Raw genomic sequence first — 57,671 nt, 5'->3', positions numbered from 1 at the left:
GTTAAACTGCTCTGGTTCAAAATAGACAACCCCGGCCACGTTGCAAACAATTAAAGCTAAAATTAAATAATATAAATACTTATGCAGATAACGGCTATTCAGCATATGAATATAGCTGAGAAAAAAAGCAATCGTGAAATAGGTAAATAAATATTCTAAGCGTGCCCCCAGCAGCCACTCAATGCCTGTGAAGTTCGTATAAGCATAGGGTTCTGAAAACAGGTTATGCAGCGCCAAAAATAAAATAAATATACCAAAGGTAAACTGCCGTGTACTGTCTGCCGCTTTTCTCCCGCGGAATAAAGAAAATAAGATAGTAAAAAGGCTCACGCCCAGTACAGCGCCGCATACAGCAGCAATACTCATTACCTGCTGCTGATATTGACGGTTAATAATACGTGCAGTCCCAATACGCATTGGGTTTTCCATTCCGCCATGCAGCTGGCTATAGTTTGAGACCTGTATACTTAAAGTAAAATATGGCTGTGTTGCAACGAAATAGCCAATTTTAGGCGCTTTTTCAATGACCTGCTGTGATGGAAAAGCGCTGACTTCACCCGCACGCATCAGAAAATCACCATTTAAATAAATTCGGTAAGCGCCAAACTGATGCGGAATTTTAATGCCGATACGGCGGCCAACCATATCTGGCGGCAGCTTAAAATGTGCAACAAAGGTGCCATAACCGTGATTGCTGCCCATTGCATCTTTTAAAGAAATAGGTAAATTTGCCTGTGTTGCACGCAATACAGAATTAGGCTCACGCAAAAAGTGCTGCGGGTAAAACAGCCAAGTACCGCCCAGCAAAACAGAGTTTTGATCTGTAAAACTCAGCTCCTGAACATCATGCTGCTGTAAATAATAAGACTGAGGCTCTGGCTCATATTGTGCGTAGACTGCAGGTATCACCGCAAAAATCATGCAGCACAGCAGCCATAGCTTCCAGACTTTTTGCAGTTGATTTTGCAAGACGTCTACCCTTGTCTCGGTCATTTTCCGTACTCTTAATGTACGTTCAAATTACTGTATCGACAAACTTTTTTTTATAGTTTTGTGATAAACAGCAAAGACTGTTTATCACCTTGCTTTTACAAGCAATCTTAATCACGGGTTTTTACATCATATAATTCAATTTCAAAAATCAAATTTGAATTCGCAGGAATGATATTGCCCATTTTACGTTCGCCATAAGCCAAGTGCGAAGGTACAATCAGTTTGCGCTTCCCGCCCACTTTCATGCCCATAATCCCTTGGTCCCAGCCCTTAATCACACGGCCTGTACCAATGACCGTTTCAAAATAATTACCGCGGTCTAATGATGAATCAAACTTTGTGCCGTCTTCAAGCCAGCCAGTATAATGTGTAGTAATCAGCGCGCCTTTCACCGCCTCTTTACCTTCACCAACCGCTAAATCAATAATTTCTAATTCATTTGACATACTTACACGCCTAAAAGTCATTGCAGGATCACTGCATTATAAACGGCTCTGCTGCCTTTCAGCAGGACTAATTTATCTCTTACACTTTTGATCTTACCGCCTTGTACTTTAACAACGGCCTATAATCAATAACAGCTGAAAATAGAAAGAGCAGCTAAAGCTGCTCTTGACTATCTATGACAGTGAAAGAGCTTATTGCAGCTGTTCCCACTCAATCACAGCTTGCGCAGTATCGCCTATCAGTGTCCACTCACCGTCCATTACATTGAGCTGAAGCTGCATGGTGCGCTCACACAGCGCCTGAATAGCTTCTGTGGTTGCTGTAGAGAGTTTCCATACCTCAACATTTTTCAATGTTTTCAATTTGCTGCTCCGCTTGTACCATTCATCTACAGACGAACCATAAGCAATGACTGCAACTTGTGAACAGCGCGCACTGGCTTTTTTCACTTTATCTTCATCTGGCAGCCCCACCTCAATCCACTTCATCAGCTGGCCAGTTAAGTCTTTTTCCCACAATGCAGGCTCATCGGTTTCAAATAAATCTTTGGTGAATTCTAATGCTTCATCTGCATAACGCGCATAAGCCAAAATACGCACCATCAGGCGTTCGATTGTTTCTGATGGATGCAGCGCCATGGTCAACTGAAAATCGCCATACTGGTGAACATCCATGTTAGCAATGTTCAAATCTGCTTTGTAAATTGTAGCTTTAAGCGCCATAGAAAAAGTCCTCAAATTTGGCGCTTAGCATACTCGATTTCACTGCAGCTTTGTGGTTTTGGCCTATTTTTTAGCGCACTGTTTCAATCCGCTGCATCTTTACGGCATTGCATCAGCGCATTTTCAAAAGCCAGCCAGTCCCGCGCTAATGCATCTTGTGCATAGATAATTTCTATACGGTTATCAATCCCTTCTTCTGCAGACTGATAGTTAAATTGTTCGGGATTAAAGTTAAAGCTTTTCCAGCCTGCATCGGTATGAAAAATACCTTTGATCCGCAGCCAGTTTTGCTGTTCACAGAGTAAATCCAGTAAATCATAAAAATGAAAGATCCAGCGCTTAGGAAGTTTCCAGCCTGCAACGCTATAGCCTTGCGCACTTTCAATATAATGATATGGCAGCTGCTTAATGTCTTGATTTGCTATTTCAGACTGCTGCTGACGGAGCAACGGCTGTTTTTTTGCGCTGCTGCCCATATACGGCACATCAATCTGCGCGATATCCAGCCCGCCATTTTCCACCTGCAGCCAGTGCTGCTGATAGGGCAAATACTCTTGCTTTAAGGCCAGTAAAGCCTGCTCATCGGCTGCCGTCATTAAATCTGCATGGGACACAGCAATAATCTGAGCCGCTTTAAGCTGATCTGCATATAAGTTTTGTTTCGACCACTCTCTGTCATGCAGGCGTGAACCATCTACAACCGTGACCAATGCCCGCATCTCCAAATGGCTTTGCCAATGCGGCTCTGTCAGCTGCTCTAAAAGCTGCGCTGGATGTCCTAAACCTGTCGGCTCGATAAATAAACGGTCTGGCTTCGTCTCACTCAGCAATCGCGAAAGCGCAATTTGCATCGGCATTTGGCTGCTGCAGCATAAACAGCCGCCCAGCAGTTCCTTAACTGCATAGCCTTGCTCTTGCGGCAGCAGCTGCTGATCCACACCAATTTGACCAAACTCATTCATTAATACCGCCCAAACCTCCTGCTCAGGTTTCTGACTGAGCAGCTGTTTAAGCAGTGTGGTTTTTCCTGCACCTAAAAAGCCAGAAATAATATGGACAGGTATCGCGCTCGGCGCCGCAATAATTTTCAAAGTCTCACCCAGTCTTGGTTTTCAGCAGCAAAATACTGCTTATATCCGCTCTAGGCTTCGCTTGCAAGCCATCCCCATAAGTCTGTATAAACAATAAACCTAAACATGAGAAACAATCGTGCAGAAAACTGGAATTTGGTTTTCATCAAATCAGCTCAACTTTGCATAGAGGCTTATAAAAAACTTTTTAGACGTTAATAAAGGTATATAAATTCAATAACTTAAATCCAAAAATCATGTGTTTATTTATCATTTTATACATAAAACCATGAAAAGATTTATTACATTTGAATCTCTGCAAATTCAATTCAATACACCATTTTCCGCACGAAATGTAACCCGAGGGTAACAAGTATTGACCGCTCAGCATTCAATTGGCAAGACAGCATCGCCATTTTAATGGCTGTAAGCTCAACACTGCTGACATTTCCCCTACATTTTTACTTCACTTGTGAGCCATACGTAACTGCTTTGGCAGTGTTTTGCTACTTCCATTGATCGTATTTTCCACAGCTTTTAGCATGAGCTCCTACCAGACATGGTGATGCATGTACTGGTTTAATCAAACCGAATGAAGGATGCCTTAAATGAAATTATCTCAAGTATTATTCGCTTCTCTTTTAACTGCTGCCGCTGCTTCAACTTTCGCTGCTGAAAAAAATGCAGCCCCAGCTGAAGAACAAAAAGTGATTGTCAGCACTCAAGAACAGCCTGTAAATGCTTCAGCTGAAGAAGCCTCTGCACAGCCTGCTGGCTCAGAAGCTTCTGCAGAAGGCGCTGCACCGGCTCAGCCTGCACAATAAGCTGCTCTGCTCTACACTCATAAACTTAAATGGCTGAATTTTGCCATCTGCAACAAAAACCCAGCCGCCTGCTGCAGGCGGCTGGGTTTTTATTTTTATCTAAGAAAATGAAAATTAGCCATAGAAAAAATAAATCATTGAATTAGATATAACTATCCCTAAATTTCAATTATATCTATATTAAACAATATATTAAAAATAAATACACCTGCCTTTCCTGTCCATCTCAACGATAGCCTCTACTTATGAATAGCTTGTTTAGACTGCTCACTTAGACCTTAATACAGCCAACGGATGTCAAATGATTGGATGTTTGCACATGAGCAATAAAGCAAATTACACCACTGAAGTCGCAATTTTAGGTGCAGGCCCTGTAGGCCTTACCATTGCCAACTATCTGAGTAAACAAGGTATTCAAGTCACTGTCGTCGAACAGCTTGACAGTTTGATTGATTATCCTCGTGCAATTGGTATTGATGATGAATCATTACGTACCATTCAGTCATTAGGCCTTGTAGACCAAGTACTGCCGCATACTACTCCAAACCATGCAATGCGTTTTTTAACGCCTAAAGGCCGCTGCTTTGCAGACATTCAGCCTTTAACCCGCGAATTTGGCTTCTCTCGCCGCAACGCCTTTATTCAGCCGCAAGTCGATAATGTGCTGCTGCAAGGCTTAAAACAATACAGCAAAACTGAAGTTTTGTTCGCCCGTCATTTAACCCACTTCACGCAAAATGCTGACGGTGTGACATTAAATGTCAAAACCAAAGATGATGCTGAAGAAGTGATACAGGCGCAGTACCTGATTGCATGTGACGGCGGCAACTCATATGTCCGCCGTACATTAGGCGTGCCATTTGAAGGCGAAACTGCACCTAACCAGTGGATTGTGATTGATATTGAAAATGATCCCTTAGCGACTCCGCACATTTACCTGTGCTGTGACCCAGTGCGGCCTTATGTTTCCGCTGCCCTTCCTCACGGTATCCGCCGTTTCGAGTTCATGGTGATGCCTGGTGAAACTCAAGAAGAACTCAGCAAGCCAAAAAATATTGCAAAATTATTGTCTAAAGTATTGCCAAATACAGACGGTATTGACGTGATCCGTCAGCGTGTTTATACGCACAATGCGCGTATTGCGGACAAATTCCGTGTAGAGCGCATTTTGCTTGCAGGTGACGCGGCCCACATTATGCCCGTATGGCAAGGTCAAGGCTATAACAGCGGTATGCGTGATGCCTTCAACTTAGGCTGGAAAGTGGCTTTAGTGGTTCAAGGCAAGGCTGGTGCAGAACTGCTGGATTCATACCAAATTGAACGTAAAGATCATGCTAAAGCAATGATTGACCTGTCTGTTATGGCTGGACACGTACTTGCGCCGCCTAAGAAATGGCAAGGCTTTGTGCGTGACGGTATTGCCTATGCCTTAAATTACATCAAACCAATTAAACAGTATTTACTGGAAATGCGCTTCAAGCCAATGCCTAAATATAACGATGGCGCTTTATTGGCAAACGGCAGCAAAGACAGCCCGATTGGTAAAATGTTTATTCAGCCCACTGTGCAGCTGGAAGACGGTAAAACCATATTGCTGGATGAAGTCATCGGCAACGATTTTGCAATTATTGCTTGGGGTGTAGATCCAAAATGGGGCCTATCTGAAGCCAATATAAAACAATGGCAAAAGCTTGGCGTGAAATTCATTCAGGTAATTCCTGCCGTGCAATTTGGCAATGCAAACCGTAAGCCTTTTGACGGCGTGATTACGATTGGCGACATCGGTACTGAAATTCGCACGTGGTTTGGCAAAACCTCTGACTCTATTGTTATCTTGCGTCCAGACCGTTTTACCGCTGCGCTTGCAATTCCTCAAAGCATGAATCAAGTCAGCGAAAAACTGTTTGCAAAATTGTATACAAAATAAAAAATACAGGCAGCACCCTGTGCTTGAGGCCTTTTCACCACGCGCAAGCGTGGTTTTTTTATGGCTCTGATTTTATAAAACTGAAGCTTTCAGCCTAAAACCTAGATATAAACCATTAAAGCTGCTGTATCCAGTCTATATCCCGCACAGATTCACGCTGCTTAATACGCTCCATAAAAGGTTTAAACTCATCTAAATACGGCAGCACTTTAAACTGTACGGCAAAGGCAATCCAGTATGCCAGATACAAATCTGCAGCCGTAAACTGCTCCCCTGTTAAATACGGATCAGCGTACTGCATACCCTGTTTTAAAAATGCAAAAAATGCAGCTTCATTGCCCATACTTAACGAACTGCGCCGCTGCTCAATCTGTTCTGCACTAACTTGCAAGGTTTTAATATCCATATATTCCGTCATGGGGCCATGGCAGAAAAACAGCCATTTTAGATATTCACCGCGCCGAGGGTCATCCAGTGCCGGCGCTAAACCTTTGGCATGATATTTATCCGTCAAATATGCATAAATAGCCGCTGTTTCACTGATCACAGATGCTCCATCCACCAAACATGGCACTTTACCCATCGGGTTAATGCTTAAGTATTCAGGGTCATGAATATGTGCATAATCTACCTCAATTTGCTCAATTTCATTCTCAATACCTAACTCTCTGAACAGCGGCAAAAGTGTATTGCCGCGTGACATTTTATTTGTATAGTATTTCATCGCCAATGATCCCTTCTGCCTTATTTTTTTCAGACGCTACCTATTGAACAGCGGCCTGAATATTTTGAACAGACTATTATTCTGCCTATTTTTCAAAATACACAAGCAAAATAAAAGCCAGTCGGATGACTGGCTTCTAACATAATTTTCAACGCTCTATTGTTAGAAAAAGCCCATATAAAACTGCTCTTTTAACACCTGCAAAATCAGTTCAATCGCTTCATTACGTTTATCTTTACGGTAGCTGGCATAAAGTCCGATCGTCGGCAGCGGTTCCACTGTATTTTTCACCACAATTTTATCGCCAAGCAATGGAATCACATAAGACGGTACCAAGCTCCAGCCTACCCCTATCCCGACCAAATTAACATTCAGCAAGATATTGGTCGAATACTGCACCACATTAACATTCAGTTTTGACTGCTTAAAAAAGTCCTGAATAATGCGGTACAGCTCAGGAGATGAATGCTCATCACTGACAATAAAATCTTGCTGACTGAAACTTTTGATACTGATGTGACGCTGAGCGGCTTCAGGACTATTTTTCGGAATAATCAGCGCTAAAGGCTCAGTAAAAACTTGTATTGTTTCAATATCTGCAGACTCTTCTGCATAACGTGTAAAAGCAATATCAATTTCACCGCGCTGCAGCGCTTTAAGCTGCTCACTGTCCTGCAAACTATGAAAATGAATTTTCAGATCTGGAAACTTCGCCCGAATATTCGGCATGATGTAAGGAAAAACCTTCATTTCCGCAACAGGGACGAAACCGATATGCAGCTGTTCTTTATTCAGCTGTGCGACCTGCCTTGCATTCAGCACGGCTTTTTCTGCATGCTCAATACTCAGACGGGCATCCTTTAAAAAGGCCTTGCCTTCCTCTGTCAGCTCAACTTTACGGTTAGTTCTCAGCAGCAGCTGTACGCCCACCTCTTGCTCTAAATCCTTAATTTGCTGGCTAAGTGACGGCTGTACCGTACACATACGCTGCGCCGCTTTAGTAAAATTCAGCTCCTCGGCAACCGCTATGAAATAACGTAAATGGCGTAATTCCACTATTTAACTCCTTTTTAATTGCTTTGATGGAGCCCGAAGCTGAGGAGCAACAGACAGCTTATAAATAAACATGGTCAACAGCACCATGACAGCACAGAACAAATAGGAAAATTGAAAATCAAAATAAGCAATCATCAGCCCTAACAGCACAGAACCTACGGCTAAACCAATATCAAACAAAGCAAAGAATGTTGAAATTGCATGCCCCATGCGCGGCTTAGATACAGACTGAATTGCCATGGTTTGCATACATGGAAATAATGAGCCATAACCAATGCCGATAAATACGGCAGACAGCCAAAGTATCCATTGATTTTGCATAAAGCTCACAATCACCAGCCCAATGAAAAAGGCAATAAATGACGGATAAATCACCGAGCTTGGCCCTAAGCGGTCATAACGCCGTCCAACCCAAGGCCGTACAGCAATCATAGACAGCGCAAAAACAATAAAAAATATACTTGCATACTGCAGCAGATTTTTATGATCTGTAAATGCTGTAATAAAACTGGTAATGCTTGAGTAGGAAAAAGCCACCAGCATAGCAACCAGACTGATTGGCAGCACCTTCGTTTCCAGCACATCATGCAGACTCAAACTGCGGCGGCCCGCAATATCAGCAGCTGGCAAAGGCGCATCTTCCTGCACATTTAATGTTAAACAAAAAATATAGCCAATGCTTACAACCACGGTTAAAACCATAAAAAGTACGGTGAAACTTGACAGCTGAATAATGCTCAGCGCCAGTAAAGGCCCAAACACAGCACCCAAATTTGTCGCCATAACAAAGTAGCCCATGCCTTCGCCTTTGCGTTTTTCTGGAATAAAGTCATTTACTACGGGCACATTGACTGTTGTCAAAATACTGAACCAAAAACCATGTAAAAAACGCACGATCAAAAGACTGAGCAAACTGTCGATCAGCAAATAACTGAAGCTAAACAGCAGAAATAAAGTGCCTGCATAGCGTAAGGAGCGCTTCTTGCCAATTTTTTGTACAATCAGGCCTGAAAATGGCCGAATCGCAATGGAGGACACCAGAAATAAAGTCAGCGCCAAGCCTGCATCTTTTACCGTTCCGCCTAAATCCTGCAGGATATAAATTGGCAGCACCGTTAATGTGGCAAAATAATAAATAAATAAAAATAGATTATTGAACAGACATAAGATAAATGAGCGGTTCCAAAGTGACTCATGTGCTGTATTGGTTATTGCCATCGCTTCAGTCCGCCTTATTCATCATAATAGGCGCTAAAGACACCGTTACCAATTTTTCAACATATGCCTCATCCGGTACACAGTTGAAAAAAATAATCTGATAATGAACCGCTGCATACAGCATATCCAGCATGGTTTCAAAATCGTAGTCCGCCCGAATTTCCTGACGCTCTATAGACAGCTGAATCAGCTTTCGAGTCTGTTCACGGCGCGGCAGCAAATACTGCTTAAAAAAATCACCGGCAGCCTCACGGTTTTCAGCCATTACAACCAATAGCGCTCGCCCCGCCTGCTGATTTAATGCCATAGACAGCTTCAGCAGCTGCTGTGACAAGTTGTATTGCAGACTTTTATCAAATTCCAACTCGAACACTGAAGCCGTATTTTCTTTAAATGTTTCAAACACCAAGTCCGACTTATGTTTCCACCAGCGGTATATGGTGGATTTGCCGACACCTGCTCTAGACGCAATATCTTCAATGCTGAGCTTGCTGTAATCCACTTCCGCCAGCGCTTCATTCACTGCCCGCAATATGCATTGTTTACGTTTAGATGTTTTTTCGGTTTCATTCATAAAAATATTCGCTGCAGTCATGGCACTTGATATTGAAACGATACGTATCGTTTCATTTTAGCCAAATTTGATGCTATTCACTATGTTTTTTTCCATCATAAGCGCTAAACTTTAGTGGAATAATCGCTTAAATTCTGTATCCCAAGGAACAATGAACTCCGCACTTTTACATAAAAAAAGACCGCCAGAGCGGTCTTTTTTTATGCAATTTCACTTATAGCCGTATCAGTTCGGCTTAGATTTTTTATAAATGCTGCATGATGGATGATGATTTTCCTGCAAACGGGCAATTTTACGGTGTTCAGCAGCTTCAAAACGGCAGCGCTTCCAATCGTTATCCAAATTTAATTGCGGAATTGGTTTTGGTTTGCCATTTTCATCGACTGCAACCATCGTGAAATAGCAACTGTTGGTATGACGCACAGTACGCTTTTGAATATTTTGCGCTTCTACACGAATACCAATTTCCATAGAGGTTCGGCCTACATGGTTTACACTTGCAAGAAAAGTTACCAACTCTCCCACATGAATCGGCTCTTTAAAATTCACTTTATCTACAGATAGCGTCACAACATAGCTGCCTGAAAAACGGCTTGCACATGCATAAGCAACCTGATCCAGAAGCTTTAGAATCGTGCCGCCATGTACATTGCCTGAAAAGTTTGCCATATCTGGGGTCATCAAAACCGACATGGACAATTCAGATTGATCGTCAGATGCTGCAGCAATTTGATCTAATGGTGACATCGCGTTTCTCTGGGCTCGTGATAGAACAATGAATATATAGATTATTATAACTTTTTTGCAGCAAATAAAATGTCAAAAACGGCAATTAAATCATCATTATTATTTATAATGATTCCTGCATCATTCAAAAAAATATATACAAAGGCTGCTAAATAACAGCACTTTCAGCAATTTAATTTTAAAAACATAAAAATAAAAGCCTTTTAGGCGGATACTTAAAGCGCTTAATCGGTGTACTAAATTGACACTGAACAGCCTGAATTGAATGTTAATAGTTTGCATTGCTTTAATCTAAAATTTTCAGCATTTCTACAGACACATTATCATAGCTTAATATTTGACCGCTTCCCAGCTGAGTTTCCAGCACATATGAGCCGTCAATTTTGGTTTCTTTAATGACAAACTCGTAATTTGGCATTGAGGAAAACGCCACTTTCTGGCCAATTTGAAATGTTTGCATAAGCATTTACCTTTATCGAAATTATTGGCTAAGACTATTAATGATTGACGCTCAGTCTAGATGTTTTCAAATACTGGGTAAACTTAAACAAGTGAATTATCAAATTAAATATAAATATTGTATTATATAGAAGCTATTATCAATAATATCTATGATTTATTATAACCCTATACAGACTTCTGCAAATACAATAACTTAAATTTTTATTCATCCTTTCATATATATCTTTTTATTATTTATTATCCAAAGACAAAACATTTAAACACTTATACATCCCGCATCTACGACTTAATGCGGACAGCCTGTTTGATCTTAATTTATACAAATCTATACAGGACACGCAATCCTGTACGGAGGTTTGGACTAAACTTACTTTTTCGCACTATAAGGAATGCTGTGGCCTTTCTCATAATTATGCTTCGCAAATGATTGTGATATCTCCGCCAGTTTTAACTCGGCAGCCTCAACTCCAGCCTGCATAGTCGCTTCACGGCCTTTGACATCAAAAATATGCGCTTTTTCACGAATATCCGGCTGTATTACTACATCAGCGCGCTTCAATTCTTCTTTGGCTAAATAGAACTGCATGATATTAATATTTTGATTGAACAAGCCCCAAACATTTGAGGTTTCGGTATGAATAGGCTTCGCTAAAATATCCACCGCAATAACAATATCTGCACCCAGTTCACGTGCGGTATCTACAGGGACGGGGCTGACTAATCCGCCATCAACATATTCAGCCTGCTGGATTTTTGCTGGAATAAACATACTGGGTATAGAAACAGATGCACGGACAGCCTGCCCCGTATTGCCCGCATTAAAGACCATTTTTTTGCCTTCAGTGAGTTCAGTCGCGACCACGTACATTGGAATTTTAAGCAAATCCAGCGGTGTATTATTCACCTGTGCATTCACATAATCTTCTACTTTTTTTCCATCTAAAACACCTTTCATGTCTAAGCGAATTTCACGCACATCGGCAGGTTTCATCTCTAAAGCAATTTTTCTCAGTTCATTCGCTGTCTTACCCGATGCATAAATCGAACCGGCAATACTGCCCGCGCTTGTACCCACAATGAAGTCTGGACGAATACCGTGCTGTTCCAGCACTTCTATAACACCGATATGCGCATAGCCGCGGGCACCGCCGCTGCCCAGCACCAATGCAATAATCGGACGATGTTCTTGTTTTTTGAGCAGTCTAAAGTCAATTCGGTTTGGCCCTGCATAGGCATCTGCTGGCGCTAATGCTGCAGGTTCGGGCTCTAAAGGCTGCAGCGCCGCATTTACGTCTGAGCTAGGACGGATACTTTGGCAGCCTGCTAAGCCAGCCATCATCAATGCCAAGAATGCCGTTTTGATCTTCACTGCAAATTTCCGCTCATTATTCATTTTCTTTTAGTGAAACATAGTCTAATCAATCATTTTCAAATAATTGTTATGATTCGTTAAACTGCCATCTGGCTTTATTATACTGGCCAATTTAACGCAAAAAATGCTTTTTCGACCAGCGCTGCTTCTGACTGCCTATTTTTAATGAACAGCTGCCATCCCCCCTGTATCCATTTTATTTAAATATCTAGAACGTATAAAAAAGCCCCTTTACAGGAGCTTTTTTATTAACAAAGCATGTTCAAGATTACCAAATGTCTGAATCAACTTTTTCTTTAAACTTTGGATGATTATCCAATTTAAAGACTGGCTCTTGCACACCTTGTTTCAGCTGTCCAACGTAGTCTTTTAACAGCATCAGTAAGAACGGCGTCAGCAGTAAAATAGCAAATAGGTTAATGCTGGCCATAACGCCCATAAACAAATCCGCCAAGTTCCAAATCACAGGCACACTCATAACCGCGCCAAAATACACCATCACCAGAACCAGCACTCGGAACACCATCATGACCTTCGGGCTGTTATTGATAAACTGCACATTGCCTTCTGCATACGCATAGTTGCCAATGACAGATGAATACGCAAATAAGAACAGAATAACCGCTAAGAAATCATCGCCCCATGAGCCTATTTGACTTTCCAGCGCCATTTGCGTCAAAGCCACACCTTCAAATCCTGCATTTTCGTACAGTCCTGAAGCCAAAATAATAATGGCTGTACATGAACACACCACAAAGGTATCTACAAATACACCCAGCATTTGTACCAAGCCTTGATTCACTGGATGCTTCACATCAGAAGCAGCTGCAGCATTCGGCGCAGACCCCATGCCGGCTTCATTTGAAAACAGGCCGCGTTTAATGCCCATCATCATTGCCATAGAAATCATTGAACCAAAGAAACCGCCTGCAGCAGCTTCAAATTCAAAGGCCTTGCTGAAAATCAGCTGGAAGATGCCTGGCAGCATATCAATGTTAATGACTGCGATATACAGCGCGACTGCCAAATATAAAAATGCCATAAACGGCACAAAGCGTTCAGCAACTTGAGCAATACGTTTAATGCCGCCAAAAATAATGCAGGCTGTAATCAGCACTAAAAATAAGCCAACCCATGAAATCACCAGCTCTAGACCGCCAAGGTTAAAGCTGACATTCGCTTTATCCCAGCCCCATGCGTGTGAAGTCGCCCCAATAATTGCATTCGCCTGTACGGCGTTAAATACAAAACCATAGGTCGAAATCAAAGCTACAGCAAAGACGATACCTAACCATTTTTGCTTTAAGCCTTGGCTAATATAGTATGCAGGGCCGCCGCGGAATTGTTTGTTTTGACTGTCACGCACTTTAAACAGCTGGGCCAAAGAAGACTCTACAAATGCAGAGCTCATGCCTAGAAATGCGGTCATCCACATCCAAAAAACAGCGCCGGGGCCGCCAATTGCAATCGCAATCGCTACACCAGCAACATTGCCGACACCTACACGGCTGGCCAAACCCGTTACAAAAGCCTGAAAAGGGGTAATGCCATGATCATCATCACCAGCCTTACGGCTGCCCTTCATGACTTTAATACTCTGCCAAAAAAGGCGTAATTGTACTGCACCCGTTGCAATCGTATAAAAAAGGCCAACTGCAACTAAGAAAATCACAAGGAAATTCCAGAGCGGTGTATTTAACGCGTCAATCCAGCCTAACAGCGTTTCATTTAGCTGATCATTCATTTCCAACTCCTGATAAGCAATATATTTTTATATAAAAAAAGCCTCTACCGAGGCTTTTTTAAACTGTTAAGCAATAAACTTCAGTACTAACTGAATCACTGTTGCATTAATTAAGTCAACAAAGAACGCACCGCATAAAGGCACGATTAAAAATGCTTTGTGCGATGGGCCATACATATTGGTAATCGCTTGCATATTCGCAACCGCAGTTGGCGTAGCTCCCATACCAAAGCCGCAATGACCGGCTGCCAGCACCGCAGCATCATAATTTTTACCCATCACACGGAAGGTAATAAATGCAGCATACAATGCCATCGTAATGGTTTGAGCGCCTAAAATTACAACTAGAGGACCTGCTAAGTCAGCCAATTGCCATAATTTTAAAGACAGCAAAGCCATTGCTAAATATAAAGATAATGAAGCATTGCCAAATACATCAATCGCTCGGTCAAAGATTTGAACTTTAAAAATACCTTCAAGCACATTACGTAAGATTACGCCGCCTGCAAGCGCCCAAACAAATGTCGGCAGCTCAAATGCTGTGCCTTTACTGAAACCCGTCATAAACTCAGCAAATGCTAAACAGCCTGCAAATAAACCTAAAGTTGTAATCGCATTATCCGCTGTAATTAAACGCACACGGTGAGGATATTCAAACGGCACATATTCTGTTGAATTAATATCAGCCAAAGGCGTTTCATTGCTCGTATTGATCTGTTCTTGCGTGCGGGGAGAAGAAAGCTGATAACGGTTAATCAGCAATTTAGCCAAAGGCCCGCCAATAATACCGCCAATAATCAAACCGAATGTGGCGCTTGCCATACCTAGCGCTAATGCGCCCTGAATGCCATGCTGCGTCTCTAAAATTTCACCCCATGCACCTGCAGTGCCATGACCGCCAGTCAGCGTAATTGAACCTGCTATCAGGCCAATTAAAGGATCAATGCCTAATAATGTCGCTAAGCTGATACCTACCGCATTTTGCACCACAATAAATGTAGCGACTGCAACAAGGAAGATCACAAGGCCAAGACCGCCTTCTTTTAACTTAGCAAAGTTTGCGCTTAGGCCAATGGAAGCAAAGAAGATAAGCATAAAGCTGGTTTGCAGCTGACTGCTTGTCGTAATACTGTAGCCCCACAGACTATGTACAAGAAGAGAAAGAATAGCAGCAACTAAACCGCCTGCAACTGGCTCAGGAATGTTATAGCGCTTTAAAAAATCAATGTTATTAACGAGAAATCGCCCTAACAGCAGTACAATTACCGCGGCTATAAGGGTGTAAAAAGCGTTAAATGTAAATTCCATAATATTTGTCCTTAAGGCCAGCTTAATTGTTGTTATTACTCCTATAAATAATAAATTCCCCCTCTTCCTCAATGTATTTTTAGTAACTTAAGAAAGGTTCATTTAAATCTATAAATTTAGAATAACGACATTTGCGCCAGCCATCAGATGCAAAACTCACCCCGAAGCTAATGTGAAGCCAATCAAGATGAACGCGATGCCCATTGGTTAGAGCAGGAATGATGAATATCGCTGATTTAAAGCAAAAATCCATTTCATATTGATACGGAAAACTCCCCGAGAATTGCTCAATATGAATAAAAGGCAGACATTATGCAGTTTTTTTGAAAAATTTCTTTATTTTTTTACAATATTTCGAAGAAATAACTGTAATTTCTTTTAGGTCTTAATATCCTCAACACAGCAGCCTTGGTGAATCTTTAGACAAAAAAGCAGGAGCTTATTGCTCCTGCCTCTTTTTTAAAGCACTTAACTTTGACTAATTAAAAGCTGTATTTAGCCATAAAACCTACACGGTCATCATTATATGAGCGGCCAGCAAATGTTTCACGTTTACCGTCAACATATTCAAGGCCAAGCTCAATCGGTTTAACTGGTGAATAAATAATATTTAACCAAGCTTGTTGTACTTCTTTGTTGGCATTTGCACTGACATCTGAAGCAGCCTTAAGCGTTTTTGCATACTTAGTATCGTCATCCGCTAAAATAATGCCATAACCTAAAGTTGAACGAAGTTTTTCGTTAAATTTATAGGTTGCACCCACTTGTACAGCCGTAAATTCATTTTGTTCAATGTTTTTACCATCAACAATATATGCTGCATTTGCGCCATATAAGTAGTTGCTGTTGCCTTGTGAATAAGAAACGTCACCAGTCAATTTAAGCTGTTCATTCACCGCATAGCTAGTACCTGCTGCTACGCCCCAGCCAGTTTCAGTGTCATTGGCTGCTTGCGATTTGTAGTTTTCAACCAAAGCACGAGCTGAAGCTGTACCTTTGCCATCAGCAAAAGCTTGAGTCAGTTTTGCAGTAAAGTTCGGCAAACGGTAGCTAAGATCATTAGCTACAACAGCTTTACTGTCACCTTCTTCAACTGAAACAAATAACTGTGTTTCTGGCGCAAGTTTATAGTTATATCGAACTTGCGGAACACGTGCTGTACCGCCGCCAATGTTCGTATTGAAATCGATCATTTCTGGCGCATGATTAGACAAGAAGTTAGAAGTTGTTTGACCAAATAACCAATTGTTATAAGTTAAATACGCATGGCGGATACGGAAACCTTCGCCTTTAACGCTGTCTGGATCGGCAAAGTCAGCTTCAACTTTACCGCCGACTTTATTGCCATCACCAACATTCGTATTAAAATCTAAACCAATACGTGTTGTTTTAGCTGTTGCGCGCAATTTATCACTTACATTATTTGTAGAGCTTGCCGCGCCGCCGAAGTCATTATCTGCACCTTCAATGATGTAGTTGGCATCACCGCGGACAAAGCCGTAAACATTAATGTCAGCGCCCGACTTCGATTTAAGACCCGCTAATGGAGAAGATGCTGGCGCAGCTGCTGGACGTGCTTTTACTTGTTGAATTTCTGACTGCTGCTGTACTTGTACTTGCTGCTGTTGCTGAATAAGCGCTTTAAGCTCTGCAACTTCAGCGCGCAGCTGTGCAATTTCCTTTTGTTCAGCTGGAGCTGCATGTGCCGTGCTGAACATAATTGCTGAAACTGCTGCTGCTAAGCTATATTTAAGCACTGGCTTTGTAAGCTGTACACCTTTCATATTTCCTCCAAAGAAATCTTATTCAAAAGTTTTTCAAAAGTGATCTGCATTGCATGCAGTTTTTTTTGTTTAATGATAAATTTTAACGATCAATCATCCTGACAAAAAACTCATAATCCCTTCTAATTCGCCGATTCTATATCAAATAATCGCAAGTAAACCTCTTAGTCTTATAATTTAATCATATAAACTATTCTATTCACTCAAAGATTCAGCAACGGTAAATTTTTCAGTTCATTATTTATGCAAAAACCAAACCTAAATGTGCGCATTCTTTAAATGATAATTGGCTTAAAACAATGTCCTTGAATTTTAAACCAAATGCGCTGCATAGCATTTGAGCGAATCTTGCTGTACTTGACTATCTGTGCTTTGGTCTTATAAGCAAATTTTACTGAAAAACAAAATTGGCATAAACATTAAAGTTTTACTCGCCAATTTCCCTATGCTGGCAAAAAAATAATTGATCTCTGTCATAAAACTGCAAAATGCACGAATGCTGTGAAAAGAAAAATACCATCAATATACTTAATTTTGCATATTATTATGATTGTTTTAACATATCCCTTTCATCATATTTTTTAACTGCAGCCGTATTCCAAAGCCCGCTTGCTTAAAAGCACAATCCGCAGTACAACCGTAAATACAACAAATAATGAAAACATCATAAGGGAATAATATGGATCAGCTGCTTGCAAATGCTGTAGACCAAGTCATTACTTCACGCCATTCAGTACGTGCATATTTGGACAAACCCGTCTGTCCCGAAATATTGAAAGATATATTAACAGTTGCCAGCCGCGCACCTTCGGGCACCAATACCCAGCCTTGGAAAGTATATGTAGTACAAGGCAAAAAACGCGCAGAACTTATTCGGCAGGTCTGTGATGCGCAGCTGCAAATGTTTGAAAAGCCATCATTAGCTGAACATCATCAAGAAACTTTTGCTTATTATCCTGAACAATGGATTTCACCTTTTATTGACCGCCGCCGTGAAAATGGCTGGGGGCTTTATGGCCTGCTGAATATTCAAAAAGGCGAAAAAGAAAAAATGGCGCGCCAGCAGCTGCGCAATTATGAGCTGTTTGATGCGCCAGTTGGGCTATTTTTTACGGTCAATAAAGCCATGGGCATTGGTTCAAAAATGGATATTGCCATGATGATTCAAAACGTGATGCTGGCTGCCAAAGCTCGCGGTTTAGATACCTGCCCGCAAGCAGCATGGAATCACTTTCATAAAATTGTATCCAATACACTTCATTTTCCTGAAGATGAAGAGCTCATCTGCGGCATGGCGCTCGGTTATGCAGATCCAAATGATATTGTGAACACCTTTATTACGCCGCGTGTCCCAGCCGAAGAATTTACGGTCTATGTAGATTAATATATACCTGAAACAAGCTGCTGCATGTTTTAAAACCTCGGCTTGGCATACACAGCCTGCTATGGTGATGGAGAACATGCAGCCTTCTTGCTGCACCTGCATATTTCAAGTGAATAAAAATAAACTGCCAGACAAACAGAGAGCCTCACACCAGCTGCCTTTTAAATTTTATACATTCGCCCGCCTGCCAGCAGCAGCTTTAGTCCAGTAAAATGCAGCCATAGCCGCTGCCACAAACAGCAGCATAAGCAGCGCCATATTGAACAACGCATTCCACAGCAGAACATTTAAGATAAGCCCGCCCAATAACCCGCAGGCAAATTGCATGCTGCCCATTAAGGCACTCGCCGTTCCTGCTTGCGCACCTTGGCGTGACATAGCCAAAGCCATGGCATTTGGACCAGTAAAGCCAATACCTGCAACCGTCATGAACATGCCCGCCAGCACGGCATACAAATAATGCATCTGCAAAACAGCTAAACTCAGCAGTAACATTACACCCAGCAACTGCACTGTTAAGCCCATAAATAAACGGGTAAATACCGAGGTTTTATTCACTAAACGGCTATTCACGGTTGACAGCAGCATAATACCAAAGGCGTTAAAGCCAAAAGCATAAGCAAAATTTTGCTGTGACATGCCAAAGAGTTCAATCAATACTGATGCTGAAGAACTAATATAACAAAATAAAATTCCGCCTGAAAAACAGCCGATCAGCATGGGCGCTAAAAAACTTTTATCCTTCAGCACCTTTGCATATAAACGCAGCGCCTGACGGAAACTTAATTGCAGCCTGCGCTCTTCAGGCAGCGTTTCCTTAAAAAACCAATGGACGCAAATCAAGCAAACCAGCCCGCTCAAAGCTAAGAAGCCAAAAATGGCATGCCAGCTAAAGAATTTCAGCACCCAAGCGCCTAAGGTCGGCGCAATAATTGGCGCAATTCCCATCACAATCATCATGCTGGAAAAAGCCTGTGCAGAGGCCCGCATATCTAAACGGTCACGAATGGCCGCTCTCGCAATTACTACACCGACACAGCCGCCAAGCGCCTGTAAAATACGGGCTGCAATTAAACTCCACTCATCTTGCGCCAAATAACAGATGACACTGGCTGCAATATATAAGCTCAGGCCAAAATACAGCGGTTTTTTACGGCCTATGCGGTCACTCACAGGCCCATAAATCAGCTGCCCGACTGCCAATCCTAAAAAATATGCAGGTAAAGTATTAGACATCATTTGCGTAGATACACCGAAATCACCCGCCATTTGCGGCAAAGCAGGCAAATACATATCTATCGACAGCGGCCCTAAGGCGGTCAGCAGCGCCAACAGTGCAATCCATGCAGCAGAATAATGTTTCAGGTCTTGTGTTTTATTTTGCATATTGATATTTCATTTTAAAATGCGGCGCATGAAGACAAGTTTACACACAGCATAGTATGATTTACGCAACTTCCAAGTGAAATTTCACGCAATCTGCTGCTGCCGGATACAGCACCAGCATTGGGCAAAGGATCAACATTGAACTCTTGGCTTACCCGTCTCAAGCAAGCAACGTACAACACGAGCTTTATGTACAGCCTGCGCATGATTATCGCATTTACAGGCACGGCATTTGTCCCGTACCTGCTGAACTGCCAGCTATATACCATTCCATTGACTCTTGGGGTCGTTGCTGCCGGACTCAGTGATATTGATGACCGCTTTTCTGTGCGCATCATGAACCAGATTTATACCTATATCGGTTTCTTTATTACCGCAGTCTCCATTTACCTGCTGTTCCCCTACCCAATACTGTTTGCAATCGGACTGATCATTTCTTGTATCGGCTGGATTTTGCTGGGTTCGCTTGGACGGCGCTACGCCACTATTTCCTATGGCTGTCTGGTTATTGCAGTGTACTCCATGCTTGGCGTGGACTTATTTGAAAACTGGTACATGCAAGCGGGTCTGCTGGTCATTGGCGCAATATGGTATGGCCTGCTTTCAACAATTAGTTTCCTGCTGTTCCCTGTGCGCCAAGTTCAGGACAAATTGGCCCAATGCTATTCATCTTTAGGCGACTTTCTATTTGCCAAATCAAATTTATTTGATGTCGACATGACCGCTGGCAGCTACCAGCAAAGCTTAATTGAGCTATCAATGGAAAATGGCAAACTGATCAGCATTTTCAACGATATGAAAACGGCTTTGCTGACGCGTTTAAAAGGTGACCGCGGGCAAAAAGATACCCGCCGCAGCCTGCAATATTACTTTGTTGCTCAGGATATTCATGAGCGCGCGGACTCAGCGCATATTGACTATCAGAAGCTGGCGAAAATATTTGAACATAGCGATATCCTGTTCCGTTTTCAGCGGGTGCTTTCGCTGCAGGCCAAAGCATGTAAAGACTTAAGTCAAAGCATTATGCACCGTCAGGCTTATAATCATAATCAGCGTTTTAAGCATGCGTTCCGCAATCTTCGCATTTCGCTGGATAAGCTGCGCGCAGAACAGCAATATGATCAGGTTTGGGTCAATGCGCTGTTTTCACTGTATCAGAACTTAAAAGCAATTGATGCCCAGCTGCGCAACGTCGAAACCGAGCGCCATATTAAGTTTGATAAAGCCAAACAAGCCGAAAACCAGCTCAAAGATGATGATTTAAAAGGCTGGGATGACATGGCCGTGCGCCTCAAGCAGCATTTAACTCCTGAATCTGTGCTGTTCCGCCACGCAGTGCGCGTTTCTATTGTACTGTTCATCGGCTACGTCTTTGTCCAGCTGACAGATATTGAATACGGCTATTGGATTTTACTGACCGCGCTCTTTGTCAGCCAGCCGAATTTTAACGCCACCAAGCGCCGCCTATATCTGCGCATTGTCGGAACACTGATCGGCATTATTTTAGGCTATGGCATCTTGTACTTCATTCCGTCTATTGAAGGACAATTACTGCTGCTGATACTCAGCGGCGTACTGTTTTTTGAACTGCGAAGCAAACAATATGCTCAAGCAACCGCCTTTATTACCATTCTTGCACTGATCAATTTCAACTTAGACGGCATGGGCTTTGCTGCTGCCATTCCGCGCATGATTGACACCCTCATTGGCTGCGCCTTGGCATGGTTTGGTGTCAGCTTTATTTTCCCAGACTGGAAATTCCGCCGCTTAGGGCGCACAATCCGCCGCTCTTTGCTGGCGCAATGCAACTATTTAAGTGAAGTCATGAATCAATATAAAAATGGACGCAACAATGGCTTAAATTACCGCATCGTACGCCGCGCTGCCCACAATACCGATGCAGATGTCGCATCTCTTATTTCTACTTTAGCGACTGAACCTAATTTTGACCCAGCACAAAAAGCACAGGCTTTTGAATTTTTATCACTCAATCATACCTTTATCAGCTATATCGCAGCCTTGGGCGCGCACCGCGATAAAATTGAAGATCAAGAGGTGCTGCAGCTGATGGATCAGGCGCTGGATAACATTCAAGGCGCTCTGCTGCATGATGAAGTGCCTGATTTAAGTTCACAAAATATGCTCAATGCTGTCCGCCAGCGTTTAGCCCAGCAAAATGATGAAGATCATAAATCGCTGATTGTGCTGCAGCAGCTGTCGTTAATGTTTAGTATCCTGAATCAACTCAGTCAGTTAAAGCAAAATTTAAGTCATGAACGCGATCAAAAGTCGACTGAATTGGCATCATTATAATTTGAGTATTTTTGACACAATATGCTCCCTGATCAGGCAAAAATAATGCTAAACTTTTGCCAGTTAAAAATCTGTTAGTTCAACTATGACCGCGAAAAACCTATACGCTTATACTTTACAGCCTGTGAATTACGAGATTTCTGAAGCAGAACAGCGTAATGCACAGCTGGTGCTTTCACGCAGCAACTTTAAAATCGGCACGAAAGCATGGATCATCATGGGCGCTATTTTAGTGCTGGCGATGGCTGGCATCATTTTACTGAAAAACTACTCAACCATTTTCTGCTGGGTTGCTATTGCCTGTGTTGTAATTTACTTCCTCGTGCGCAAATTCGGCATCGAATGGTATGTAAAGCGCAAACTGAACGAAACACCTGTGCAAGAAATTAAAAACATGCGTTTAGGCGTACAGCCTCATGGTCTTGCCATGCAGCAGCAGGTCGGCTTGCAAACCGGCACCATGACTGTCGGCTGGAAAGACATTTATGAATGGTACAACACTCCAGAATTCATTTTGATCAATTTCAAAGTGAAGGGGCAGCAAGGCGCGTATATCTTGCCAAACCGCTTAGACAGCAAAAACTTCCCTTTCAGCACAATCCGCAAGCATTTAACTGAATCTGTAGGCGAACCAAAACAGGTTTAAATCCAGCAGCTGATGACATGACAAAAGCCTCCTTCGCGGAGGCTTTTTTGAATAAAATAAAAGTGCATAAGTGAAAATGAGAATGCATATTATTTGTAATCTCCATTTTTTTTACCATTTCTCAGTCTATAATACGCAAACATCATTTCATCACCTCACTCACCGCCGCCATGTTTAAAAAAACCCTCTTTCAAATCCATTGGTTTTTAGGCATCACTGCTGGTCTCATTTTATCCCTTATGGGCGTAACGGGGGCTATATATTCCTATGAACAGCCTATACAAAAATGGCTTAATCCAGACAGCTATACTGTCGAAGTACAACAAAAACCGAAAATGACGCCCGCTGAGATTTATCAGCACTTCCAGCAGTCAGACAGCGGTATCAAAATTAACAGCATCACCATTGAACAAAACCCTGCCGCCTCTTCTTCTATCAATATTGTGAAAGAAGGCGCGCGCCGCGGCTATACAATGATGATTAATCCTTATACAGCAGCAGTTTTACCTGAAGTTAAGGGACGCGAATTCTTTCAATTTATTCAGCAGCTGCACCGCAACTTGACTGTAGGCCCTGTAGGCAAACAGATCACTGGCGCGTCTACATTGATGCTGATCTTTTTTGTACTGAGCGGCTTATATCTGCGCTGGCCAAAAAAACACAAATTAAAACAATGGCTTTTTGTTAAACCGCAGCTAAAAGACCGCAACTTCCTGTGGGATTTGCATGCCGTTGCCGGCACATGGGTGATTATTTTCTATCTCATCTTAGCCATGACAGGCCTGTACTGGTCATATGATTGGTGGCGCAACGGCATGTTCAAAGTCCTTGGCGTAGAACGCCCTCAGCCTGAAATGCAAGCCAATGCAGGACCAAAACCGCAAGGTGAGGAAGGCAAAGGCCGCACCCAAGGCGGTGAAAACCGTCAGACGCGCAACGCTGAAGGTCATGGGCCTACAGCTGAGCACAAAGACGGCGAATCTAAAAAGAAAGGCCTGAAACCTGAGCAAATCAGCTATGCGCTGACACAGACATGGACTGGTTTTAACAGCCAAATTGGCCGTGAGTATTCAAGCTTAACATTGAACTTGCCTAAAAAACCGGATGGCACGGTTGAGCTGACTTTTGTCGATGCTGTACCGCAGCACGAACGTGCGCGCAACAAAGCCAGCTATAATTATCAAACTGCTTCTATTGAAAAATTAGAACTGTATGAAGATAAAAAGCTAAATGAAAAAATCATGAGCAGCATGCTGCCTGTGCACCGCGGCAGCTTCTTCGGCCCTGTATATCAGTTCTTTGCAATGCTTTCAGCTTTAATTATGCCGCTGTTCTTTGTAACAGGCTGGATGCTCTATCTAAAACGCCGTAAACAAAAGCAGCTGACACAGCAAGCCCGTAACGGCTTAGCGGCAGTTAACACAGATCCAAATGCTAAAGCTTGGCTTGTTGCCTATGCTTCACAAACAGGTGTTTCAGAACAGCTGGCTTGGCGTACTGCAGGCAGTCTGCAAGAAGCGCGTCAGCCTGCAGCAGTAAAAGCCTTACAGCACATTACTGCTGAAGACTTGAAAAACAATACTCAGCTGCTGATTGTCGCAAGTACCTACGGTACAGGTGAAGCGCCAGATTTGGCTTCTGCATTTGAGAAAAAAATCATGCAGCAATCCATAGATCTTCAGCATATTCAATTTGCCGTTCTTGCTCTAGGCTCTAAGGAATACCCTGAAACATACTGCAGCTTTGGCCACCGCATACACGATTGGCTGCAGAGCAATGGCGCAGCTGCACTGTTCCCTCTGATTGAAGTCGATAATGCAAATGCTGCAGATATTCAAACTTGGAATGAGGCTTTAGCAAAAGCAACCAAACTTGAACTGCAAGCGATGAATATTGATAAAACATTTGACCGCTGGACTTTAACACAGCGTAAATTGCTCAACCCGCACAGCGTTGGCGCTCCTGCTTTTGATTTGGAGTTCCAGCCTAAGCATGAAGCGCACTGGCAAGCTGGCGATATTGCAGAAATCCAGCCAGGCAACAGCAATACACGCATTATGACTTTCCTCGCCCAGCATCAAATTTCTCCAAATACCATGGTTGACTCTGCGGGTAAGAGCATTGAAAGTATGCTTTGGGACCGTGATCTGACAGCAGATGTTGAACCTTTTGCCAATATGGATCACTTGCTTGAACAGCTGCCTGCCCTGCCATCACGTGAGTATTCTATTGCCAGCATTCCAGAGCAGCAGGTTTTACGTTTAGTGGTACGCCAGCAGTCAGATTCTGACGGCACTCTTGGTTTAGGTTCAGGCTGGCTAACGCAATATGCTGCTGAACAGTCTGAAGTTGCACTGCGTATCCGCAGCAATGCGTCCTTCCATCTCATTGACGACAACCGCCCTGTCATTTTAATTGGCAACGGTACAGGGATTGCAGGCCTGATGAGTTTGCTTAGCGCCCGCATCCGCTCCAATTACACCGAAAACTGGCTTATCTTTGGTGAGCGTCAGCGTGAACATGACTTCTTCTATCAGAGCACGATTGAAGCGTGGCAAAATACAGGCATGTTAAAACGCCTAGATCTTGCCTTCTCACGTGATCAGGCTGAAAAAGTGTATGTACACCATAAACTTCGTGAACAGGCTGCTGAGTTGAAATCTTGGATAGAACAAGGCGCTGTCATCTATGTCTGCGGCAGCATCCAAGGCATGGCGTCAGATGTCGATCAAGCGCTGATTGATATTTTAGGGGATGACTGCGTAGAAAACCTAAAACAGCATGGCCGCTACCGCCGTGATGTTTACTAAGTAAAGGAAAATAAATGACTGCCTAATGAAACAGTCATTGAACGGTAAACCGCAAATAAAAAAAAACTGGGCGCTGTTGCCCAGTTTTTTTATGGTCAATTATTCAGTAGACTGCTGTGCAGCTACCGACTAATTTTTGACTTAAATGAAAAAAACCGCGCTATGGGTCATTGGCCTCATTTTAATTGCAGACAGTATTTGGCTGCTTAGCTTCGGTAAAATTCACTTTGGCATTGCACTGCCTTTATGTATAGGCACAGTTTTTATGATGCTGGCGCTGTTTGACCGTCCGCTGCAGCAGGCATTAAAGACATACTGCTGGCTCAGATATTGCTGGCAGGCTGCGTGGGGAATATTTTGGCTATGGCTGCTCAGTTTAATGCTCTTTTTTGGCTTCATGCATCAACAATCTGTAAGGCAAGATATACCTCAAGTAAAAGCAATTATGGTCTTAGGCGGCGGGATCAATAAAGATCAGCCCACACCTTCAGTGAAAACACGCTTAGATACAGCAGCTTTGGCTTCACGGCAAAACCCTCACGCACCGCTCATTGTTACAGGCGGTCTTGGTTTTAAAGAAACATTATCTGAGGCTGAAGTCATGCAGCAGTATTTAATCAATACTCACCCAATACCAGCCTATAAGATTTATCAGGAAACAAAGAGCACCAGCACAGAGGAAAATTTCACTTACAGTAAAGCTGTACTGCACGAGCTCAGCATAAACATTCATCAGCCGATTGCGGTCATCACTAATGACTTTCACATGGCCCGGGCTTTAGCGATAGGCAAACGGCAAGGCTACAGCAATTTATACGCTGTCAGTGCGCCTACCCCGCTTTATATGCGTTATAACAACTGGCTGAGAGAATATTTTGCTTATGGCAGCGGCTGGCTGCTGAATGAATATTAATCCGCCTGCCTATACGTTAATGCAAACGAATGTTTCTTGGCAATGGAATACCCATTGCTTCAAAAATTTCAGGCCGCTGAGCATATACCTGATATAAATAATTTTTGATATCCAGCAGCATTTTTTCAGGCGCGACTAAAATATTTTGCCCTTCAGGTGTAAGGTCGAGTGAAAGCGCTGTATTTTCTTGTCTCAAAAATGGAATAACTTTTTCAATAAAATCTTTAAGTGATATTTCTTGGATCTCGTAATTTGCCCAATTGTCCTTAATCACCAGTTTCGCCAAACTCTTAGTCCGCCATACAGCAAAAGCTTTTTGGCCTGTAGGTGTTGCACATAATGCCCAGCCGTCTTGGTACAATGCAAGTAAATTGCCTTGGCTGATCAGATGTTCAATAAACTGCTGATAAATGGTTTTAGGATCAACAACTGTGTTTTGTGACTTGACCGCGGCCTTGCGCTGATAAGGATTTCTCATTATTTTCCATGCATATTAAAATTATTATACGAAATAGATTTTATGGAAAATTTGAGTTTTACGCAATATAAAGAAGAGAATATGGTGGGCGCTGACGGGATCGAACCGCCGACATTCTGCTTGTAAGGCAGACGCTCTACCAACTGAGCTAAGCGCCCTGAGCGAAGAGTAACAAAGCGAAACTTTGTTTAAGCGCAAGAGAAAATTAAAATTTTCTAAAGGCATCCTCTTGAACAGAGATATAAGATAAATGGCGCAGCGGACGGGACTTGAACCCGCGACCCCCGGCGTGACAGGCCGGTATTCTAACCAACTGAACTACCGCTGCATCACGATACTTCCGAAAAAGTACACTATATATCTTATGATATATGGTGGGCGCTGACGGGATCGAACCGCCGACATTCTGCTTGTAAGGCAGACGCTCTACCAACTGAGCTAAGCGCCCTTAAAGGGTGTTTGATTCTAGGAATGGCGCAGCGGACGGGACTTGAACCCGCGACCCCCGGCGTGACAGGCCGGTATTCTAACCAACTGAACTACCGCTGCATCACAAAGAATCTGGTGGGCGCTGACGGGATCGAACCGCCGACATTCTGCTTGTAAGGCAGACGCTCTACCAACTGAGCTAAGCGCCCTCAATATGCTAAACTGTGCAAATGGCGCAGCGGACGGGACTTGAACCCGCGACCCCCGGCGTGACAGGCCGGTATTCTAACCAACTGAACTACCGCTGCACTTACACAATATCGCTATTGCGGATCAAACGATGTTTTTAGATTTAAAGTGGCGCAGCGGACGGGACTTGAACCCGCGACCCCCGGCGTGACAGGCCGGTATTCTAACCAACTGAACTACCGCTGCACTATAAATCTAACAATGAAAGAGTTTGGTGGGCGCTGACGGGATCGAACCGCCGACATTCTGCTTGTAAGGCAGACGCTCTACCAACTGAGCTAAGCGCCCTTTCAAAGCACTTCATCGCTTGATGAGGTGCATTATAGAGAATCCTGACCGAGTGTCAAACGCTTTTATGCCAGTTTTCCACTTTTTGTGTTTGAGTGATTAAAAAATAAGTAATCTGCTATAAAAATCAACATTTTCTGCTTATTTTTTATATTTATACATTTTTTTTAGCTGCCATACGCAATATTTTTCAGTCCTATTTATAGACACACTGGCGGCTTGATTGTTTTTACATCATTTTTTGCAGTGAATGATTCATTTTCAAATGAGTAAGAAAATAATCGCTTCTTTAATCATTTGAGTTATCCCCAAATTAACCCGCTGCATGCCTCTCATCACTTCAGCCAGCGAAAGGCTTTACACATTCAAATTTTCATTTATGAGCTGAATGCATATAAGCGCTTTATCCTAATCCGCTGTCTGAATCAGCACTTTAGCGTCGACGTCAATCAAGTCAAATAATTCCACAATGTCTTCATTACGCATGCGGATGCAGCCATGCGACATCGGCACCCCCATCGGCTCCGTCTCAGGCGTGCCATGAATATAAATGTAGCGGCGGTAGGTATCACAGCCCTCGCCCTGATTAAATCCTGTTTCTAAACCGCCCAGCCATAAAATTCTTGACAGAATCCAATCTCGTTCAGGATGTTCTAAAGCTAAAGCGGAACTATAGATCTCCCCCGTTGGCTGACGCGCTATAAATACTGTATTTAACGGCAGTTCTGCGCCAATTTTTTCTGCAATCCGATGCCAGCCGCGCGGGGTTTTGCCGCTATTCTCCGCTTCACCAATTCCATTTTTACCGCTGGAAATCACATAAAACTTATTGAGCTTAGGCAAATATAGCGTTTGCTGATCCAAATCAATTAAAAGGTCTGCCTGATCTTGGCTAAATAAAGTCATCACTGCTTCTCATCTTGCGCTTTTGGCAGCCTCAATGCTGTACTCTGCGGCTCTGGACGCATCCATAGCCAAATTGCGACTATAAACATGGTTAAATTAGTAAATATTTTGATGGCTAAGGGCGCATTGGTAAACAGCATAATCACTGCGCTGATGGACATCATAATGCTTGCGACCCATTTTGCCTTCCGCGGTACAGTGCCATTTTCACGCCATGCACGCAATGTCAGCCCATATTTAGGGTGATTCAGCAGCCAAGCGTCCATTTGCGGCCAGCCTTTTGATGCCGCCCATGCAGCTAAGATGAGAAATACTGTTGTTGGCATACCTGGTAAAATTGCGCCGATAAAGCCCAATAGTACAAATATCAGCACTAAGCTTCGCCAAAACAACGTTTTCATAACCGCGACCTAAACCAGCAATGCGGCTTAGTATAAAGTGTTTTTTTGCTTTGTCCGTTGTTATTCTGCATTATTCACAGATGATTTTAACGTCCCTCTCGCTGTTTAAGGTTCAACTCTGTATGTCCAGTCCATTTGCTTCTATACCGCTATTTGAACCTTGGCTTCACTATAAACATCCCATGGTGCGGCAGCTGGCATTTGCCATAGCCAGTCCTGGCATTTTAACGGCCATTCCGCCAGAACTTGAAATAAAGCATGCTTTTGAACTGCACAGCAGCGATATATGGCATCAGCACTATGAACGCTATCAGCCTCGTTTGGCGGCGCTGGATCAGCAGCCAGAAGAACTTATTCAATTTGTACAGCAGCTGAAAAGCACCCGGCTTGGCCTGCGCTTTGAAATGTTTATTTGGTTTTGGCTTCAGGACAGCAGCTATCATCCCTATACGCTGCTGGGACACAGCATCCAAATGATTGATGGGCCTAGAACAGCCGGAGAGCTGGACTTTGTCTTACTCAACCGAAATACGCAGGAAATTGAACATTGGGAAGTCGCATTAAAATACTATTTGGCAGAACGTGATTTGAGCCTGCCCTATTGGTATGGACTCAACCGCAGCGATACCCTTAACCGCAAACTCAGCCATTTCACACAAAAGCAATTTCAGTTTAAACATGTACTCAACGTTGATATTCAAAAACGCTATTGTGTTCTAAAAGGCCAGCTCTATCTCCCTGAGATGAATATGAAACCCTTGCCATACTGGGTCAACCAACAGCGCCGCATTGGTCTTTGGGGACAAAGAATCCCCAAAAAAGCGCAAGCGCTTTATCGACTAGAACGCCATGAATGGATTTGTCCAAATCTAGAGCCTAGCAGTGAACCTGCACAATGGTGGACAGATGGCTTATATAAACAGCAATTTACACAAGATTACTATATGTACCGCCAGCCTTGCTTACTGCAGACTGCTGAATTCTAAGAGCCATGAAACAAGCAAATCCTGTTTTACACTTACTTACGGAACACCTATAAAAACAGCATACTTTTTAATCAATGTATTTTTTAATCTAAATTTACGGGAAAAATATTTATTATTCCAACAACTGGAGAATAACATGAAAAAAATTATTGCCGCTTCACTTCTAGCAGCTTTCGCTTTAGCTGGCTGTAATACTGTGAAAGGTGTGGGTCAAGACGTATCTAAAGCTGGTCAGGCTGTAACAGGCACTGCTGAAAAAACATCTGAAGAAATTCGCCGCAATTAATCCAATTCATATCAATTTTTTTGTTAAAAAACCCTATTTCAGTAGGGTTTTTTTATGTTTAATTCTGCCGATTCACCTATTATATTGTGACATTTTTGATTTTAAGATTCAGTATGACTTCATCAGCGACTCTCGACCTAAGCCTAGAACTTCTACGCCAGCCTTCTGTGACGCCTGTAGATCACACTTGTCAGCCTATTATGGCTGAGCGCTTGGCTAAAGCAGGTTTCAATATTGAAAACATGCGTTTTGAAGATGTAGATAACCTTTGGGCGCGCCGCGGTACTGAATCACCTGTTTTCTGTTTTGCAGGCCACACAGATGTCGTTCCGACAGGCAGCTTAGATGCATGGGGTTCAGACCCTTTCCAGCCAGAAATCCGTGACGGCAAACTCTATGGCCGCGGCAGTGCCGATATGAAAACAGCTTTAGCTGCCATGGTCATTGCTTCCGAACGTTTTGTAGAAAAACATCCCTGCCATAAAGGTTCAATCGCGTTTTTGATCACATCGGATGAAGAAGGCCCGTCTATTAACGGCACAGTGAAAGTGGTTGAAACATTAGAAGCGCGCAATGAAAAAATCACATGGTGTCTTGTGGGCGAACCTTCGAGCACCAATAAGCTAGGCGATATTATTAAAAATGGCCGCCGCGGTTCTTTAAATGCAAAATTGACAGTAAAAGGCAAACAGGGCCATGTCGCTTATCCGCACCTTGCAGTGAACCCGATTCACACTGCATCAAAAGCCATTGCTGAGCTTTGTGAAACAGTATGGGATAACGGTAACGAATACTTCCCTGCAACGTCTTTCCAAATTTCAAATATCAACTCAGGCACTGGCGCAACCAATGTTGTGCCCGGCACAATGACAACGCTGTTTAACTTCCGCTACTCTACAGAAGTCACAGCAGAAGAGCTAAAAGCCCGTACACTTGAAATTTTGGACCGCCATAATGTTGAATATGACATTGAGTGGACACTTTCAGGTTTGCCATTCCTCACCCCAGTCGGTGAATTGGTTAATGCAGCTAAAACAGCCATTTTAAATATCACTGGCGTTGAAACTCAGCTTTCTACCAGCGGCGGCACTTCAGATGGCCGTTTCATTGCACCTACAGGTGCTCAGGTACTTGAGCTTGGCGTTTTAAATGCCACAATCCACCAAGTGAATGAACATGTAAATGTCGATGATTTAGAGCCTCTTTCTGAAATTTATGAACAAATTTTAGAAAATTTGCTGGCTTAATAATAAATATCACGTAAACAAAAAAGGAATTCCGTGGAATTCCTTTTTTGTTTCAGCCAATAAAAATGAACTTAAGATTGCATAGAGGATTGAATATAGTTCAAATTCGGCACGTGATAAACATCCTCACCCATACGTACATACTGATAAATGGCTGGATCGGTCAATGTTTTCTCTTCATCAACAATTTCCGAGATACGCAAGCGGATAGTCCGAGGCATTTCGTTGCACATCAGCGCAAAACGCTGCTGCACATCATCCCCTTCAATCACCAGCGCCACGCCATTTTTACGCGCAGGTTCATTGACAGCATAAACCGGCAGCTTCAATTCATGCCATTGTACAAATGGCACGTCTGTCGTACTGTCCAGTGCTGACAAAATAATATTTTGCGGCAGCAGCATCGGCTCCTTACCATGACAGTCAATAATATAGGCATCAATAAAACCCGTAGATACCGTAATTAAATGCTGTAATTCCTGACGGTCAATCTGTTCCGCTGCTGCAGAAACGATACTTTTATCAGTCATAGATCAGCTCCTGCTTTTTCGCAATTAATGCGCCAATATTTTCAAGCAATTCTGCTTCCTGGAATGGTTTACCCATATAATTGCTTACACCTAGGCTGAATGCGCGCTCACGGTGTTTCTCACCCGTACGCGACGTAATCATAATAATCGGCAGATCTTTATGAATATCGTGATGGCGAACTAGGTTTGTCACCTCGAAACCATCCATACGCGGCATTTCGATGTCTAGAAGCATCAGATCCGGTCGAATATTTTCCAGCTGCTCGATGGCATCTACACCGTCTTTAGCAGTCACAACATCGTAACCTTGCCGTTCCAGCAAGCGGGTTGTAACCTTACGCACAGTTACGGAGTCATCGACAATCATCACTAGTCGGCGCGCGTCGCCATAACGGCTGCCGTCACGCTGATCTGTAACATTTTTCAGGCGCTGTGTGGTTTGAATTTGACGGGCAATATTCTGACCATCCAAAATCAAGCAGACTTGACCATCACCCAAAATGGTTGCCCCAGCAATTACACCAATATTAGAGAACTGCTGACCAATTGGTTTCACCACAATTTGCGCACGAGAACCAATCAATTGATCCACAAGCAATGCAATGGTTTGACCGCTATTGCCTTTAATCAGCAAAACTGGCAGTGAATGCGATGCGTGGCTTAAACGCGGCATTGGCTGATTCGATACAAACTCAGACAGATAACGAAGCTTGTAGTATTCATTATCAATTTTGAATGTATCTAACTTGCTTGCAAAGAAGTCTTCCAGCGCTGTAGGCGCAATACGGACAATACGCTCAATCTGCGCCAAAGAAATCGCAAATTGCTGATCGCCGGCTTTCACCATCAAGGCATCACTTACTGCGACCGTTGTCGGTACGCGGATGGTGAAGGTAGTGCCTTTGCCCAGTACAGACTCCACTGTTACATGGCCGCCCAATGCCTTAATTTCACTTTGTACAACATCCAGACCTACACCGCGGCCTGAAATTTGCGTCACTTCTTTTGCGGTACTGAATCCTGGATGGAAAATCAGCTGCAGCGCTTCTTGCTTATCAAGCATTTGATCAGCTTTAATCAAACCGAGGCTAAGCGCCTTCTCTTTAATTTTCGCTTCATCAATCCCCTTGCCGTCATCACTGAATGACACCAAGACGTCTGTACCCTGACGGCTGATATTCAAAACAATACTGCCTGCTTCAGGCTTGTTCAGCGCAATACGGTCTGCTGTTTCTTCTAAACCGTGGTCAATCGCGTTACGCAGCATATGCTCGAAAGGCGTAACCAGACGTTCAAGGATTGTACGGTCCAATTCGCCTTCTGTATTTTGCACAATCAGCTCTGCTGGACGGTTCAATGCAGTAGACGTTTGACGCACAATACGCTGCAAACGCGGCAGCATACGTGAAAACGGAACCAGACGGGTACGCATCAGGCTTTCTTGAATCTCGGCCTGAATACGTGATTGCTGCAGCAGTAAGCCTTCGGCATCACGAATTTTCTCTGCTAGCGTACTCTTAAAATCAACCAAATCCGATGCAGATTCTGCAAGTGATTTAGACAGTTGGTTTAAAGACGAATATTGGTCCATTTCCAGCGGGTCAAAGTCCGCATAACGTGAATTTTCAGAACCATGCTTGGCAATAATTTGCGATTCAAGCTCACCTTCCATTCGGCGCAGCTGATCAGCCAAACGTTTGATCGCCAATTCCATTTCGTTCAGCGTATTGCCCAGCTGGCCCAAATCCATTTCGATACGCGAACGGTTAATTGAGTTTTCGCCAGATAGGTCAATCATCTTCTCAACTAAATCAGCCGAGATACGGATCATTTCATTACTGTTGTCAGTATCTGCTGTATCCGTCCATTCACCTTGCATAGATGGAGGCTCAGCGCCATCACCTTGAATAAATTCAAAGGCTAACGCTGCTGCATTTGCATTCGCTCTAACAGCACGCTTCGGAATTTGTACGGTAACGTCAACAAATTCAATCGACTCCAAACTGAGCTTGATGCTGTCATAATTACTGAAGTCTTTATTGAAGATAGCTTGCTTCAACCAGCTCAACGTCGTTTGCAGCAAACTGTCATAAGCATTCGAGTTGAAATGATGTACAGCAAATTGTTCAAATGTGGTTTCGAGCTGGTACGCAATTGCGCCAACCGGCTCATTTTCCACCATACGGGCGCCACCCTTAATACTGTGGGCTGCACGCTGCAATTGAAGCAGAATACTACGGTCACTGCGCTGATCAATCCACTGAAATAATAAGGCAGCAGCATGTTCCAGAATTTCTTCAGCTTCTTCCAAAAAGGTTTCTTCAACCACTGAGCGAAGTTCATCATCTTCAGAAAGGGCAGAGACCGCTTTCTCCGCTGCTGGCTGCTGAGGCGCATCCAAGCCGAAGACTTCAAACTCAGTTTTTTCTGGAGGCGCACTTTCAGCAGAAAGCGTTTCAGATTGCTCCTCTTCAGCTATATCTGAAAGATCCGCCTGTATGGCATCATCAATAGAAACTGCCGGCAGCGCCTCTTCCACATGCTCTTCAATTTCAACTTCAATAACCGCAGATGCTGTATCTTGACCATTTGCCAGCGCTTGAATATTACTCAGAATAGAAACAGCTTCTGAGGCCGGATAATCAATGCCGTTATCGCGGATCGTTTGAATACGGTCAGAAATATCATCCTGAACCAAACGGATAATTTGAATAATAGATGGTGTTACAGTCATTTGACCGCGGATCACACGCTCATAAATCGACTCAAGCTCATGCGCAATTAAGCCAATATTTGATGCTGCAATCATATTTGCGCCGCCTTTCAGCGTATGCAAATAGCGCATCAAATTATTTAATGAACCTGTATTCGACGGATCCTTACTCCACGTATTCAGATCTTGGTCAATACCTGAAAGCAATTCATCCGCTTCTTCAAGGAAAATATCCAGCAAATCTGCATCAAAGTCAGAGTTCACATCCGCAGAAGACATTTTTGCATGATCAGACGCAATACGCTGACCCAAAACAGCAAAGTCTACACCTGCAGCAGGCTGTACTTCTGCCGTTTCAACCGACTCAACTGCTTCAATATCTTGCTGTACAAATGCAGACAGATCACTCAGCAATTTATGTGTTTCTTCCGAAAGCACTACGCGCTGGCCTGCAGCCAAGGTATCAAATAAATGAATAAACTCTTGGTGCGCCTGAGCAAACAGCTCATAAGCATAGTCCATGTTCAGCAGCTGCGGTTTCGCGCATAGGCTGTCATAGCTCGCTTTCAGCTCGGTCGTAAACTGGTGAATACCTTGTGACGCACGGTTATCGGTATGTTCAAGCAGCGCGGAGGTCTGTTCACTCAAAGACTGTAAATATTCTGGATATTCAGCTTTAGCGCGCGTATCAAACTCAAACTCGGCATCGAGCAGCAGGTCAATATTCAATGCAATCAGTTTAGAAACCAAACCTTGTGTTTGCAGTTCAGGGTCCGCCTCTTCAACTGCAAATCCATAATTTTTCCACGCATCTGTAAATGTGCGGTAAACATCATCAAGTTTAGCTGTATCGCCTTTACGCAATGTATGCAAATAATCTCGCACAAATTCAGAATATTGAACCAATAGCGCAGCTTCATTTGAGCTAGAACTGATTTCTTCTTGCAACTGTGTTTTAAATAAATTCTCAACTTTTGAGCTGGCTTCAAAAATTTGATCAATTTGAGCCATCGACGAACTGCCGCGCAATGTATGCAATGCGCGGATTAATCCATTGTAATCTTGTGATTTCGCATCTTTTTGTGTCAGGAAGCGGTCAATCGTCTGTAAATGTTCTTCAGCTTCTTCAATAAAGATCGCGAGAGTTTCTTGAATCAGGCTGTCATCATGCTCAGCTCCAGCTGCTTCAGCCAATACTGGCTCAGGAGCTTCAAACTCAGCAGATACTGCTGCTTCATCAAGCTCTAGACCTGTCACATCTTTTTCTGAACGTAACGTTACTGCTAATGTCAATAATTCCTGCAATGCAGGTTCCGGGCTAATGCCTTGCTGCAATTGCTGCCCCAAGAGCACAACTGGGCGTAAATCTACAGTCTGCTCACGTACTTCTTTAAAACACGGATACAGCTTGTATTGATAAATATTTAGAACTGTTTGAGCAAATGTTTGAATCATTGGGTTAATCGTAAGCGATCCTGAAATCACCCGATTTAAAGTATCTTCTACAGTCCAAGCTGCCTCACCGGCTGTTTTCGCACCGACCATACGTCCAGAACCTTTTAAGGTATGGAAATGGCGGCGGATAGTCGTCAGCAGTTCATTATCCTGCGGCGCTTCCAGCCAAGCGGCAAGCAAAGTATTTAACTCTTCAAAGATCTCTTCAATTTCTTCAACAAAAATTTCTAGAATTTCTGCATCTTGATCCAGATAGCTATCTTCAGGCAGAGCAGTCGTTTCGACCAAATTTTTTAATATTTCTTTCATAGCTAAGGCTTCTTACGTTTTGCCACCAAGAAGGTGCTCAAACTTATGTGTGACCATCACGCGAGGCTTTGGCTCAAAAGAGCGCAGCCAATCATACCGATACTCAGTCTGTTTATTTGGCATGCTCTGCAATCTGCAAAGCATGCCATTTCCCCCAAAGCTTTCTGACACCCTTATTCAGGAAGTTTAAAGTCAGATACAGAGTCACGTAATGTTTCGGCCATGTTCGCCAATTCAGAAACTGATCGCGCAGTATCGAAAGTTGCACTGGTTGTTTGCGATGTAATTTCTTGTACAACGTTCATCGTTGTCGCGATATGACCCGCAGATGCTGCCTGAAGTTTCGCTGCATCCGAAATGTTTGCAATCAGTTTTGCCAAGCTGTTCGATACCGTTTGAATTTCATCCAAGGCAACACCCGCATCCTTAGATAAGTTCGCACCGCGTACAACTTCAGCAGTTGTTTGCTCCATTGAAATAACAGCTTCGTTTGTATCCGTTTGAATGGTTTTTACAAGACCTTCAATCTGTTTAGTTGCAGAAGCTGAACGTTCAGCAAGACGCTGTACCTCATCCGCTACCACGGCGAAACCGCGGCCTGCTTCACCTGCCATAGATGCCTGAATAGCAGCGTTAAGCGCCAGAATGTTCGTCTGATCGGCAATATCGTTAATTAGGGCAACGATGTTACCAATCTCTTGTGAAGACTCACCAAGACGCTTAATACGCTTCGATGTTTCTTGGATCTGTTCACGAATCGTGTCCATACCCTCAATAGAACGGTTTACAACGTCAGCGCCATTGGCAGCAATTTGTACCGAACGTTCCGCAACGACCGCAGATTCTTCTGCGTTGGCAGATACTTGGTCAATTGACAGCGCCATTTCGTTAATTGCGGCAGATGCGCCTGCAATTTCTTGTGCCTGATGTTCAGAAGCTTCTGCCAGCTGGTTCGTAATGCCCTGTGTATTCGCTGTATATTGCGCAACTTCTTGAGAAGTTTCTGTAATACGCGATACAAGATCACGCAATTGGTCGATCGCAAAGTTGATCGAGTCCGCAATTGCGCCTGTAAAGTCTTCAGATACTGTCGCATATGAACGCAAGTCACCGTCCGCAAGGTCGGCAATCTCATCCAGTAAACGTAAAATCGCGTTTTGGTTACGGTCATATTCTTCTTGCAGGCGGCCTACACGCTGTTTATCGATCTGTCCGCGTAAAGAAAGCAATTTGAATACGCAGAATAAGAAGCCGATTAAGCATAAAATCAAGAACAAGCCTGGAATTGCAATCGCTAAGCTAGAACCGCTTGATAGCTTGTTCAGGTTTGAAAGCAGTTCATCAGACTGTGTAAAAATAGAAGATGATGCTTGGCGCACCTTAACAATTTGCTGCGAGTTTTTCAGAATCGTTGCAGCTGCAGATTTTAATACATCATCATATTCAGCTTTAATACCTTGCAGCGACTCGCGCAATTCTGAATTTTCAATACGCTGTACACCTAATTCATTACTGCCATTCAACTGTGCAGTTAAATATGAACCGAATGTTTCAGTATCGGCGCTGAAGTCATCTGCAGACTCACGAGAACTGTCTGAACCTGTCAAAACAGAACTGATCGAACGCAAGATACGTTCTGCAATGAATACTTGGTTTTTCGCAATAACCACTTGGTTAGACGGCATATCTTGACGTGCCATTTGGTCAACCATCAAGTTATATTCAGCCTGAATACCTGGAATTGCTTCACCAATTGCAATGTTTGTATCATACAGCTGGTTAATAATTTTTTGCTGCGATGAAATCAAGTCAATATTACTAGAAACATCATTCCACTGTTTTTCTACAGTTTTTAATACTTCTGTATTGGGATGAATATCTTTAACAATTTCAAGATTTTCAGCAAAAACCGTTTGTGACCCTACCAGCTTCTTAATGGCTTCAGGCGTACCAGAAGCAGTTGCTTCCGTCGCTTGGCGTGAAATCGTTTGCGATAACAGACGCAACTCACCCACACTAAGTGTTAACTGGTTATTACGCGGTACGCTATAGAACAGATATATAAGTAAGAATAACGCCAAGATAAGGGAAAAACCTGCACCCAAAATAAATGGTTTAGACTTTTCACTGTCACCAAATACACGTGATAACTGATCTGTTTGTGATTGAATCTTAGCTAATAAAGCATTACCGCCTGAACGGCCTGCACTTTCACCTGTATTTTTCTTTTTAAGTTTAAAGCCCATTCAGCTTCTCCCCGATTTACGCGTTCATTCGTTACGTGCGCGACAATTAATTTATAAATTTTATAGATGCGTTCATATATTTTGGATTTTGCATTAAACGGCTAAACAAGAAGACATGCCACTGCTGGTTATGCTGGTGAAAATACCCTTGGCAATATTCCTGCAATGTGCTGTCTAATTCAGCGTCTTTAGAAAAATAACTTTTCTTATTAAAGTGCTGTATCCCCAAAACCTGATCAACGACTAAACCGACATAATGGTCATTATGACTAATACATAATACTTTTTGAGTTGGAGAATAACTGCTTCTATGGCCAGTCATGTACTGAGCCAAATCCGATACTGAAAGCAGCCGCCCCCGAATATTTGCCAATCCCTGTACCCAAGACTGGGTATTTGGGACTGGCGTACATTTAGGCGGGTATATCACTTCAGATACTTCACCCAAAGGAGCAACAAAAAATTGCCCCATCATCTCAAAAGCAATGCCTGACCATCGATTGACCTCATTTTCAGACGAAACGTAGTTTTTATTCCCGCGTTTCGCAATACGAAGCAATTCGATAAACCCATTTGCTGCCATAGAGCCTTATCCTTCATTGAGGTGCTGTTTGATCACATCAATTAATTGTTGTTCGTCCACAGGCTTTGTTAAATAATCACATGCCCCTTGGCGCTTACCCCATACACGGTCTGTTGCCTGATCTTTAGTGCTCACAATCACAATTGGAATGTGCTTTGTTGTTGCGCCTCGGGCAATTTGACGTGTTGCCTGAAAACCATTTACACCCGGCATGACCACATCCATCAGGACGAGGTCTGGAAGCTCGGCTTGCGCGACTGTTACACCGTCCGCCCCATTTGCCGCTTCAAGAACTTCAAAGCCGTGTTTGCCTAGAATCTCTTTAAAACGAAATGTTTCTGTCGGTGAATCATCAACGATTAAGATACGTGCCATGCCTTTCCCCAATAAAATTTAAAACAAATTAAGCAGTTACGTGATTACGGATTGCATTCAGCAATTCATCTTTACTAAATGGTTTTGTTAAGTATTCATCCGAACCCACAACACGCCCTTTAGCCTGATCAAACAGGCCATCTTTACTTGAAAGCATCACTACAGGAATATTTTGATAATTTTGCGAATTTTTAATTAATGCGCAAGTTTGATAACCATCTAGACGCGGCATCATGATATCAACAAATACGATATCCGGGTTTGCTTCTGCAATTTTAGACAGCGCTTCAAAGCCATCTACCGCAGTCACAACCTCACAGCCTTCACGCTGAAGTAAAGTTTCGGCCGTTCGACGAATGGTTTTTGAATCATCAATTACCATGACTTTTAGATTTTGAAATTTATCGTCCATTTAATGACCCTTCCAAAAATATGGATGCATAGAATGCGGAATGTTATTAGCCGCTTGCTTTTAGTTAACAGTTATTAACATTTTTAACATATATTTACTTGCTTTTTCAATGAACATTTTCTGCTCAAGAACACATTTATATTCAATTATATTAACAGTTTCACACTTTCCGATGACCAACAATTTATTTTTAACTTTGGCTAGTTTTTAATTCTCATTTTTAGGAATAATATAGCATCATTATTACTTAAAAATAAGTAATTTAGTCAACTTTAATATTGGGGAATACAATGCAAGGTCAGTTTCATTCAAAACTTGCTTTCATTGCTTATCAAAAAATGGCAAAGCGGCTCATCTTTTTACTGGTGCTGATGTCATACACAGCCTGTGTTTCTGCTGCCGAAAACATCCGGAAACCGACATGGTACCGCTATTATGACAGTAAAGGCGTATCCAACATCAGTACCAGCGTGACCCCCAATCATATTCGATACGGCTATGAAGCGCTGGATCAAAATATGCAGGTGATTAAACGCAATAAACCTTATAATGCAGAAGCGGATATTAAGCAAGCGCCGCAGCGGGCAGCGGCAGCTAAGAGAAATGAAGCAGATGCTCAGCTGAAGCGCGCCTATTCCAACAGTAAAGTTGCAGAACAAAAAAAACATGACATACTGGTCGCAATAAAAAAACAAATCGTCTTTCAGCAAGGCCAATTAAAACAGCTGCAGGAAGACCGTATCATGTTCGTGCGTCAAGAGCGTGAATACAACCGCAAAGCTGAACCGATGCCTGCGGCGCTAAAAACAACATTAAATAATAACCAAAAAAATATCATAGCGAAAAAAGAGGATGTTCAATCTTTACAAACTCGCTATCGAAATACAGCAGCCGAATACGACAGAATTATTGCCCGTTTAAAAGCAATGGAATAGTTGCCTGTCTTTTCAATTGCTTCTGTTGACAGCTGAATAAAAAGGATGATTATGCAATCAGCACAGCATGCAAAATATATGAATCAGATTCTGATGACCCGCGCACTTAAAATCAGCCTGATTTCTGTCAGCATAGCTTTAGCAGCTTGTCAAAAAAGTGAGCCAGAGAAGCCCAAAGATGAAGCCGCTAAAGTTGAACTGATTCAGCAAGATTTGGTTGCTGTGAAACAAGGCGCCTCTGTTGCAAAAACAAATTTCACTGGCACGATGCGCGCTGTCAATCAGAGCAGCATTCAAGCGCAAGTCACTGCAACTGCAGTCAGCGTATCTGCTCAAATTGGCCAGCACGTCAATCAGGGCCAAGTTTTGGTGCGCTTGAATAATCAGGACAATGCAGCCCGCCTCGCTCAATCTCAGGCAAATTTGGCCTCAGCGAAAACCCAAGCCAATCAGGCGCAGCTGATGATGCAGCGCAAGCAGCGATTGCTGAACCAAGGCTTTATTTCCAAAGTTGAGTATGAGCAAAGTAAAGTTGATTATCAGGCGCAGCTTGAAAATGTGAATGCGCAGCAAGCCAATGTTGATATTGCCCGTAAAGCAGATCAAGACGGAATCATCACCAGCCCCATCAGCGGTGTCATTACCAAGCGTCAAGTCGAACCTGGTCAAACTGTTGCAGCAGGCACTACCCTTTTTGAAATCGTTGATCCGAATAAACTGGAAATTCAAGCTCAGCTGCCAAGTGAAATGCAGTCCGCTTTAAGACTTGGACAAAAAATTGAATATAGCATTCAAGGCAATCCAAACAAATTGAATGCCGCAATCAGCCGCATTTCACCAATTGCAGATCAAAGCAGCCGTCAAATCGAATTCTTTGCCCAGCCCGCTTCAGCCATAAACTCGCTCAGTATTGGCGCATTCGTTGAAGGCAGCATTTTAGGTTCTGACAGCATTACAGGGCAGCAGATCCCCTTAGACACAATCCAAAACCTCGAGGACAAACCATTTGTCTGGGTCATACGGCAAAATAAAATTATCAAAGTCCCTTTAACTATTTTAGAACAGCGCTATAGCACGAACACAGTTATGGTGCAGGGCTTGCAGAATAGCGACAAGGTCAGCCGAGTAAAATTTACTGACGAGCAAATCCAGCAAACTGTCAGCATCAGCAATAACTAGAACAATAAAGCAGGATAGCGGTTATGTGGTTTACTCGAATTAGCGTCAAATACCCTGTATTTACCATTATGATGATGTTCTGCCTCATGGTGCTGGGTTTGGCTTCTTGGCAGCGCATGGGTGTAGAAGAGTTCCCTGATGTCGACTTTCCCTTTGTCGTCGTATATACCAATTACCCTGGGGCTTCACCTGAATCTGTTGAATCTGAAATCACCAAGAAAATGGAAGATCAGATCAATACCATTTCAGGACTGAAGCAAGTCATTTCGCAGTCCAGCGAAGGGCTTTCAACCATTATTGTTGAATTTAATCTTGACGTGCCCTCCTCTGTTGCCGCCCAAGACATTCAGGATAAGATTGCGCCAGTCAGCGCCCAATTCCGTGATGAAATTGAAGACCCGATTGTAGAACGCTACGACCCAACAGCTTCTGCAGTGATGTCAATTGTTTTTGAATCTGAAAATATGTCACTGCGGGATCTCAGTTCTTATTTGGATCAGCGCATTATTCCGCAGCTGCGTACAGTCAGCGGTGTGGGCACAGTCAATCTGCTGGGCGATGCACAGCGTCAAATACGCATTCAGGTTGATCCGCAAAAATTGCAAAGCTTCGGCATTGGCATTGACCAAGTTCTAAATACCTTAAAAGCTGAAAATATAGAAGTTCCGGGCGGCACATTAAAACAGCAAAACTCAGAACTTGTTGTTGAAATTAAATCCCGTGTCATTCACCCGCAAGCTTTTGGTGACTTAGTGATTGCCAATAAAAACGGCGCACCGATTTATTTAAAACAAATTGCAAAGATTCAAGACAGCCAAGCTGAAATGGAGTCCAGCGCCTATTTAAATGGCAAAACGGCTGTCGCTGTTGATATTTTGCGAAGCTCTGACTCCAATGTGATTGAAGTTGTCGATAATACCCGCAAGACTTTGGAAGATATTAAAACCCAATTGCCTAAAGGGACGACGGCCGAAGTCGTCGTGGACGCTTCAAAAGGTATCCGCGGCAGCATTAAAGATGTAGCCCGAACGATTATTGAAGGCGCGATTTTAGCCGTATTCATCGTACTGTTATTTTTAGGTTCGTTCCGCTCTACAGCAATTACGGGCTTAACCCTGCCGATTGCCCTGCTGGGTACACTGACATTTATTTGGGTTTTCGGTTTTACCATTAATATGATGACGCTTCTGGCGCTGTCATTAAGTATTGGACTGCTGATTGATGATGCCATTGTCGTCCGTGAAAACATTGTCCGCCACGCAGATATGGGCAAAGATCATGTTACAGCTGCGCTAGATGGAACTAAAGAAATTGGCCTAGCTGTACTCGCCACCACACTAACCATTGTTGCTGTATTTTTACCAGTGGCATTTATGGGCGGCATTATCGGCCGCTTCTTCTATCAGTTTGGCGTCACGGTCAGTACTGCGGTACTGATCTCGATGTTTGTCAGTTTCACGCTAGATCCGATGCTGTCTGCGCATTGGACTGAAAAGCATAATCCAAATAAAAAGCCCGGCCGGGTAAAACGTTTTTTCAATTGGATTTCAGGCAAACTGGACAACCTCAGCATTTACTACGAAAAACTGCTGAAAACAGCGCTGCGTTTCCGCTTTATCACTCTTTTAGTTGCTGTTGCATCACTGTTTGGCGCACTCGGGCTGTCTAAATTGATTGGCACAGAGTTTGTACCTGTGCCAGACAAAGGCGAGATCCGCATTAAGTTTGAAACACCTGTGGATGCGACATTACAGTATTCGCAAGCCAAACTGATACAAGTGGATAAAATTATCCGCCAGCATCCGGAAGTGCTTGCAACCTACGGCTCAATTAATAGTGTAACTGACCGCGGTAAAAACCATGTCAGCATCCGTGTCAGCGTTACACCGCGCACAGAACGCCAGCAAAGTTTGACTGATCTGAATAATGAATTCCGCCAGCGCCTGCAAAGTGTCGCAGGTATTACCATTACCTCTGTCGCCTCTGCTGATGAAACTGTTTCAGGCGGTCAAAAACCTGTAATGATTTCGATCAAAGGCCCAGATTTAGATGAACTGCAGAAAATATCTGACCGCTTTATGGCTGAGATTGCCAAAGTGAACGGCATTGTCGATTTAGAAAGTTCTCTCAAGGAGCCGAAACCGACACTTGGCGTACATATTAATCGCGTCTTAGCCAGTGACTTAGGGCTATCAGTCAATCAAATTGCCAATGTTGTCCGCCCACTCATTGCTGGTGATAACATCACCACGTGGAAGGATGAAAAAGGCGAAACCTATGATGTAAATTTACGCCTAACAGAAGACAGCCGCCGTTTGCCAAGTGATGTTCAAAATATGTATATCACCTCACAAAAAACAGATGCATCAGGCCTGCCTATCTTAGTTCCGCTGGCATCGGTCGCAAGTTTTGAAGAAACGCTGGGCGCATCTCAAATCAATAGACGGGACCTCGCCCGTGAAGTATTGGTCGAAGCCAATACTGCAGGACGTCCAGCGGGTGATATTGGTGCAGATATTAAAAAGATTCAGGACAATTTTGAGCTGCCGCCCGGTTATGGTTTTGACACCCAAGGCTCAAACAAAGACATGGAGGAATCTGCAGGCTACGCCATGACAGCAATTACACTCTCTATTGTCTTTATTTATATTGTGCTTGGTTCACAGTTCAACAGTTTTATTCATCCAGCGGCCATCATGGCTTCACTGCCGCTGTCGCTGATTGGGGTCTTTCTGGCGCTCTTTGTGTTTAATTCAACCATGAACTTATTTTCCATTATCGGCATTATTATGCTCATGGGGTTAGTCACTAAAAATGCCATCTTGCTCATCGACTTTATTAAAAAAGCCATGGATGAAGGCATGGAGCGTTATGACGCGATTATTGCTGCCGGCAAAACCCGTTTACGTCCAATCTTAATGACCACCAGCGCGATGGTCATGGGCATGGTGCCGCTTGCACTTGGATTAGGTGAAGGCGGAGAACAAAGCGCGCCTATGGCGCATGCCGTCATTGGCGGCGTGATCACTTCCACACTGCTGACTTTAGTTGTTGTACCTGTGATCTTTACCTATCTGGATGACTTTAAGCTCTTTATGATGCGTCAATTTAAAAAAATCATGTCATAATTTCATCCATTTGCAGAAGGTGAACAATCTCAAATGTTCACCTTCATTTTTATTGTATAATCCCAGCTTTAACGCTTAATTATTTTTTAGGACACCTTCCATGCGCGCCAGCCGCTTTCTATTTGCAACGTTAAGAGAAACCCCGAATGATGCAGAAGTAATTTCTCATCAGCTCATGCTTCGTGCAGGCATGATCCGTAAGTTGGCTTCAGGTTTATACACTTGGCTGCCAATGGGTGTACGCGTGTTAAATAAAGTTGAAGCGATTGTCCGTGAAGAAATGGACCGTGCCGGCTCACTGCAAGTTTTAATGCCTGTGACGCAGCCTGCCAGCCTTTGGGAAGAATCAGGCCGTTATGTACAATATGGTCCTGAACTTTTGCGTTTCAAAGACCGTCATACCAATGACTTTGTTCTTGGCCCTACACATGAAGAAGTCATTACAGATATGGCGCGCACTGAGCTGAAAAGCTACAAACAGCTGCCTGCTAACTTCTACCAAGTGCAAACAAAATTCCGTGACGAAATCCGTCCGCGTTTTGGTGTAATGCGTTCACGCGAATTCATCATGAAAGATGCTTATTCTTTCCACGTAGACCAAGAGTCATTGCAAGAAACTTATGACGTGATGTATGACGCATATTGCAAAATTTTCACGCGTTTAGGCCTTAACTTCCGTCCTGTACAAGCAGACACTGGCTCAATCGGCGGTTCAGGTTCACATGAATTCCACGTACTTGCCTCTAGCGGCGAAGATGACATCGCATTCTCTACAGATTCAGACTATGCAGCCAACGTAGAAATGGCTGAAGCTGTACTGGTTGGTGAACGCGCTGCTCCTGCGAAAGCTTTAGAAATTGTAGAAACACCTAATCAAAAAACCATTGAAGATGTCTCTGCATTCTTAAAATCTGAGCCTGCTCAATCTGTTAAAGCATTGCTTGTACAAGGTGTTGCAGAAGAAGGTAAAGCTGCGCCAGTGATTGCGCTCTTCCTTCGCGGTGACCATGAGCTGAATGAAATTAAAGCTGAAAAGCACCCGCTGATTGCAGCGCCTTTAACATTTGCAACCGAAGAACAGCTGGCTGAGCATGGCTTAACTGCCGGTTTCTGCGGTCCTCAAGGCCTAGTTGAAAAAGGTATTGCGGTTATTGTGGACCGCGCGGCTTCCATACTGTCTGACTTTGTTGCTGGTGCAAATGAAGCTGACAAACATGCAGTAGGCGTAAACTGGGAACGTGATGCGCAATTTACAGAAGTGTATGACCTGCGTAACGTTGTTGAGGGTGACCCTTCTCCAGATGGCAAAGGCACGCTGCAAATTAAACGCGGCATTGAAGTTGGCCATATTTTCCAGCTGGGTCAAAAATACTCTGAAGCGCTAGGCTGTAAGGTTCTAGGCAAAGACGGCAAACCGCTTGTCGTGACGATGGGCTGTTACGGTATTGGTGTAACGCGTGTTGTTGCCTCTGCAATTGAACAAAACTTCGATGAGAAAGGCATTATCTGGCCTGCAGCCATTGCGCCGTTTGAAGTTGCAATTGTGCCTATGAACGCGCATAAGTCACCGCGTACACTTGAAGCTGCTGAAGCATTATATGCTGAACTGCAAGCTGCGGGTTATGACGTGATTCTTGATGACCGTGACGAGCGTCCAGGGGTGAAATTCTCTGACCTTGAAATTACAGGTATTCCGCACCGCGTTGTGATTGGTGAAAAAGGTTTGGATGCTGGCACTTTTGAATACAAAGGCCGCCGTGATGCTGAATCTGTAAATATATCTAAAGAAGAGTTATTGGCTAAAATTGCTAAATAATTTTTTCTAAAATAAAAAACCCGCTAATAGCGGGTTTTTTATTTTATCTCACTTAATTTAACAAAATTTCAAATTGCCGAAACAGTTACGGTAAGCAGGTGCAAGCATCGTAATATTACCCGCGGCAGCATTTCCATTTTGAACTATGTTTGACATCAGTGTGGTCAATGTCTCATTAATATTTAAGGTAAATGCATCTTGTAAGTACATCGACCAGCCTTGCGGTACAGCTTCCTCATAACCAGGGAATTTGATTCCTTCTTTCAAAGCAGTTAACGCAATACCAAATTTATCCGAATTCACATCTAATTGGTGAACATTTGATAAATTATAAGGTAGCTGATATTGATTTAATAATGCAGTCAACCTTTTCCCATAGTTAGCTGCAGTCTCTAAAGCACCTTTTTCTGGAATAACAAGCCCCAAACCTTTCAAAGTTTCTTCTTTCATATAATTTTGAATACCAGTTTTTAAAACAGGCATCAAAAGATTAGCCATATCAGGCCCAGTAATTGCATCACAACCATTTCCAACTAAAGGCGTCGCACAAATTTGATTAACCTTTAGGCCTTCTACAACACCATCAACAGTGGTTCCCAAGCCTAAATTAGCAATTTTTACTTGTTTAATTCTAGAGCCAGTTGCTGCTACATTTGCTTGGGATGATGCCGATTTAGTATCAATCGTAAGGTCTTTATATCTAACTGTTACTATACCTAAATTCAAAATTTCATCATCTTTTACCCCTAAAAAACCATTGGCTTTATAATAGTTTTCATCAGCACCAATTAATTTATCAATGGTGAAGTTGTTCGAGAATTTTGAGGCATCACTACTAGAGCAATTTGACTTATTCCCATCACAAGTTACTGCTATATTCGTTTCTGCTGCAATATTTAAGTTTGTTTTCCCTGTTAAAAACCCACTAAAACTATTCATACTGCCAATACTCATTGGTCCTTCTGCCTTATCAGCACCTACACGAATACCCACAACCTGACGCGTTGATGCTTGTCCGCCATTTTGAATGGCAAACTGATAGAAAGGATTGGTTAGAACGAAATCTTTTAATGCCTTTTGATTTTCAATACTATTATCATAATCAACACCTTTAGGTTGCCCTGCTATTGCTGTTTCTTGAGTAATACAGACTCCTTTTGCCCCCGTTATACAACCAAAAGACAGTTCAGAAATATCAATATCACAGGCTCCAGCACCTTTATCACCGCCGCAGCCCAACTGCAGAGATTTAATATTGGCATTCAATGATAATTCGGCATTCATGCCTAATTTGAAAAACTCAATATTATTCGTTCCAGCCTCTTTCGTTAAATTCAATAAGGCCTGACCATCGACTTCAGAGAGCGCCTGATCATCAAGCGCCGTCATTGCATTTACACTAGACATCCCTAAAAGTGAGCTGACAAGCCCACACAAAATTTTGTATTTCATAAGTTTTCCCTGTTTTTTATAATTTCTTACTTATCTTGGCGCAATACCCAAAGTACTCCTCATTGTCCCCCCTGGTATTACGAAATCTGCAATTTTTTGCATATTTCCACTTTTAGGCATCATCGCAACTTCAGCAGAAAAAACCTTCCCTAATGAACTGTCAGTTGCCTGACGGTTAAATTTCACCTGATTATCCAGCACCACACGGTCTTTTTTCATATGTATCCGTGCTTCAACACCCAAATCACCCTGTATTTTATTGAGATTAATACTTGATACATTTGTACCTGAAGCGGTTTGGTCTTCATTGCTGATACTCACATAACTGCCGCGGTCAGAATTATCCTTTAACGGATTAAACTCGAAATTTGCCTTTAAAGATAAAAAATTGGTATCTGGCGTAGCATTAGCGCTTTCAAGACCAGGAATAATAAATAACTCCCCCTTGCCATCCAATTTAAAAGCAATGGATGTCAAAACGTCATCTTTACGGCCAAAGTTGTCAATCGGTACAATCTTATTCCCGCATTCTGCAGTACAGTTATATAGTGAACCCGGCAGCTGGCCAATCGCAATCTCAGCTTTCGCTGCTACAAGTAAATTATCTGCGCGAATATAAATTTCACGGTCTTCAAAACCAATCACGCCTTTAGCTTTAATGTACGAATCAATATTACGCAAGCCCGCATAGTAGTTGACTTCTTCACCTTTCGCGCCATTGGCTAATGTGCGCTGCTCACCATCTAAAACAATAATAGACGTGGTATAGGCATTACCGGTTTTTTCATCAAAACGGTAACCTTCTGTAGACATTGCCAAATCATAACCTAAACCTGACTTTTCAACGCCGCCGCGGCTATAGCTTTGTGCATAAATACCTAAATTGGCATTGAGGTTGTAAATAGGAATACCTAGCCCCCAAGTCCCCGATGATGCATCATTTACAGGCAGCGAGTTATCTGAAATAAATCGGGCTTTTCGGGCAATGGCCTGAAAATCCATACCTCGAACAGCCACCAAAGTCATCGTTTGCGGATTAACCGTAGGTGAAGGGTTATAAATTAATTCATTGGCTGCAGCACCCAATAGCGTTTTCATTTGGTCATTTACAACAAAACCCAATGAATTCGTTCTCACTGTATTGATATAAATATCGCCAAAATCAATATAAGCGTTACTGCTGCTTAACGGCGCTCCAGCGGCATCTGAATTACGGACATTCAAACGCGTAAGATTAGAAAATTCAATAGCATAACTGCCTGTGCCCGAATGGCCTAATTCAAAGGTCGTTGGCGTTCTTCCTGAAACAGTGTCCTTGCCTGCGTCTGCACGGGTAAAATCCGCAGACATTGCCATATGCAGGCCGCCGCCTTGGGTAAAGCCATAACCATTAGCAGCCTGTTTAGCAGTTTCATTACGCTTATCATTAACAATGTTAAAGTTTGCCGCACCTGCCTGATTGGCATTCAGCATAATTTTGCCGTTACTTAATGCGCCTGAAGCGCCTAAACGGATCAAATTCCCTGGTGTTTCACCTGTTTTCCCATAGCGCAGCTCAACATTCACGCCTGGTTTCGTTGCTGCGCCTGTACGGCTCGAATGCACATTTGAGCTCTTGTCTTCTACACGGCCTAATTCTACAAAATTATCAGTTTGACCATCAGCCGACATTGTCGTCAGTACAATTCCATCCTTCGGATCAATATACATATAGCCATCGGCAGAAAGATTAAAGTTAAAATCTTTCAGAACCAAACTATTGCCATTCATGCCATGTGAAATGGTGGCATTTTGCAATTTTAAATCTAAATGCGCTTTATCATTACGGTTAAACAAACCATTCGTTGTCGCCAAATACACTTCTAAAGGAGAAATGGTTGAAATACTTAAACTGCCTAAATTTTGATCTTGCTCACCTGGTGCACAATTCGGCGAACAAACCATCATAATTTTGGAGGCAACCGCAGTAAATGGCGAAACACTGGCACGCAGCTGTATGCCTGCACCTACAGCACCAGAAGCCAATTGTGTTGCGCCAACATCAAGATCCAACTTACTGACAATATTTGTATTATTCGCATTAGGCGTAATTTTTACATCGTGTAAACTCAGTTTTATGGGCGCTTTGTTCGCTTCTGAATAATCAATCCAGTTCGCTTGAGCGACCTCAACACGGGATACTTCATGCGTAATTGTAATACCATCCTGGCCCGTCACGCTTCCTAATACCTGATCGTTTAACACTTCAAGCGCATAGCCTTGATTTGCGATACAAACACAAGCTGTTAGGAGGTTTAATTTTATTATTTTATTCATTACAACATCCTTTTAACTTCACACTTAACAGCGGGCACCTGCAGCGCCTGAACAGTTATAGCTGAAGATCTTGAGATCACCTGACATATGCAAGTTTCCATGCACATTGAGCCCCATAAATCCCTGTTCTTGTCCATTATCGAAACTTGGCACTGCCTGTGATGCGCCGTAAGTGCCATATTTAGTATTGTTTAAGTAGCCCGTATCACCAGACTCCACTGCAAGGCTCGCAAAACCTAGATTTCTAATTTTTAATGGTTTGTCATCATAAAATTTCAGCATCATGGCAGTTTGAGGATTACCATCCTTATTAATTAAAGTTGTGCCTTCTAAAGAAAATTTATCAATTTGCAAAGTGCCTTGAATTTGTTTAAAAACCAGCCACTTCTTCTGTCCATTTTCTGTATGGTTATTTGGTGAGATCGCTAAACGGCATAGCTCTAATAATGCGCAATCTGTCCCTGGCCGTATTTTATAATAAGCTTCGGTCACGTTTGCAAAATCACCTCCGTTTACCGTACCGTTGGTTTTAGAAATCGAAGCTAAACTTAGATCTGAAGCGTATTGATGATTAAGCGATAATGTCCAATTCAAATCGGCACCGCCCTGACCTGTTATACCAACCAGTTCAGTATTATCTAAGCCGACTAATCCAGCCTGTGTGACAGATGAAACACATATCAACAAAGGCAATAACGCTTGTTTAAACATATCCATGTCCTATAAGCCTGTTGTTTTAATTTTTAAATGCTGAATCAGCACACCATCAATCACTGCTGAACCTAGATTGACAGGCACGGCTGTTCCCGAACCTCGAAATACAACACCTGTAGAATTCGCTGCAGTATTTGCTTTCAATAGATTTGTCGCTGCATCCCGGCTTACACTGCCTATTGCAATACTGCTATGTGTTGCATTATTGCCTTGATATGCAACTGCTGATGCGCCAGAACCTAATGTAATAGGCGTACCGCAGACCGATACGTTACATGTCGAACCTTTATATTCTGTTTTCTGCGCTGCCGTCAGTGCAGTATTTGCACCGTCAGTATCTGCATAATAGGTATAAATTTGCTTATAAATAGAAGGCACATTCGGGATACGGGTGACTTCTAAGATAATATTTTTGCCCTCTGAGCCAACCACAAAAGGCTGATATATATTGCCCAGTACAAGATTAATATTTGGGCTATATAAATATAAACCTTCACTAGGATCAAAAAGCGGTGCGAATGAACGGTCTATCGCTGGCGTTACAGCAGTGCCGTCATCTATTGCCTGAGTACTGATACGAAGCCCTTTCGCATCAAGCAATGCTTTATTGGCAGCTGTATTTTCATAAACCAATGCTGAGGGATCATCATTCGTATTCATACGGATAATAGTGGCCATACCCAATGTTTGATTTTGCTGCGGGACTGTCGATTGCTGCGTTTGAAAGAAACGGACTTGTGAGCCATTGATGCTCAAGCCATTTGCAACCACCTGCAAGCGCAGCCGCTGTTCTTTCAGTAAATCATTTACCGCGTCCGTTAAAACTGGCGCGCCAGTAATTGCATCAACTTTGTTGCTGGAACCCAAACTGCGTGAAAAAGCATCTGCCCAAAAACCTAATTTAATGTTGTTATCTAAATCTGAAGCAGCTACTGTCGCAAGCGGCGCCTCTAAGGCCAAATAACCTAAATCGCCAGCGGTGTTGGCGCTTTGAAATTGCTGAATATTTGACGCTGTGCCTGCTCTAAACAGCCAAGGGTTAGCAGATGTGCCCCAGCTAAAACCCGTGTTGCTGAAACGCTTATTTAAATCATTATCTGACTTTGACAGCGCTAAACCATAAATAAATATATCCGCTTTCGTTCTTTGCTTGGCCAAATCAGCAGAATTAACAGATGCATATTTCGAATAGTCTTCACCTACAGGAATAATGCGAATGAAACCTGTATCATATTTTTCAGGATTAGCAGCACCTGCTTTGTTATAGCTAGAGGCTGCAGAAAAATCGTTTGGCCCTTGAAAAACCATTTTAAAATTTTCAGGCAGCAGCGCAACGCCTTCGCCTGTGGTTTCTGACAGTGTTTCATCAGACAAATCTTGAAGTGCAAATACAGATGGCGCAATCAGCATACTGACTGCTGCAGCTAAACAGCGCTGGCGGAACTGGGATGCCTTAGTTAATCGAGTCATCTTGACCTTCCTTTTTTATCAGATGCACCGCATCTTTCTTATATTTATTCCTTTTCTTGGCAATAATTTCTTTTGTTCCACCGCTTCCATTGATGGAGTTATACCAAGTCATATTAACTTTTAATTATGCGCAATAATTACTCAAATGCAAAACAAACTCGCTGAAACACACCAGTTTCCGATGAATGAATCACATAAAAAAAGCAGGCAAAATGCCTGCTTTTTATGCTGCAAATTAGCTTTAAGCTTTTGGCAGCGTTACACCTGTTTGACCTTGGTATTTACCGCCTCGGTCTTTATATGATGTTTCACACACTTCGTCAGATTCAAAGAACAGCATCTGCGCAACACCCTCACCTGCATAAATACGTGCCGGCAAGTTTGTTGTATTTGAGAATTCTAAAGTCACGTGACCTTCCCACTCGGGTTCAAGCGGCGTAACATTGACAATAATACCGCAGCGCGCATAAGTGGATTTGCCTAGGCATACGGTTAAAACATTACGCGGGATACGGAAATATTCGACAGTACGCGCCAGCGCAAATGAGTTGGGCGGAATAATGCAAACATCAGATTCAATATCAATAAAGCTTTTGTCATCAAAGTTCTTCGGATCGACAATTGCCGAATGAACATTCGTGAATACTTTAAATTCACGTGCACAGCGCACATCATAACCGTAGCTTGAAACACCGTAAGAAATCAGCTTTTGACCATTTTCGTCTAGGCGGACTTGGTTTTCTGCATACGGTTCAATCATGCCGTGTTTTTCGCTCATCTCGCGAATCCAGCGATCAGACTTAATGGCCATCTATTACTATCCAAAATGCTTTAAATCAAATATTGCGTGGTACTTTAACTGAAATCGCGCCCAATGAAAATAAGCCTTTCAAGCCCATGGCCCAATTGGCTGATTCTGAGGAATTTTAAATAGATATTAAAGTTTCAGCAGCGCCGAATAGCTTAATGGAATAGAAAAACTCATCAGCACCAAAGAAGCCGTTTTCTGCATGGTGCATTGGTTTAGCCAGCGCACTTTATTGCTGGACAGCATTGAGCCAATCAATGTCCAAAAGAAGGCGATTGGAATTATCAGCAGTAAAAATGCCAGCATATGCGCTACATAATAGCTGGGCTCGGCCCATGCTATGGCAGGAAAAACTGCCGAAGCAAACAAAAGCGCTTTAGGATTTAATAGCGTTGCGATAAACAATTGCCAATCACGGATACTGACTTGATTTAAGTCCTGTACAGCATTGGCTGTTTTCCATAGTTTTAATGCTAAATATAAAATATAGCCCGCACTAAAAAGTTTAAGTATAGGCGGCAATGCAGGAAGATAAACTGAAATTTTGCCAATGAGGAACCCCCAAAAGCTGATCGAAAGCAAATAACCGAAGGCTTCTGCAGGAATGAGCCGAAATGATTTTTTTACCCCGACTTGCAAGCCAGAAGATGCAAGCAATGTATTGGTTGGGCCTGGTGTGAGCAAAATCATGATCACAGAACCTATAAATAACCATGAAATCATAGAATTCTCTCGGGCTTATATCCGCGCAGAATAATTCAGATTTCAGGCTTTAGCAAAAACTATATTGTAAGTTGATATGAGGATTTTGAACTGCGAAAACTTAATCTTTAATTTACAAAAACTTACAAACCGCAATCTTTTTCAACTCTTGAGTCAAATTCATGATTTACATCTCATTTCTATCAAGATATACGATTTAAAATCATCTTTTTACAGCATTTTGATGTGCATTTCATCACATCTAACCTGCCTGAATTCCATGTTTTAACCTAAAAAAAACCCAGATCAATCTGGGCTTTTTGGGTTTGAAAACAGCTTAAAGCTTCATTAGAAAATCCGAGATTGATCTTTTTCAGCTTTAGGCAGTTTGTCCGCGATTTTACGCGCAATAGCCATATAGCTTTCAGCTGCATTATCTTCGGCTTCGACCGAAGGTTTACCTGCATCTGCATTTTCACGGATTTGAACATTCAGCGGTAAACGGCCAAGTAACGGAATATCATATTGCTCTGAAAGCTTATCACCGCCGCCCGTGCCAAAGATCTGTTCTTCATGTCCGCAGTTTGAACAAACATGTGTAGACATATTTTCAACCACGCCCATCACTGGAATTTGCACACGGTTAAACAGTTCAATACCTTTGGTCGCATCCATCAGCGCCACGTTCTGCGGCGTCGTCACCACAACTGCGCCAGTCACTGGAATACGCTGTGCAAGTGTTAATTGAATGTCGCCTGTACCCGGCGGCATATCAATCATCAGCACATCTAGATCTGGCCATAAAGTTTGGTTAAACAGCTGCATTAAAGCGCCTGTAGCTTTTGGGCCTCGCCATGCAACAGGCGTATTGTTGTCGCCAGTCAGGTGACCAATTGAAAGCACAGCCATGCCGTATGCATCCAGCGGTACAAAATGCTCTGACTCAATCATAGGTGTGCGGCCCGCATTACCCAGCATAGTTGGAATACTTGGACCATAAATGTCGGCATCTAAAACGCCGACTTTTAAGCCTAATTTTTGCAGCGCCAAAGCAAGGTTGACTGTTGTGGTCGATTTCCCCACGCCGCCCTTGCCGGAAGACACTAAAATCACGTTTTGAATGCGCGGGTGCTTTGGCACATCACGCTGCTGAGGTGCTGCTTTTTGAATAGGCGGATTATTTGGATCTGCTTCTTCAGGAGCTTTTTCTTCTGCTTTTGCTGAAGCATCGATTACAGGAGGCAAATTGTTTTTTGGCGCTGCATCTTCAGTTTTAGACTGACTTGAACAGCTTTCACCTTCTGCATGATGGTGACCGCAGCCGCCTGATTTATGCCCTGTTTTTTGCTGCACTACATGCATATTCAATTCTTTAATGCCGCACTTTTCTAAAGCATCTGCTAAATCATCATGAATTTTCTGTAAATGCTCTGCTTCATTTGGATAGGTATTGATGGTGATTTGCAAAACTTGACCTTGTACATTCACTTGGCTGATACGGTCTTTTAAAGCATGATCCGATTCGGGCAAAATGTAGCTTTGAAGAACTTTTTGGATTTCCTCTTCATTCACCTCCTGCGAAGGAGAAAAAACGGATTTAAGCGAAGAAAGCCACGACATATAAAGTTACTCCAAACAGGATATTCTGCGAATGGCTTATAGTGTAACGGCAATTAAAGCCAAGGTTAAGCATTGGCTTGGCAAGTTTTTTCTTTCCAGCAAACAAAACCAACTTATTCAGTTGGAAATACCATTTTAAAATCATGCTAATCATGTCACTTATCATTTGAATATGACGATGAATACCGCATCCTTCTCAATTCACGATACAATAAAACATATGCGGCATAGCGCGCATTTCAATCATTTGATTAGCAAATATGCACGGATGAAAACAACAAAACTAATACGTTAATACCAGCATCTTCAATGTTTTCAATACAAGCTTTGGGTATATTTCATTTTAATTGCATTTACGTATTCTTAGGTAATTTCTTATGAAAACACATTGGTTATTGGCAGCCAGCTTAGCGCTCACTGCGCCAGCCCTCACTTTAGCGGCAGAGGAAACCAACAGTATTACAACTCCTGACCGTGTAGCTTTAACCTTAGGCGACAGTGTTCAAGAAATGCAAACACGCATGCGGGCTTCTCCAATTAAAGTCAATTCGTATGAGCTGCCTGCAACTGAAAAACCCAATACGTTGGCTGTCGACTATACTTACGAAATTGAAAACATGCAGTACATCATTACCATCGTAAATAACTATGTATATAAAATTAAAAAAGAAAACTTAGACAAATAATTCACCCTGAACAGAATAAGAATCAAATAGTTAAAAAATAAAAAAGCCCTCTGCATTTAGCGAGGGCTTTTTAATATCTGCAGCAGTTAAGTTTCAGGGTCATCTTTCTTAAGTTTATGCAGCGTGTCTGATGCTTTCTTTTTCAGTTCATCCAGCTTTTCACTGGCCTGCGCTTTCAATGAGTCAAACTTTTCTGCGGCCTGATGCTTCAGTTCAGATGCTTTCAGTTTGGCTTCATCTAATTTATGGCCCGCCTCTTCTTTTAAATGATGCAGCTTTTCCTTACTGCTGGCTGCTGTGTCAGCATGTTCATGCTTTGCATCATTCAAAGATTTTTCGGCATCCAGCTTTAACTCTTCAAGTTTATGTTTCGCATCATCCGCCAGTTTTTCGCCTTCCAGCTTCACCTCTTTGGCTTTCAGCTTTACATCATCTGCCAAAGCCGCAGCCTCATTTTTCAAAGCATCGGTTTGATTATCTTCAGTCATCACGTTCTGCCTCTATTTAAATTGTCTAACAATGTTATAG

Annotated in this window: 47 protein-coding genes and 8 tRNA genes (1 of these 55 running past the window's edge); 15 read left to right on the top strand and 40 right to left on the bottom strand. The window is 42.8% G+C overall.

Annotation, left to right across the window (positions count from 1 at the left end):
* From D7V32_RS00275 to D7V32_RS00260, 4 genes are all read right to left on the bottom strand, one after another.
* A protein-coding gene (locus D7V32_RS00275; protein WP_407641521.1) for a sensor domain-containing diguanylate cyclase crosses the window boundary here: on the bottom strand, positions 1-993 show its 5' portion. 885 nt of this gene lie to the left of the window's left edge; only the first 993 of its 1,878 coding nucleotides appear in the window; the start codon lies at positions 991-993; the stop codon falls past the left edge of the window.
* A gap of 107 nt (positions 994-1,100) precedes the next feature.
* Positions 1,101-1,439: an FKBP-type peptidyl-prolyl cis-trans isomerase gene (locus D7V32_RS00270; RefSeq protein WP_120400928.1), complete on the bottom strand. Its 339-nt coding sequence runs from the start codon at positions 1,437-1,439 to the stop codon at positions 1,101-1,103.
* 192 nt (positions 1,440-1,631) lie between these two features.
* Positions 1,632-2,162 (bottom strand): YaeQ family protein, encoded by a 531-nt coding sequence (locus tag D7V32_RS00265; RefSeq protein WP_120400927.1) that lies wholly within the window; start codon positions 2,160-2,162, stop codon positions 1,632-1,634.
* Positions 2,163-2,245: 83 nt separating this feature from the next.
* Complete coding sequence (locus D7V32_RS00260) at positions 2,246-3,253, bottom strand: CobW family GTP-binding protein (protein ID WP_120400926.1); 1,008 nt, start codon at positions 3,251-3,253, stop codon at positions 2,246-2,248.
* A gap of 587 nt (positions 3,254-3,840) precedes the next feature.
* On the opposite strand from D7V32_RS00260, the gene D7V32_RS00255 reads away from it, so the two are divergent.
* Complete coding sequence (locus D7V32_RS00255) at positions 3,841-4,056, top strand: hypothetical protein (RefSeq protein WP_120400925.1); 216 nt, start codon at positions 3,841-3,843, stop codon at positions 4,054-4,056.
* Between the two features lie 319 nt (positions 4,057-4,375).
* On the top strand, positions 4,376-5,983 hold the full coding sequence (locus tag D7V32_RS00250; RefSeq protein ID WP_120400924.1) for a bifunctional 3-(3-hydroxy-phenyl)propionate/3-hydroxycinnamic acid hydroxylase: 1,608 nt from the start codon (positions 4,376-4,378) through the stop codon (positions 5,981-5,983).
* A 115-nt stretch (positions 5,984-6,098) separates the two neighbouring features.
* On the opposite strand, the gene D7V32_RS00245 is transcribed toward D7V32_RS00250, so the two are convergent.
* The 10 genes from D7V32_RS00245 to D7V32_RS00205 all read right to left on the bottom strand — a co-directional run bounded on the left by D7V32_RS00245 (position 6,099) and on the right by D7V32_RS00205 (position 16,972).
* Positions 6,099-6,707: a glutathione S-transferase family protein gene (locus D7V32_RS00245; protein WP_120400923.1), complete on the bottom strand. Its 609-nt coding sequence runs from the start codon at positions 6,705-6,707 to the stop codon at positions 6,099-6,101.
* A 162-nt stretch (positions 6,708-6,869) separates the two neighbouring features.
* Positions 6,870-7,763, bottom strand: a complete 894-nt coding sequence (locus D7V32_RS00240) for a LysR substrate-binding domain-containing protein (protein ID WP_120400922.1) — start codon at positions 7,761-7,763, stop codon at positions 6,870-6,872.
* A 3-nt stretch (positions 7,764-7,766) separates the two neighbouring features.
* Positions 7,767-8,981 (bottom strand): MFS transporter, encoded by a 1,215-nt coding sequence (locus tag D7V32_RS00235; protein WP_120400921.1) that lies wholly within the window; start codon positions 8,979-8,981, stop codon positions 7,767-7,769.
* Positions 8,982-8,985: 4 nt separating this feature from the next.
* On the bottom strand, positions 8,986-9,555 hold the full coding sequence (locus D7V32_RS00230) for a TetR/AcrR family transcriptional regulator (RefSeq protein WP_120401125.1): 570 nt from the start codon (positions 9,553-9,555) through the stop codon (positions 8,986-8,988).
* 225 nt (positions 9,556-9,780) lie between these two features.
* Complete coding sequence (locus D7V32_RS00225) at positions 9,781-10,302, bottom strand: acyl-CoA thioesterase (RefSeq protein ID WP_120400920.1); 522 nt, start codon at positions 10,300-10,302, stop codon at positions 9,781-9,783.
* Positions 10,303-10,588: 286 nt separating this feature from the next.
* Complete coding sequence (locus D7V32_RS17160; RefSeq protein WP_171407525.1) at positions 10,589-10,762, bottom strand: hypothetical protein; 174 nt, start codon at positions 10,760-10,762, stop codon at positions 10,589-10,591.
* Between the two features lie 369 nt (positions 10,763-11,131).
* Positions 11,132-12,103, bottom strand: a complete 972-nt coding sequence (locus D7V32_RS00220; protein ID WP_213072531.1) for a patatin-like phospholipase family protein — start codon at positions 12,101-12,103, stop codon at positions 11,132-11,134.
* Between the two features lie 301 nt (positions 12,104-12,404).
* The gene (locus tag D7V32_RS00215) at positions 12,405-13,880 is read right to left on the bottom strand and encodes an alanine/glycine:cation symporter family protein (protein ID WP_120400919.1); all 1,476 of its coding nucleotides are present in this window, start codon (positions 13,878-13,880) and stop codon (positions 12,405-12,407) included.
* Between the two features lie 66 nt (positions 13,881-13,946).
* Positions 13,947-15,188, bottom strand: coding sequence for a sodium/glutamate symporter (gene gltS, locus D7V32_RS00210; protein WP_120400918.1), 1,242 nt, complete (start codon positions 15,186-15,188; stop codon positions 13,947-13,949).
* A 482-nt stretch (positions 15,189-15,670) separates the two neighbouring features.
* Entirely contained in the window at positions 15,671-16,972 is a 1,302-nt protein-coding gene (locus D7V32_RS00205; RefSeq protein ID WP_120400917.1) for a DcaP family trimeric outer membrane transporter, read from the bottom strand.
* Between the two features lie 679 nt (positions 16,973-17,651).
* Here D7V32_RS00205 and D7V32_RS00200 point away from each other — a divergent pair.
* A complete protein-coding gene (locus tag D7V32_RS00200) occupies positions 17,652-18,356 on the top strand; it encodes a nitroreductase (RefSeq protein WP_120400916.1) in 705 nt (234 codons plus the stop codon).
* Between the two features lie 168 nt (positions 18,357-18,524).
* Here the strand turns inward: D7V32_RS00200 and D7V32_RS00195 are convergent, their stop codons facing one another.
* The gene (locus D7V32_RS00195; protein ID WP_120400915.1) at positions 18,525-19,742 is read right to left on the bottom strand and encodes a multidrug effflux MFS transporter; all 1,218 of its coding nucleotides are present in this window, start codon (positions 19,740-19,742) and stop codon (positions 18,525-18,527) included.
* 138 nt (positions 19,743-19,880) lie between these two features.
* Between D7V32_RS00195 and yccS the strand changes: the two genes are divergently transcribed.
* From yccS to D7V32_RS00175, 4 genes are all read left to right on the top strand, one after another.
* Positions 19,881-22,055 carry a YccS family putative transporter gene (gene yccS, locus D7V32_RS00190; protein ID WP_120401123.1) on the top strand — a complete coding sequence of 725 codons (2,175 nt, stop codon included), beginning with the start codon at positions 19,881-19,883 and terminating at the stop codon, positions 22,053-22,055.
* A gap of 85 nt (positions 22,056-22,140) precedes the next feature.
* Complete coding sequence (locus D7V32_RS00185; RefSeq protein ID WP_120400914.1) at positions 22,141-22,701, top strand: hypothetical protein; 561 nt, start codon at positions 22,141-22,143, stop codon at positions 22,699-22,701.
* 170 nt (positions 22,702-22,871) lie between these two features.
* On the top strand, positions 22,872-25,511 hold the full coding sequence (locus tag D7V32_RS00180) for a PepSY domain-containing protein (protein WP_120400913.1): 2,640 nt from the start codon (positions 22,872-22,874) through the stop codon (positions 25,509-25,511).
* Between the two features lie 145 nt (positions 25,512-25,656).
* Positions 25,657-26,424, top strand: a complete 768-nt coding sequence (locus D7V32_RS00175; protein ID WP_120400912.1) for a YdcF family protein — start codon at positions 25,657-25,659, stop codon at positions 26,422-26,424.
* Positions 26,425-26,440: 16 nt separating this feature from the next.
* Here D7V32_RS00175 and D7V32_RS00170 read toward each other — a convergent pair whose 3' ends face one another.
* The 11 genes from D7V32_RS00170 to D7V32_RS00115 form a co-directional block, all read right to left on the bottom strand.
* Entirely contained in the window at positions 26,441-26,902 is a 462-nt protein-coding gene (locus tag D7V32_RS00170) for a DUF2750 domain-containing protein (RefSeq protein ID WP_120400911.1), read from the bottom strand.
* A gap of 82 nt (positions 26,903-26,984) precedes the next feature.
* Positions 26,985-27,060 (bottom strand) — tRNA-Val (locus tag D7V32_RS00165).
* 93 nt (positions 27,061-27,153) lie between these two features.
* Positions 27,154-27,230: transfer RNA gene (locus tag D7V32_RS00160), tRNA-Asp, on the bottom strand.
* A 44-nt stretch (positions 27,231-27,274) separates the two neighbouring features.
* Positions 27,275-27,350, bottom strand: a tRNA-Val gene (locus D7V32_RS00155).
* A 24-nt stretch (positions 27,351-27,374) separates the two neighbouring features.
* A tRNA-Asp gene (locus D7V32_RS00150) sits at positions 27,375-27,451 on the bottom strand.
* A gap of 13 nt (positions 27,452-27,464) precedes the next feature.
* A tRNA-Val gene (locus tag D7V32_RS00145) sits at positions 27,465-27,540 on the bottom strand.
* A 22-nt stretch (positions 27,541-27,562) separates the two neighbouring features.
* Positions 27,563-27,639, bottom strand: a tRNA-Asp gene (locus tag D7V32_RS00135).
* A 50-nt stretch (positions 27,640-27,689) separates the two neighbouring features.
* Positions 27,690-27,766: transfer RNA gene (locus D7V32_RS00130), tRNA-Asp, on the bottom strand.
* A gap of 26 nt (positions 27,767-27,792) precedes the next feature.
* A tRNA-Val gene (locus tag D7V32_RS00125) sits at positions 27,793-27,868 on the bottom strand.
* A gap of 408 nt (positions 27,869-28,276) precedes the next feature.
* The gene (gene elsL / locus D7V32_RS00120) at positions 28,277-28,774 is read right to left on the bottom strand and encodes a cell wall-recycling L,D-carboxypeptidase ElsL (RefSeq protein WP_120400910.1); all 498 of its coding nucleotides are present in this window, start codon (positions 28,772-28,774) and stop codon (positions 28,277-28,279) included.
* Complete coding sequence (locus D7V32_RS00115) at positions 28,774-29,175, bottom strand: YbaN family protein (RefSeq protein WP_120400909.1); 402 nt, start codon at positions 29,173-29,175, stop codon at positions 28,774-28,776. Before D7V32_RS00115 ends, elsL begins: the two co-directional genes overlap by 1 nt.
* A gap of 122 nt (positions 29,176-29,297) precedes the next feature.
* Here D7V32_RS00115 and D7V32_RS00110 point away from each other — a divergent pair, with 122 nt between their 5' ends.
* The 3 genes from D7V32_RS00110 to dapE all read left to right on the top strand — a co-directional run bounded on the left by D7V32_RS00110 (position 29,298) and on the right by dapE (position 31,694).
* Positions 29,298-30,161 (top strand): DUF1853 family protein, encoded by an 864-nt coding sequence (locus D7V32_RS00110; RefSeq protein WP_120400908.1) that lies wholly within the window; start codon positions 29,298-29,300, stop codon positions 30,159-30,161.
* Between the two features lie 136 nt (positions 30,162-30,297).
* On the top strand, positions 30,298-30,447 hold the full coding sequence (locus tag D7V32_RS00105) for an entericidin A/B family lipoprotein (protein WP_120400907.1): 150 nt from the start codon (positions 30,298-30,300) through the stop codon (positions 30,445-30,447).
* A 113-nt stretch (positions 30,448-30,560) separates the two neighbouring features.
* On the top strand, positions 30,561-31,694 hold the full coding sequence (gene dapE, locus D7V32_RS00100; RefSeq protein WP_120400906.1) for a succinyl-diaminopimelate desuccinylase: 1,134 nt from the start codon (positions 30,561-30,563) through the stop codon (positions 31,692-31,694).
* Between the two features lie 71 nt (positions 31,695-31,765).
* Here dapE and D7V32_RS00095 read toward each other — a convergent pair whose 3' ends face one another.
* The 6 genes from D7V32_RS00095 to pilG all read right to left on the bottom strand — a co-directional run bounded on the left by D7V32_RS00095 (position 31,766) and on the right by pilG (position 40,317).
* Complete coding sequence (locus D7V32_RS00095; RefSeq protein WP_120400905.1) at positions 31,766-32,224, bottom strand: hypothetical protein; 459 nt, start codon at positions 32,222-32,224, stop codon at positions 31,766-31,768.
* Positions 32,217-36,701, bottom strand: coding sequence for an Hpt domain-containing protein (locus D7V32_RS00090; RefSeq protein ID WP_120400904.1), 4,485 nt, complete (start codon positions 36,699-36,701; stop codon positions 32,217-32,219). Before D7V32_RS00090 ends, D7V32_RS00095 begins: the two co-directional genes overlap by 8 nt.
* 173 nt (positions 36,702-36,874) lie before the next feature.
* Positions 36,875-38,947: a methyl-accepting chemotaxis protein gene (locus D7V32_RS00085; protein ID WP_120400903.1), complete on the bottom strand. Its 2,073-nt coding sequence runs from the start codon at positions 38,945-38,947 to the stop codon at positions 36,875-36,877.
* A 46-nt stretch (positions 38,948-38,993) separates the two neighbouring features.
* Complete coding sequence (locus D7V32_RS00080) at positions 38,994-39,530, bottom strand: chemotaxis protein CheW (RefSeq protein WP_120400902.1); 537 nt, start codon at positions 39,528-39,530, stop codon at positions 38,994-38,996.
* Between the two features lie 6 nt (positions 39,531-39,536).
* Complete coding sequence (locus D7V32_RS00075) at positions 39,537-39,905, bottom strand: response regulator (RefSeq protein ID WP_120400901.1); 369 nt, start codon at positions 39,903-39,905, stop codon at positions 39,537-39,539.
* Between the two features lie 28 nt (positions 39,906-39,933).
* The gene (gene pilG / locus D7V32_RS00070; RefSeq protein WP_106985073.1) at positions 39,934-40,317 is read right to left on the bottom strand and encodes a twitching motility response regulator PilG; all 384 of its coding nucleotides are present in this window, start codon (positions 40,315-40,317) and stop codon (positions 39,934-39,936) included.
* Between the two features lie 290 nt (positions 40,318-40,607).
* On the opposite strand from pilG, the gene D7V32_RS00065 reads away from it, so the two are divergent.
* The 4 genes from D7V32_RS00065 (at position 40,608) to D7V32_RS00050 (ending at position 47,375) form a co-directional block, all read left to right on the top strand.
* Positions 40,608-41,252, top strand: coding sequence for a hypothetical protein (locus tag D7V32_RS00065; protein ID WP_120400900.1), 645 nt, complete (start codon positions 40,608-40,610; stop codon positions 41,250-41,252).
* A 51-nt stretch (positions 41,253-41,303) separates the two neighbouring features.
* Positions 41,304-42,431, top strand: a complete 1,128-nt coding sequence (locus D7V32_RS00060) for an efflux RND transporter periplasmic adaptor subunit (RefSeq protein WP_120400899.1) — start codon at positions 41,304-41,306, stop codon at positions 42,429-42,431.
* 23 nt (positions 42,432-42,454) lie between these two features.
* Entirely contained in the window at positions 42,455-45,559 is a 3,105-nt protein-coding gene (locus D7V32_RS00055; RefSeq protein ID WP_120400898.1) for an efflux RND transporter permease subunit, read from the top strand.
* Positions 45,560-45,659: 100 nt separating this feature from the next.
* Positions 45,660-47,375: a proline--tRNA ligase gene (locus D7V32_RS00050; RefSeq protein ID WP_120400897.1), complete on the top strand. Its 1,716-nt coding sequence runs from the start codon at positions 45,660-45,662 to the stop codon at positions 47,373-47,375.
* A 57-nt stretch (positions 47,376-47,432) separates the two neighbouring features.
* Here D7V32_RS00050 and D7V32_RS00045 read toward each other — a convergent pair whose 3' ends face one another.
* From D7V32_RS00045 to apbC, 7 genes are all read right to left on the bottom strand, one after another.
* On the bottom strand, positions 47,433-48,827 hold the full coding sequence (locus D7V32_RS00045; protein WP_120400896.1) for a hypothetical protein: 1,395 nt from the start codon (positions 48,825-48,827) through the stop codon (positions 47,433-47,435).
* Between the two features lie 30 nt (positions 48,828-48,857).
* Complete coding sequence (locus D7V32_RS00040) at positions 48,858-51,143, bottom strand: DUF6160 family protein (protein WP_120400895.1); 2,286 nt, start codon at positions 51,141-51,143, stop codon at positions 48,858-48,860.
* A gap of 24 nt (positions 51,144-51,167) precedes the next feature.
* The gene (locus D7V32_RS00035) at positions 51,168-51,854 is read right to left on the bottom strand and encodes a hypothetical protein (protein ID WP_120400894.1); all 687 of its coding nucleotides are present in this window, start codon (positions 51,852-51,854) and stop codon (positions 51,168-51,170) included.
* A gap of 9 nt (positions 51,855-51,863) precedes the next feature.
* The gene (locus tag D7V32_RS00030) at positions 51,864-53,327 is read right to left on the bottom strand and encodes a hypothetical protein (RefSeq protein ID WP_120400893.1); all 1,464 of its coding nucleotides are present in this window, start codon (positions 53,325-53,327) and stop codon (positions 51,864-51,866) included.
* Between the two features lie 241 nt (positions 53,328-53,568).
* Complete coding sequence (gene dcd / locus D7V32_RS00025) at positions 53,569-54,138, bottom strand: dCTP deaminase (RefSeq protein ID WP_120400892.1); 570 nt, start codon at positions 54,136-54,138, stop codon at positions 53,569-53,571.
* A gap of 126 nt (positions 54,139-54,264) precedes the next feature.
* On the bottom strand, positions 54,265-54,858 hold the full coding sequence (locus D7V32_RS00020; RefSeq protein WP_120400891.1) for a LysE family translocator: 594 nt from the start codon (positions 54,856-54,858) through the stop codon (positions 54,265-54,267).
* A gap of 327 nt (positions 54,859-55,185) precedes the next feature.
* Positions 55,186-56,457, bottom strand: a complete 1,272-nt coding sequence (apbC, locus tag D7V32_RS00015) for an iron-sulfur cluster carrier protein ApbC (protein ID WP_120400890.1) — start codon at positions 56,455-56,457, stop codon at positions 55,186-55,188.
* A 377-nt stretch (positions 56,458-56,834) separates the two neighbouring features.
* On the opposite strand from apbC, the gene D7V32_RS00010 reads away from it, so the two are divergent.
* Positions 56,835-57,143: a hypothetical protein gene (locus D7V32_RS00010; RefSeq protein ID WP_120400889.1), complete on the top strand. Its 309-nt coding sequence runs from the start codon at positions 56,835-56,837 to the stop codon at positions 57,141-57,143.
* An 86-nt stretch (positions 57,144-57,229) separates the two neighbouring features.
* On the opposite strand, the gene D7V32_RS00005 is transcribed toward D7V32_RS00010, so the two are convergent.
* Entirely contained in the window at positions 57,230-57,631 is a 402-nt protein-coding gene (locus D7V32_RS00005; protein WP_120400888.1) for a hypothetical protein, read from the bottom strand.
* Between the last annotated feature and the right edge of the window lie 40 nt (positions 57,632-57,671).

Origin of the sequence: Acinetobacter tianfuensis (genome assembly GCF_003611465.1) — a bacterium.
Lineage (GTDB): Bacteria > Pseudomonadota > Gammaproteobacteria > Pseudomonadales > Moraxellaceae > Acinetobacter > Acinetobacter tianfuensis.
This window is presented reverse-complemented; position numbering and strand designations above follow the sequence as displayed.

Excerpts from the sequence above, each read along its gene's own strand:
- D7V32_RS00110 (WP_120400908.1), top strand. The coding sequence starts at position 29,298 with ATGTCCAGTCCATTTGCTTCTATACCGCTATTTGAACCTTGGCTTCAC.
- D7V32_RS00215 (WP_120400919.1), bottom strand. The coding sequence starts at position 13,880 with ATGAATGATCAGCTAAATGAAACGCTGTTAGGCTGGATTGACGCGTTA.
- D7V32_RS00185 (WP_120400914.1), top strand. The coding sequence starts at position 22,141 with ATGACCGCGAAAAACCTATACGCTTATACTTTACAGCCTGTGAATTAC.
- D7V32_RS00085 (WP_120400903.1), bottom strand. The coding sequence starts at position 38,947 with ATGGGCTTTAAACTTAAAAAGAAAAATACAGGTGAAAGTGCAGGCCGT.
- D7V32_RS00245 (WP_120400923.1), bottom strand. The coding sequence starts at position 6,707 with ATGAAATACTATACAAATAAAATGTCACGCGGCAATACACTTTTGCCG.
- D7V32_RS00030 (WP_120400893.1), bottom strand. The coding sequence starts at position 53,327 with ATGACTCGATTAACTAAGGCATCCCAGTTCCGCCAGCGCTGTTTAGCT.
- D7V32_RS17160 (WP_171407525.1), bottom strand. The coding sequence starts at position 10,762 with ATGCAAACATTTCAAATTGGCCAGAAAGTGGCGTTTTCCTCAATGCCA.
- D7V32_RS00105 (WP_120400907.1), top strand. The coding sequence starts at position 30,298 with ATGAAAAAAATTATTGCCGCTTCACTTCTAGCAGCTTTCGCTTTAGCT.
- D7V32_RS00035 (WP_120400894.1), bottom strand. The coding sequence starts at position 51,854 with ATGTTTAAACAAGCGTTATTGCCTTTGTTGATATGTGTTTCATCTGTC.
- apbC (WP_120400890.1), bottom strand. The coding sequence starts at position 56,457 with ATGTCGTGGCTTTCTTCGCTTAAATCCGTTTTTTCTCCTTCGCAGGAG.
- elsL (WP_120400910.1), bottom strand. The coding sequence starts at position 28,774 with ATGACTTTATTTAGCCAAGATCAGGCAGACCTTTTAATTGATTTGGAT.
- D7V32_RS00180 (WP_120400913.1), top strand. The coding sequence starts at position 22,872 with ATGTTTAAAAAAACCCTCTTTCAAATCCATTGGTTTTTAGGCATCACT.
- D7V32_RS00235 (WP_120400921.1), bottom strand. The coding sequence starts at position 8,981 with ATGGCAATAACCAATACAGCACATGAGTCACTTTGGAACCGCTCATTT.
- D7V32_RS00050 (WP_120400897.1), top strand. The coding sequence starts at position 45,660 with ATGCGCGCCAGCCGCTTTCTATTTGCAACGTTAAGAGAAACCCCGAAT.
- gltS (WP_120400918.1), bottom strand. The coding sequence starts at position 15,188 with ATGGAATTTACATTTAACGCTTTTTACACCCTTATAGCCGCGGTAATT.
- pilG (WP_106985073.1), bottom strand. The coding sequence starts at position 40,317 with ATGGACGATAAATTTCAAAATCTAAAAGTCATGGTAATTGATGATTCA.
- D7V32_RS00090 (WP_120400904.1), bottom strand. The coding sequence starts at position 36,701 with ATGAAAGAAATATTAAAAAATTTGGTCGAAACGACTGCTCTGCCTGAA.
- dcd (WP_120400892.1), bottom strand. The coding sequence starts at position 54,138 with ATGGCCATTAAGTCTGATCGCTGGATTCGCGAGATGAGCGAAAAACAC.
- D7V32_RS00115 (WP_120400909.1), bottom strand. The coding sequence starts at position 29,175 with ATGAAAACGTTGTTTTGGCGAAGCTTAGTGCTGATATTTGTACTATTG.
- D7V32_RS00075 (WP_120400901.1), bottom strand. The coding sequence starts at position 39,905 with ATGGCACGTATCTTAATCGTTGATGATTCACCGACAGAAACATTTCGT.
- D7V32_RS00195 (WP_120400915.1), bottom strand. The coding sequence starts at position 19,742 with ATGCAAAATAAAACACAAGACCTGAAACATTATTCTGCTGCATGGATT.
- D7V32_RS00020 (WP_120400891.1), bottom strand. The coding sequence starts at position 54,858 with ATGATTTCATGGTTATTTATAGGTTCTGTGATCATGATTTTGCTCACA.
- D7V32_RS00205 (WP_120400917.1), bottom strand. The coding sequence starts at position 16,972 with ATGAAAGGTGTACAGCTTACAAAGCCAGTGCTTAAATATAGCTTAGCA.
- D7V32_RS00045 (WP_120400896.1), bottom strand. The coding sequence starts at position 48,827 with ATGAAATACAAAATTTTGTGTGGGCTTGTCAGCTCACTTTTAGGGATG.
- D7V32_RS00060 (WP_120400899.1), top strand. The coding sequence starts at position 41,304 with ATGCAATCAGCACAGCATGCAAAATATATGAATCAGATTCTGATGACC.
- D7V32_RS00005 (WP_120400888.1), bottom strand. The coding sequence starts at position 57,631 with ATGACTGAAGATAATCAAACCGATGCTTTGAAAAATGAGGCTGCGGCT.
- D7V32_RS00265 (WP_120400927.1), bottom strand. The coding sequence starts at position 2,162 with ATGGCGCTTAAAGCTACAATTTACAAAGCAGATTTGAACATTGCTAAC.
- D7V32_RS00250 (WP_120400924.1), top strand. The coding sequence starts at position 4,376 with ATGAGCAATAAAGCAAATTACACCACTGAAGTCGCAATTTTAGGTGCA.
- D7V32_RS00170 (WP_120400911.1), bottom strand. The coding sequence starts at position 26,902 with ATGAGAAATCCTTATCAGCGCAAGGCCGCGGTCAAGTCACAAAACACA.
- D7V32_RS00200 (WP_120400916.1), top strand. The coding sequence starts at position 17,652 with ATGGATCAGCTGCTTGCAAATGCTGTAGACCAAGTCATTACTTCACGC.
- D7V32_RS00230 (WP_120401125.1), bottom strand. The coding sequence starts at position 9,555 with ATGAATGAAACCGAAAAAACATCTAAACGTAAACAATGCATATTGCGG.
- dapE (WP_120400906.1), top strand. The coding sequence starts at position 30,561 with ATGACTTCATCAGCGACTCTCGACCTAAGCCTAGAACTTCTACGCCAG.
- D7V32_RS00095 (WP_120400905.1), bottom strand. The coding sequence starts at position 32,224 with ATGACTGATAAAAGTATCGTTTCTGCAGCAGCGGAACAGATTGACCGT.
- D7V32_RS00040 (WP_120400895.1), bottom strand. The coding sequence starts at position 51,143 with ATGAATAAAATAATAAAATTAAACCTCCTAACAGCTTGTGTTTGTATC.
- D7V32_RS00255 (WP_120400925.1), top strand. The coding sequence starts at position 3,841 with ATGAAATTATCTCAAGTATTATTCGCTTCTCTTTTAACTGCTGCCGCT.
- D7V32_RS00065 (WP_120400900.1), top strand. The coding sequence starts at position 40,608 with ATGCAAGGTCAGTTTCATTCAAAACTTGCTTTCATTGCTTATCAAAAA.
- D7V32_RS00225 (WP_120400920.1), bottom strand. The coding sequence starts at position 10,302 with ATGTCACCATTAGATCAAATTGCTGCAGCATCTGACGATCAATCTGAA.
- D7V32_RS00080 (WP_120400902.1), bottom strand. The coding sequence starts at position 39,530 with ATGGCAGCAAATGGGTTTATCGAATTGCTTCGTATTGCGAAACGCGGG.
- D7V32_RS00175 (WP_120400912.1), top strand. The coding sequence starts at position 25,657 with ATGAAAAAAACCGCGCTATGGGTCATTGGCCTCATTTTAATTGCAGAC.
- D7V32_RS00010 (WP_120400889.1), top strand. The coding sequence starts at position 56,835 with ATGAAAACACATTGGTTATTGGCAGCCAGCTTAGCGCTCACTGCGCCA.
- D7V32_RS00055 (WP_120400898.1), top strand. The coding sequence starts at position 42,455 with ATGTGGTTTACTCGAATTAGCGTCAAATACCCTGTATTTACCATTATG.
- D7V32_RS00220 (WP_213072531.1), bottom strand. The coding sequence starts at position 12,103 with ATGATGGCTGGCTTAGCAGGCTGCCAAAGTATCCGTCCTAGCTCAGAC.
- D7V32_RS00270 (WP_120400928.1), bottom strand. The coding sequence starts at position 1,439 with ATGTCAAATGAATTAGAAATTATTGATTTAGCGGTTGGTGAAGGTAAA.